At 43.6% G+C, this 41,484-nt stretch carries 37 protein-coding genes, 2 pseudogenes and 1 riboswitch; of the genes and pseudogenes, 28 read left to right on the forward strand and 11 right to left on the reverse strand.

The window, feature by feature from the left end:
- The first annotated feature begins 226 nt into the window (after positions 1-226).
- A complete protein-coding gene (locus BQ4305_RS21260) occupies positions 227-397 on the forward strand; it encodes a hypothetical protein (RefSeq protein ID WP_199880500.1) in 171 nt (56 codons plus the stop codon).
- Positions 398-555: 158 nt separating this feature from the next.
- Positions 556-1,815 carry a group II intron reverse transcriptase/maturase gene (gene ltrA / locus BQ4305_RS03775; RefSeq protein WP_110926134.1) on the forward strand — a complete coding sequence of 420 codons (1,260 nt, stop codon included), beginning with the start codon at positions 556-558 and terminating at the stop codon, positions 1,813-1,815.
- 73 nt (positions 1,816-1,888) lie between these two features.
- Here the strand turns inward: ltrA (BQ4305_RS03775) and BQ4305_RS03780 are convergent, their stop codons facing one another.
- Positions 1,889-2,656 carry a TSUP family transporter gene (locus BQ4305_RS03780; RefSeq protein ID WP_110926537.1) on the reverse strand — a complete coding sequence of 256 codons (768 nt, stop codon included), beginning with the start codon at positions 2,654-2,656 and terminating at the stop codon, positions 1,889-1,891.
- A gap of 109 nt (positions 2,657-2,765) precedes the next feature.
- On the opposite strand from BQ4305_RS03780, the gene BQ4305_RS03785 reads away from it, so the two are divergent.
- Positions 2,766-3,548 (forward strand): TrmB family transcriptional regulator, encoded by a 783-nt coding sequence (locus tag BQ4305_RS03785; protein WP_110926597.1) that lies wholly within the window; start codon positions 2,766-2,768, stop codon positions 3,546-3,548.
- A 57-nt stretch (positions 3,549-3,605) separates the two neighbouring features.
- Here the strand turns inward: BQ4305_RS03785 and BQ4305_RS03790 are convergent, their stop codons facing one another.
- The gene (locus BQ4305_RS03790) at positions 3,606-4,754 is read right to left on the reverse strand and encodes an SH3 domain-containing protein (protein WP_110926538.1); all 1,149 of its coding nucleotides are present in this window, start codon (positions 4,752-4,754) and stop codon (positions 3,606-3,608) included.
- 147 nt (positions 4,755-4,901) lie between these two features.
- Here BQ4305_RS03790 and BQ4305_RS03795 point away from each other — a divergent pair, with 147 nt between their 5' ends.
- A complete protein-coding gene (locus BQ4305_RS03795; protein WP_110926539.1) occupies positions 4,902-5,510 on the forward strand; it encodes a transglutaminase-like domain-containing protein in 609 nt (202 codons plus the stop codon).
- 475 nt (positions 5,511-5,985) lie between these two features.
- Here the strand turns inward: BQ4305_RS03795 and BQ4305_RS03805 are convergent, their stop codons facing one another.
- Together BQ4305_RS03805 and BQ4305_RS03810 are read right to left on the reverse strand one after the other, a co-directional pair.
- On the reverse strand, positions 5,986-7,008 hold the full coding sequence (locus BQ4305_RS03805) for a FecCD family ABC transporter permease (RefSeq protein ID WP_110926540.1): 1,023 nt from the start codon (positions 7,006-7,008) through the stop codon (positions 5,986-5,988).
- Positions 7,008-8,039: a FecCD family ABC transporter permease gene (locus BQ4305_RS03810; protein WP_110926541.1), complete on the reverse strand. Its 1,032-nt coding sequence runs from the start codon at positions 8,037-8,039 to the stop codon at positions 7,008-7,010. Before BQ4305_RS03810 ends, BQ4305_RS03805 begins: the two co-directional genes overlap by 1 nt.
- A gap of 187 nt (positions 8,040-8,226) precedes the next feature.
- Between BQ4305_RS03810 and BQ4305_RS03815 the strand changes: the two genes are divergently transcribed.
- The gene (locus BQ4305_RS03815; RefSeq protein ID WP_110926542.1) at positions 8,227-9,165 is read left to right on the forward strand and encodes an ABC transporter substrate-binding protein; all 939 of its coding nucleotides are present in this window, start codon (positions 8,227-8,229) and stop codon (positions 9,163-9,165) included.
- A 189-nt stretch (positions 9,166-9,354) separates the two neighbouring features.
- Here the strand turns inward: BQ4305_RS03815 and BQ4305_RS03820 are convergent, their stop codons facing one another.
- Genes BQ4305_RS03820 through BQ4305_RS03830 form a run of 3 tightly spaced genes read right to left on the reverse strand, consistent with a single transcriptional unit; the run spans position 9,355 to position 11,021 of the window.
- On the reverse strand, positions 9,355-10,152 hold the full coding sequence (locus BQ4305_RS03820; RefSeq protein WP_110926543.1) for a DUF4097 family beta strand repeat-containing protein: 798 nt from the start codon (positions 10,150-10,152) through the stop codon (positions 9,355-9,357).
- A complete protein-coding gene (locus BQ4305_RS03825; protein WP_110926544.1) occupies positions 10,142-10,705 on the reverse strand; it encodes a DUF1700 domain-containing protein in 564 nt (187 codons plus the stop codon). The genes BQ4305_RS03820 and BQ4305_RS03825 overlap by 11 nt, the downstream gene beginning before the upstream one ends.
- The gene (locus BQ4305_RS03830; RefSeq protein WP_110926545.1) at positions 10,692-11,021 is read right to left on the reverse strand and encodes a PadR family transcriptional regulator; all 330 of its coding nucleotides are present in this window, start codon (positions 11,019-11,021) and stop codon (positions 10,692-10,694) included. The genes BQ4305_RS03825 and BQ4305_RS03830 overlap by 14 nt, the downstream gene beginning before the upstream one ends.
- A 260-nt stretch (positions 11,022-11,281) precedes the next feature.
- Here BQ4305_RS03830 and BQ4305_RS03835 point away from each other — a divergent pair, with 260 nt between their 5' ends.
- Positions 11,282-12,091 (forward strand): alpha/beta fold hydrolase, encoded by an 810-nt coding sequence (locus BQ4305_RS03835; RefSeq protein WP_199880543.1) that lies wholly within the window; start codon positions 11,282-11,284, stop codon positions 12,089-12,091.
- A gap of 110 nt (positions 12,092-12,201) precedes the next feature.
- On the forward strand, positions 12,202-12,447 hold the full coding sequence (locus BQ4305_RS03840; protein WP_110926547.1) for a hypothetical protein: 246 nt from the start codon (positions 12,202-12,204) through the stop codon (positions 12,445-12,447).
- A gap of 134 nt (positions 12,448-12,581) precedes the next feature.
- On the opposite strand, the gene BQ4305_RS03845 is transcribed toward BQ4305_RS03840, so the two are convergent.
- Both BQ4305_RS03845 and BQ4305_RS03850 read right to left on the reverse strand, forming a co-directional pair.
- Positions 12,582-13,508: a helix-turn-helix transcriptional regulator gene (locus BQ4305_RS03845; RefSeq protein ID WP_110926548.1), complete on the reverse strand. Its 927-nt coding sequence runs from the start codon at positions 13,506-13,508 to the stop codon at positions 12,582-12,584.
- A gap of 155 nt (positions 13,509-13,663) precedes the next feature.
- The gene (locus BQ4305_RS03850) at positions 13,664-14,857 is read right to left on the reverse strand and encodes a nucleoside transporter C-terminal domain-containing protein (RefSeq protein ID WP_110926549.1); all 1,194 of its coding nucleotides are present in this window, start codon (positions 14,855-14,857) and stop codon (positions 13,664-13,666) included.
- A 181-nt stretch (positions 14,858-15,038) separates the two neighbouring features.
- A riboswitch (purine riboswitch) is annotated at positions 15,039-15,143 on the reverse strand.
- Between the two features lie 182 nt (positions 15,144-15,325).
- Between BQ4305_RS03850 and BQ4305_RS03855 the strand changes: the two genes are divergently transcribed.
- From BQ4305_RS03855 to BQ4305_RS03870, 4 genes and pseudogenes are all read left to right on the forward strand, one after another.
- Entirely contained in the window at positions 15,326-15,937 is a 612-nt protein-coding gene (locus BQ4305_RS03855; protein WP_199880544.1) for a molybdenum cofactor guanylyltransferase, read from the forward strand.
- Positions 15,938-15,951: 14 nt separating this feature from the next.
- Positions 15,952-16,962, forward strand: coding sequence for a GTP 3',8-cyclase MoaA (gene moaA, locus BQ4305_RS03860; protein ID WP_110926551.1), 1,011 nt, complete (start codon positions 15,952-15,954; stop codon positions 16,960-16,962).
- 219 nt (positions 16,963-17,181) lie between these two features.
- Positions 17,182-20,139, forward strand: coding sequence for a formate dehydrogenase subunit alpha (gene fdhF, locus BQ4305_RS03865; RefSeq protein WP_110926552.1), 2,958 nt, complete (start codon positions 17,182-17,184; stop codon positions 20,137-20,139).
- Positions 20,132-20,656 (forward strand): annotated as a pseudogene (locus BQ4305_RS03870) (DUF1641 domain-containing protein); the annotation flags it as partial. The gene fdhF and the pseudogene BQ4305_RS03870, both read left to right, overlap by 8 nt.
- Before the next feature lie 300 nt (positions 20,657-20,956).
- On the opposite strand, the gene BQ4305_RS03875 reads toward BQ4305_RS03870, so the two are convergent.
- Complete coding sequence (locus BQ4305_RS03875) at positions 20,957-21,343, reverse strand: SET domain-containing protein (protein ID WP_199880545.1); 387 nt, start codon at positions 21,341-21,343, stop codon at positions 20,957-20,959.
- Positions 21,344-21,638: 295 nt separating this feature from the next.
- Between BQ4305_RS03875 and BQ4305_RS03880 the strand changes: the two genes are divergently transcribed.
- The 11 genes from BQ4305_RS03880 (at position 21,639) to BQ4305_RS03930 (ending at position 33,904) form a co-directional block, all read left to right on the forward strand.
- A complete protein-coding gene (locus tag BQ4305_RS03880) occupies positions 21,639-22,160 on the forward strand; it encodes a cupin domain-containing protein (protein WP_407640133.1) in 522 nt (173 codons plus the stop codon).
- 692 nt (positions 22,161-22,852) lie between these two features.
- Complete coding sequence (gene urtA / locus BQ4305_RS03885) at positions 22,853-24,052, forward strand: urea ABC transporter substrate-binding protein (RefSeq protein WP_110926598.1); 1,200 nt, start codon at positions 22,853-22,855, stop codon at positions 24,050-24,052.
- A gap of 64 nt (positions 24,053-24,116) precedes the next feature.
- On the forward strand, positions 24,117-25,019 hold the full coding sequence (gene urtB, locus BQ4305_RS03890) for an urea ABC transporter permease subunit UrtB (RefSeq protein WP_110926556.1): 903 nt from the start codon (positions 24,117-24,119) through the stop codon (positions 25,017-25,019).
- Positions 25,020-25,034: 15 nt separating this feature from the next.
- Entirely contained in the window at positions 25,035-26,102 is a 1,068-nt protein-coding gene (gene urtC, locus BQ4305_RS03895) for an urea ABC transporter permease subunit UrtC (protein ID WP_110926557.1), read from the forward strand.
- Complete coding sequence (gene urtD / locus BQ4305_RS03900; protein WP_110926558.1) at positions 26,077-26,820, forward strand: urea ABC transporter ATP-binding protein UrtD; 744 nt, start codon at positions 26,077-26,079, stop codon at positions 26,818-26,820. The genes urtC and urtD overlap by 26 nt, the downstream gene beginning before the upstream one ends.
- Position 26,821: 1 nt before the next feature.
- Positions 26,822-27,523 (forward strand): urea ABC transporter ATP-binding subunit UrtE, encoded by a 702-nt coding sequence (gene urtE, locus BQ4305_RS03905; RefSeq protein WP_110926559.1) that lies wholly within the window; start codon positions 26,822-26,824, stop codon positions 27,521-27,523.
- Between the two features lie 121 nt (positions 27,524-27,644).
- The gene (locus BQ4305_RS03910) at positions 27,645-27,914 is read left to right on the forward strand and encodes a YrhK family protein (RefSeq protein ID WP_110926560.1); all 270 of its coding nucleotides are present in this window, start codon (positions 27,645-27,647) and stop codon (positions 27,912-27,914) included.
- A gap of 556 nt (positions 27,915-28,470) precedes the next feature.
- A complete protein-coding gene (locus BQ4305_RS03915; RefSeq protein ID WP_456061849.1) occupies positions 28,471-29,160 on the forward strand; it encodes an SH3 domain-containing protein in 690 nt (229 codons plus the stop codon).
- Entirely contained in the window at positions 29,090-31,882 is a 2,793-nt protein-coding gene (locus BQ4305_RS03920) for an SH3 domain-containing protein (RefSeq protein WP_110926562.1), read from the forward strand. Before BQ4305_RS03915 ends, BQ4305_RS03920 begins: the two co-directional genes overlap by 71 nt.
- A 235-nt stretch (positions 31,883-32,117) precedes the next feature.
- A complete protein-coding gene (locus BQ4305_RS03925; protein WP_110926563.1) occupies positions 32,118-33,317 on the forward strand; it encodes an ATP-binding protein in 1,200 nt (399 codons plus the stop codon).
- Positions 33,314-33,904, forward strand: coding sequence for an NUDIX hydrolase (locus BQ4305_RS03930; RefSeq protein WP_110926564.1), 591 nt, complete (start codon positions 33,314-33,316; stop codon positions 33,902-33,904). Before BQ4305_RS03925 ends, BQ4305_RS03930 begins: the two co-directional genes overlap by 4 nt.
- A 19-nt stretch (positions 33,905-33,923) precedes the next feature.
- Here BQ4305_RS03930 and BQ4305_RS22200 read toward each other — a convergent pair.
- Positions 33,924-34,627: pseudogene (locus BQ4305_RS22200) on the reverse strand (DUF421 domain-containing protein).
- 272 nt (positions 34,628-34,899) lie between these two features.
- Between BQ4305_RS22200 and BQ4305_RS03940 the strand changes: the two are divergent.
- From BQ4305_RS03940 to ltrA (BQ4305_RS03965), 6 genes are all read left to right on the forward strand, one after another.
- Entirely contained in the window at positions 34,900-35,100 is a 201-nt protein-coding gene (locus BQ4305_RS03940) for a cold-shock protein (protein WP_110926565.1), read from the forward strand.
- 295 nt (positions 35,101-35,395) lie between these two features.
- Complete coding sequence (locus tag BQ4305_RS03945) at positions 35,396-35,767, forward strand: ArsR/SmtB family transcription factor (protein WP_110926566.1); 372 nt, start codon at positions 35,396-35,398, stop codon at positions 35,765-35,767.
- Positions 35,760-37,880 carry a heavy metal translocating P-type ATPase gene (locus tag BQ4305_RS03950; protein WP_110926567.1) on the forward strand — a complete coding sequence of 707 codons (2,121 nt, stop codon included), beginning with the start codon at positions 35,760-35,762 and terminating at the stop codon, positions 37,878-37,880. The genes BQ4305_RS03945 and BQ4305_RS03950 overlap by 8 nt, the downstream gene beginning before the upstream one ends.
- 318 nt (positions 37,881-38,198) lie before the next feature.
- Complete coding sequence (gene hflX / locus BQ4305_RS03955) at positions 38,199-39,467, forward strand: GTPase HflX (RefSeq protein WP_110926568.1); 1,269 nt, start codon at positions 38,199-38,201, stop codon at positions 39,465-39,467.
- A 381-nt stretch (positions 39,468-39,848) separates the two neighbouring features.
- Positions 39,849-40,019 carry a hypothetical protein gene (locus BQ4305_RS21265; protein ID WP_199880500.1) on the forward strand — a complete coding sequence of 57 codons (171 nt, stop codon included), beginning with the start codon at positions 39,849-39,851 and terminating at the stop codon, positions 40,017-40,019.
- Positions 40,020-40,177: 158 nt separating this feature from the next.
- The gene (gene ltrA / locus BQ4305_RS03965) at positions 40,178-41,437 is read left to right on the forward strand and encodes a group II intron reverse transcriptase/maturase (RefSeq protein WP_110926134.1); all 1,260 of its coding nucleotides are present in this window, start codon (positions 40,178-40,180) and stop codon (positions 41,435-41,437) included.
- Positions 41,438-41,484: the final 47 nt, after the last annotated feature.

Genomic DNA, 41,484 nt, shown 5'->3' on the forward strand with positions numbered 1-41,484 from the left:
TGTGTGCGCCCGGCATGGGTGCAGTCTATAGGGTGAGAGTCCCGAACCATGAAGGCAGTAGTAATGGTTAGCTTAACGCAAGGGTGTCTGTGGTGACGCAGAATCTGAAGGAAGCGAGCGGCAAACCTCCGGTCTGAGGAACACGAACTTCATATAAGGCTAGGTACCATTGGATGAGTTTGCACAACAAAACGAAGTCCTTACTGCCGAAGGTGGTACAGAGTAAATGAAGCAGATAGATGGAGGGAAAGACTGTACTCTTACCCGGGGAGGTCTGATTGGAACGCCAAGTTCCCTTGGTAACCTATCCAGCGATGGACAGCTGAACAATCAGAAGTCAGCCGAGGTCATAGTACCATTCCAACTCGAGATGGAATGGGAAGGACTGAACTATTAGGAAGAACGAGAACTAGGCATATAATTCCTGTATAGAAGCAGACAATCCGAAAGGACTTACTTGAAGGAGGAAGTGGTGAATTCCACAGGGGACTTCATGAGGGTGGAGCAGGAATAACATAATTAGATTTCTACGTTCACGTCGAAAGGAAATATCACATGTTAATGGATCTGATTCTGTCACGGGAAAACTTAATAGAAGCACTTAAACGTGTGGAGAAGAACAAAGGGAGTCACGGCATAGATGGAATGTCCGTAAAATCCCTACGAAGACATCTCTATGAGAACTGGGAAACTCTTTGTGATTCATTAAGGGAAGGTACCTATCAACCTAACCCAGTCCGTCGAGTCGAAATCCCGAAACCGAACGGTGGAGTAAGATTACTAGGAATACCTACCGTGACAGACCGGTTCATTCAACAGGCTATCGCCCAAGTTCTAACCCCACTTCTTGACCCAACCTTCTCAGAACATAGTTATGGGTTTAGACCAAATAGAAGAGGTCATGATGCGGTTCGTAAAGCAAGGGAATATATAAGTGAAGGTTATAGATGGGTGATTGACATGGACTTGGAGAAATTCTTTGATAGAGTCAATCATGATAAGTTAATGGGGATATTAGCAAGTAGAATCCAAGACCGGCTGGTCTTGAAACTTATACGGAAATATCTCCAAGCAGGAATTATGATGAATGGTGTAGTCTATGATGCAGAAGAAGGAACACCACAAGGAGGTCCACTGAGCCCCCTTCTTTCGAATATCCTTTTGGATAAACTTGATAAAGAGTTAGAAAGGAGAGGTCACAAGTTTGTCCGCTACGCCGATGATTGTAATATTTACATGAAATCGAAGAAAGCTGGAGAACGAGTGATGAACTCAATTACATGCTTTATTGAGCAGAAATTAAAGCTCAAAGTAAATAGAGAAAAGTCAGCAGTTGATCGCCCGTGGAAACGAAAGTTTCTTGGCTTTAGCTTTACGGTCAATAAGAAACCGAAGGTTCGAATAGCCAATGAAAGTATTAAAAGGTTTAAGGCTAAAATACGGGAGTTAACCTCCCGTTCTAAACAAATTCCTATGGAAGTTAGAATCGAGAAACTAAATCAATATCTAACGGGATGGTGTGGATATTTTGCATTGGCTGATACACCAAGTAAATTTAAAGAATTTGATGAGTGGATTAGACGGAGACTCCGTATGCTTGAATGGAAACAATGGAAGAAACCGAGGACAAGAGTAAGAAAACTCAAAGGTCTAGGTGTCCCTGACCAAAAGGCATATGAATGGGGAAACTCCAGAAAGAAATATTGGAGAATAGCCTGTAGTCCAATCTTACACAAAACCCTCAATAACTTGTATTGGAGTCACCGAGGGTTGAAAAGTTTATATAATCGATATGAATTTCTGCGTCAAACTTAATGGAACCGCCGTATACCGAACGGTACGTACGGTGGTGTGAGAGGTCGGGGGTTAATCACCCCCTCCTACTCGATTATGTGAGGTAGTCATACACATTTTTAGCTAACAATAGAATCGTTACTGCAATAAACATGGCCCGAACGTAGCCGGTGCCTCTTCTTATTGCAAATTGTGAGCCGCAAACCGCACCGGCCAGCTGGGCAGCTCCCATGATTAAACCATACGCATAATGCACTTGACCTAGGGCCATGAACATCAATAATGCGGCAATGTTACTGCCGAAGTTTAATAGTTTCGCGTTGCCGGCCGCCTTTAAGAAGTCAAATCCGACCAATAGAAAAGCGAAAATGAGAAAGGAACCAGTTCCGGGTCCAAGAAATCCATCATAGAAACCAATCGCGAAGATGGCCATGATAAACAGAAGGAAGTGGCGGACGGACAGTTTTTTTGGTGTAGAAATACTTCCCCAATCTTTCTTGCAAATCGTATAAATGGCAACCGCTGCGAGCATGAGAAGCATAATCGGCTTCAACAGTTCGGGATTCATTAAATGAACGGTCCACGCCCCAAGGATCGCCCCGATAAAAGTGAGCGGAAAAAACTTTAGCACGGATTTTATATCTAGCTTGCCAGACCGGTAAAACATATATGTACTGGTCAGTGAACCGACTGTTCCTGCCAGTTTGTTGGTGGCTACTGCACCGGCAGGACTGAGACCGGCAAATAATAATACCGGCAGCGCGATAAGCCCGCCGCCGCCCACGACGGAATCCACAAATGCCGCTAGAAATCCAAAGATAATTAAAATTGCGATTAACGAGGGATCTAATTGAAAATCCATACAATCAACCTTCCTGATAGTGACTACTGAAATAGTAACTAATGAATTGCGAAATGTAAATAGGTATTGTACGTTATTGATAAGAGAAACATTCATGGGAGGCGAAAACATGGAGGAGACGGTGCAGCAGCTCAAAAAATTGGGGTTCAGCGAATATGAAGCCAAAGCCTATTTAGCACTTGTCAAACAAGGGACGGCTACCGCTTATCAAGTCAGTAAGGAATCCGGAGTTCCGAGGGCGCGCGTATATGACGTGTTAAGCAGTCTGACTGAAAAGGGGGTGGCCCTGAAAGAAGAAATGAATAATCTGACCCGCTATTCCCCGCTGCCTGTTGAAATCTTTTTACAGAAGGCGCAGACTGAGTGGAAATCGACATATTCGACGATCAGTGATTCGTTAAGAGAGTTAGAGACAGCCGGAGAAAAAGCCGACAATCGGGTCATCACGTTAAAGGACCGCCAAACGATTATCAGCTATTGTCAAACGTTATTGAAAAAAGCAGAGAAGCGGATTGTGCTTTCGATGTGGGATGAGATGTATGAGGAGCTGAAGGAAGAACTGGTTCAGGCAGCGGAATATGCAGCCGTACAGGGCATCACCCTGCATGTTGAACAGCCGATAGGGAATCTGGAGACCCACCGGATTACGCCTTTTACGGAAAGTCTGTCTACAGGACAATGGTTTATATTATCGATTGATTCCAAAGAGATGATTTACGGACCGTCGATTGCGGAGCGAAGTATGGCTTTTTATACAGATGATCCAGTCCATATTTATCTGCTGGAAGACTATGTATGGCATGATGTGCTGGTGAACCGGTTAGTCCGCCGCAGCCAGGATCAGTTGGAAAAGTGGATTACAGAAGAGAGAAATGCCTTCTTCCAGGCATAGTGATACAAAAAGGATCAAGCACAAGCTATCTTAGCCTGTGCTTGATTTGTACGTGAATTAGTATTTAGTGATTTCAGCTTCCGGTGTCATAATGATTACAGGATTCTTGGCAGGGTTTACCCAGGCTAAGATATTTTGTACGTTCGTTTTGGAAGTGGCAACACATCCCGCTGTATAACCGGAGCTGCCGGCTACGTGGAAAAAGATCGCCGACCCTTTATACGGTGTTCTGGCTGTGTTGTAATTAATCACAAATCCCCGGTCATATTGCGGAATATTCAAGTTTTCGGCAGAAGACCATTTGCCCTTTGTTTTGGATTTGGATTGCCATGTATTGTACAAAGCACTTTTGCTGTCATCCACCCAAACAGAATCAGAGGTGATTTTCTTTACAGGCAATTTGGTTTTGGGCATGGTCCCCCGGTAAAAGGCTGTACCGATTGTGTACTTGCCTGTCGGTGTTTTCCCGTCTCCCTCTTTTTTGGAGCCGGTCATGCCGTACTTGCCAACCACGCCTGACATCGAGTAGGTGCGTTTCCATTTCCCGTTTGTTTTTTCAAAAGCCTGAATGGTTGCCGCCCGGGAACCGGCTTTCGTGTTTTTCACTAGAATGACCTGCTGGGCTTTTCCCAGTTTGCTCATTTTTTCAACGTCCAATTTGGCCGCAGTCTTTGTTGAAGCCTTGACATAAGATCCGCTGACATAGCCGGTTTTGCTGCCATATTTAATTTTGTACCAGCCGTTGCTCAGCTTGGACTGCACACTTAGGGCCGATCCTTTTTTCACAGTGCCGAGAATTTTATATTTGGTGCTGGATCCGCTGCGGACATTAAGATTTGCCGTAGCCGTATAGACGGCTGATGATGAAGTGGAAGCTGGTTTAGCCTTGGCCGCAGTCTTTGTTGAGGCCTTGACATAAGATCCGCTGACATAGCCGGTTTTGCTGCGGTATTTAATTTTGTACCAGCCATTGCTCAGCTTGGACTGCACATTGAGAGATGATCCTTTTTTGACAGTGCCGAGAATTTTATATTTGGTGCTGGATCCACTGCGGACATTTAGATTCGCTGTTGTTGTATAAGTCACAGAAGCAGCCTCCGCTTTAGTCATTCCGCTGCGGTCTGAAAGCAAGGGGGCTGCCGGGCTGAAACTAGAAAATAAGAAACCTGATAAAATGGCACAAACTGCAATTTTTTTGAACATCATCTACGCTCCTTTCCCCATCTCCGATGAAGAATTTTCAAATCTACTACAAGTATAGACGATAATGAATGAAATGGGATGCCTTTATAGTATAGGATGAACAAAAATGGGAGAAAACTCATATTTGGGATATTGATAGGAGGGAAGATGATGCAATTGATTTGTGAAACCGAAAAGTTAGATCTTTACCTGCTGGAATTGAAGGAAGTAAATTATTCTCATCCCTTATGTCAATCAATCATTCGTCAGCTATTTAAGCCTTCGCAAACGGAAGTGGAAAAAGTAAAAACTGCTTTTGAATTTGTGCGGGATGAAATAGCTCATTCTTGGGATATTCAGGGAAGCCGTGTTACTTGCCGGGCATCTGAAGTTTTGGCTTGGGGCGAGGGGATTTGCTATGCAAAAACAAATCTATTAGCCGCATTGCTCCGTTCGCAGGGAATCCCGACTGGCTTTTGTTATCAGCGTTTAATGCTCTTTGATGCCCCGGAAAAAGGATACTGTATTCATGCTTTGAACGCTGTATTTTTACAAACGGCTGGCAAATGGGTAAGACTGGATGCAAGAGGGAACAAGCAAGGAATTAATGCTCAATTTTCTATGGAGATGGAGAAACTGGCCTTTGCAGTTCAACCGGAACACGATGAAAAGGATTATCCGCTCATATATGCAGATCCTCACCCAAAAACAATAGCCGTGTTATTGAAACATACAGATGCAATAGACATGTATAAACGTTATCTGCCGGAAGCTCTATAAATAGTTAAAAGGGCGATCGATTTTCGCTTCAATCAGTCTGTTGTTTATTAACGTCTTTTCGAGCATAATGAACAACCTCTTCCAACTGCGGAAGAGGTTGTTTAGCGTTAATTAAAATACACACGCACTGACAAAGCTGCGCTTGAAAAGTATTCATAATCGCTTAACACTCTTTTGACATCATCATATCGAAAGACATTCCAAGAATTGGTTTCCTTATTGTTGCTGATCGGAGTTTGGTAATTTTCGCTATAGCTATAATTTCTTCTGACATACTATTCCCTCCCGGTTCGTTAATAGAGTTATATAGTACAGTCACCATATATGGCGGCAACTGGTGAAACCGGCCGCTGAGAACTTCCATCTTATTTCCAATATAAAAAACGTAACACAAAAAGAGTAATATACAATTTACAATAAATCGCAAACTGTATATTACTCTTCATTTTTTCCTGATTCTGTTCAGTAACGTGCATTATTTTTTCATTAATAAATATATAAAGTACGGAGCGCCGAGTATGGATACTAAAATCCCTACAGGCATTTCCATCGGCGCCATAATCACGCGTCCGGCAGTATCGGCTCCAAGCAGGATTAACGCACCGATAAGGGCTGACAGCGGCAAGACTTTTTTATGATTATAGCCAATCAGCGCCCGGGCGATATGAGGGGCAATGAGGCCTAGGAAGGTAATGCCGCCTCCGACTGATACACAGACACCGGCTAATGCCACGCCGATTAATAATAACTTCAAGCGCTCCTTTTCAATCGATACGCCTAGGCCGACGGAAACCTCGTCCCCAAAGCCTAATACATCAAGGAACCGGGATTTATAGACGGCAAGCGGGATTAAAATAATCAGCCAGATCAAGGTCGACAGGACAAATTGCCAATTGGTTCCCCAAATACTGCCGGATATCCACGTTAAGGTTTTCAGGAAATCCTGCGGCTCCATTTTCATTTGCAGGGCAAGTGTCCCTGAAGCAAATGCGGCATTGATTCCAATCCCCACCAAAATCAGCCGAATCGGCGTGACCTTTCCATTCTTGCGGGAAATCGAATAAATCAGAACAGCCGCTATGAATGCACCCAATAAAGCTGTGAAAGGCATGACGAAGATCGACAGCATCCCTGTTAAAAAGGTAGATCCATGGAAAACAAACATATAAAATACAATCGAAAAACTGGCTCCGGCATTAATTCCTAAGATTCCCGGATCAGCCAGTTCGTTTCGGGAAATGCTTTGCATAATAGCGCCGGAGACAGCGATTCCCGCTCCAATTAACATAGCGAGAATAATACGGGGAAGCCGGAAATCGAAGATAATGATTCTTTGATCGCCTATGTCACTGCCAAAAAAGGCCGACCATACTTCCGCAAGGGGAATTTTGATAAATCCTGCATTAATACTGACGATAAAGAGAACGAACAGCAGGACAGCCAATATCAAACATAATAATGGAAACCCATATTTCCTTTTGCGTATGAATTGAGACATTACAAACCTCTCCCTTCTTTGCGGGCTAAATATAGGAAGAAGGGAACACCAATGAGTGCAGTAACGGCACCAACCGGTGTTTCAAACGGCGCGTTGATCATCCTTCCGATCACATCTGCAAAAAGCAGGAACACAGCCCCAATGACAGCGGAACAAGGGATAATATATCTATAGTCAATCCCTACTATAAAACGGGTGATATGGGGAATGACCAACCCTATGAATCCAATCGTTCCCGCAATGGAAACCGCTGCACCGGTTAATAGTAATACCGAGATCATCCCGACGGTTCTCACAACCCGGACATTTTGTCCAAGGCCTGTAGAGACTTCATCCCCAAGGCTGAGGATGGTAATGGAACGGGAAAGAAAAAGGGAAAGAATGATCCCGGCTATAATGATGGGAATCACATATTTGAGCTGATCCATTTGAATGCCGGATACACCGCCGGCATACCAGAAGCTCATTTCCTTTGCGACATTAAATTTAAGGCCGACAGCTGTTGATAAAGAGGTGAATAACGAGCTGATAGCTGCACCGGCCAGTGCTAATTTGACCGGATTATTCGGTCCTTTTGCGACCGCGGTAATCGCGAATACGATTGCAGTGGTGAAGCCTGCTCCTAAAAAAGAAAATAGGATGAGCTTCACCTGCGTAAGACCTGTAACAAAAGCGAAGGCAAGGGCCATAAAAAAGGAGGCGCCCGCTGTTACTCCCAATATTTCAGGAGAGGCCAGAGGGTTCCTTGTCATCCCTTGCATGAGAGATCCCGCAACAGCCAAAGCAGCACCTACAAAAACAGCTGCTAATGCCCGGGGCAAACGTAAGTTATGAATGATGACATGTGTCGGATCATTGCTATTGTAAAAAAATAAACCTTCCCAAACGGTGCGATAGGTAACATGGGCTGCACCGAAATGAATGGAAAAAATAACGGATAGCAAGATAGCAATCCAGCCGAAGAGAATAATTGCCGTCCCGATCTTATTCTTTCTGTCAGGAGCCGGTTTCTCTTTGTTTACTTTATTCATATAATTCTTTCCTCCTGCATGCGAAACCAGACGTATTCAAGAATCTTGATTCATCCATCTATAAAAGTATGCGAGCGATTCATAATAAACGTTGACATTCTGTGAGTAATCCGCTTTAATTAATACTGATAATCATTATCAAACGATAAGACAGATATCATTTTAGCATAGTTATAGGGGGATTAACATGAGCAATGGTTTGAAAATAAAAAGATTTTTACAGATTTTCAGTGTCGGCTTATTATCCGTTGGACTGGCTGCCTGCCAAAGTGACGATACTTCTGAAAAACAGCCTGAAAAGCGTCAGCTGACTGATGCAATTGGCAATAAAGTAGAAGTTCCCGAAAATCCCAAACGAGTGCTAGGTTCGTATCTTGAAGACCCGCTTGTAGCTTTAGGGGTGACTCCTGTCGCACAATGGTCTGTTGCCAATGGCGTGCAAGACTATTTAAAAGATGACTTAAAAGACGTACCGACCATCTCATATGATTTGCCATTTGAAGCGGTCCAGAAGACACAGCCGGATTTAATTCTTATGGATTCAGCTGATATGGTTGAAGGCGGCAAATATAATCAGTATAACAAAATTGCTCCTACTTATGTAGTCGGCAAGGATAAAAATAATGACTGGCGCGAGGAATTGAAAGAAGTAGGGAAAGTGTTGAACAAGGAAAATGATGCACAGAAACTGCTTGATGAGTATGATCAAAAAGTGAAAGATGCCCAAGCTGAATTAACGGATCAGAAAGATGTTCCTTCAGCAGCGGCTATTTGGCTTGTGAATAACGAACTATTCATTTCATCTAAGAATCTTTCAAGCGGCGATGTTCTATACAATGACTTGAAATTAGAGACTCCAAAAGTGGTGGAAGAAATCTCTGCGAAATCAGAGAATAACTGGAATCCCATCTCTTTGGAGAAATTGGCTGATCTGGATGCGGATTATATTTTCCTTGTGAACAGTGACAAATCGGGTGCAAGCACATTGGACGAAGATGTTTGGAAGAACATCCCTGCAGTGAAAAACAACCATGTTGCTGAATTCCCGGCTTCATCAAGCTGGCTGTACACTGGTGTGATTGCCAATGAGCAAATTATCGATGATGTGTTAGAAACGATTGAATAAACATAAAACAAGCGGAGAAAGGGATTCCTTTTCTCCGCTTGTTTTATTTTAGACTGTTCTTAAAAAGAAGTATGAGAATCTTCGCAAACATAGATTGGTTGGAGCGAGCATTCAGAAGCGGAAATCCAGCCCCTTTTTTTATAGGGGAAGGAAGATGAATGGTTAATCAGGCTAGATTTGTGTTGAATGTTACTTTATTTCAATTCTTCCATTATTCGTTTTGAGCCTGATCAGATTTTCGCCTTTTCCGATGACTGTGCTTCCTTGATATTTATGAAGAATGTCAATGCTGCCGTTGTCGGTTGAAACATCGAACCTCACATTTGTGGGCTCTTTTTCGGTTTCAATTTGGATTTTTCCATTATCGGATTCAAGCTGAATGTTGCGATCCAGTTTTTCAGTGATAAGGGAAAGTCTTCCGTTATTCGTTCTGCCTTTAATTTTACCCTCTACATGATCAAGGGAGATTCTCCCATTATCCGATTGTACAGCTACCTCTTTAGCCATCACCTGTTTTAACTCAATCCGGCCATTGTCCGCCTCTGCCTGAATTTTGTCTGTGTTTAGCTGTTCTGCGGAAATATAGCCGTTATCGCTGGTAACCGCAATAGAATGATACTGTTTTTCCGGAAGATAGATGGTTATGTCGAAAAATAAATCGACAAAATGAAAATTGAACCAGGAGAGCTGCTGTTCTTTAAATGTAATCAAAAGGGTTGAGTCCTTTACGTCAGTCGTCAGTTCCCGTTTTATATTAGAAGAAGATTTCCCATCCAGTGTCACTCTGATTTGGTCATCTGCCGCTGGCTTTATATGGACACGGGCATTGTCCGTCGCGGCTTGAATATTGGAAACGTACTTACTGGCCACCGTCTTTTCCTCAGAAATGGGGGAAGTGCCATGGGACCGGACAGTAAGCAGGCTGCCTATTACACCGACAATGATGAAAATTCCGGCAAGAATTGAAAGTTTTTTCTTATTGCTCATGCTTTAAACCTCCTTTCACAAGGTTTACATTGAACTGGAGATAACGTACAAAGCCTTTTACTATAAGTTTTGTTAAAAAGATCATGCCAAGGATGATGAAATAGCCAATGCCGCATATCGCTAATGAGACAAAGAGATTAAAGAACTCAAAGGCCTGCGGGTGAGTGATGGCATCCAGAAGGACAAGGAGCGGCGATACGACAAAGGAGATTCCGGCAACCCAACCTGAAAAAATGAGGGAGGCTAAAGCGATGGCCGGTCCAAGGACAATAACCAAATTGAAAAAGCCTAATCCGATGACGGCCCAAATGGCCCGAAAAACATTTCCTGCTGTTGTACGGGATGTTACCTTTTCAAGATGGTAATCGGCCAATAGCTCTTTGGCGATTTGAACCGGAGAACCTAAGGCTGCTGCTATTTCGTCTTCAGACTTTCCTTCTTCCCTGCCTAAAGTAAAATGTTCTTCATAGTCTTGCAGAATATCTGCGCGTTCCGACGCAGGCAAAATTCTCAAGGATTGGTCAAGCTGCTGTAAAAAATTATCTTTCTTCATGGTCCGCACCTTCCTTAATTAATTGATTCACACCTTGGGAGAATTCATTCCATTCCTCCATGAGCTCGTATAAATACATCCGGCCTTTGTCTGTAAGTCTGTAGTATTTACGGGAAGGGCCTTCTGTGGACTCCTGCAGGTATGTTGTAAAGTATTCTTCTTTTGTCAGACGGCGGAGGAGCGGATAAACCGAACCCTCTGATATTTCAATCTGGCTGGAAATTTTCTGGACTAATTCATATCCATAGCGGTCTTTTTTATCAAGCAGGACAAGGACACACAGTTCCAGGACTCCTTTTTTAAATTGGACATTCACTATTTGCTCACCTCATTTTATGCTTGCTAGCTACTATATATTAAACAGTACATTACAATATATAAGATATCATTTACTATTGTTTATTGCAAGGTACTGATAATCAAAAACTGACAGCTTCCAAAAAAGAGCTGGTACGAGCATTTTGGAACGGAAATTATTATACTTGTTGCAGGTTACGTTAATCCTTTAAAGGAATGTGGGGAAGGAATGCCGAATTGGAACAAAGGAGTTTTAAAAGCATAGGAGGTTCATGGCGCATGCATTATGAAATATACGGAAATCAAGAAAGCAGCCAGATTATCGTGGCATTGCCAGCACTCGGCGAGCGCAAGGACATATACAAGGAGCTCGGAAATCTGTTGAAGGATATTAAAATCATTGCCTTTGATTTGCCAGGCCATAATCAGTTTTTCATGGATGATAATTCTATATCAAGTTATATAGCAACGGTACGGGAAACATTGAGATCCTTGCAGGTTCCGGCCGCACACTTTATGGGAAATTCCTTAGGTGCGTGGATTATTCAAGCCCTCTATTCGAACGATCCGGAGACTGTTTTGTCATTGACCCTTTTAGACGGCGGATATTATTTTCTCGGTGATTGGCTAGAAATGGACGAAGAGGTAACATTGGCTGCTGTTGAACAGATTGAGGATATAAAAGAGGCCATTCACGAGCTTGCTTGCTCCATGGAGGAATTAGAGGAGGAGGCGTTTTCGAGATTCAAAAACTATCTTCTTGAAAATTACATCTATTCGAATGGCTATTATAAGCACCACAGTAATCAGGAAGCGTATAATCAGCTAAGCAGAGAGGTAGCGACGGTCAATTACTGTTTACAAGATCCTGTTCCTGTCCCTTTGCATTTGCTGATTGCAGACAGCAGTTTAGATGCATTCAGCAATGAAAAACTGGCTGATTTCAAGCTGACGCATCCGGCTGCCAAAGTAGAAATCGTAGAAAACGGCTATCATTATTTGCCTCTTACGAATACAAAACAAGTCGCTGAGTACATCGAGAAACATATCGCTGTGGTTGGCCAAGAACGTGCCTTAATAGATTTTTAAAAAGGAAGGCGCAGCGGGACTGAGGTTCCGTTACGTCTTTTTTCTTTAACAGAAAATGGATTTTCCCTGTAAGGTAAATAACAAAAGATGTTTGGGGGGGAGGGGTGAAAATGGAAAAACAGCAGCATACGATGATGATTATCGATTTTATACAGGTCAGCAGCAGGAGCTGTCATGTGATCATTGCTGGAGTGGATGCAGATACAGGACGGGAGTTTAACGGGGAGGTCCGGTTTACGAACGGCATGCTGAACGGAGATGTGATCCATCCTGAAAGGACAGTCCTGTCACCGGGATGCCGGGAGTTTGTAGAGAATAAATTATACGGGAAATATAAAGCGGGAGACTTCAGCTGAGAGGATGTGCGTTCCCGGAAGCAGGATTTGGCTGCGGACCGGTCTGTGTCCCAGGGAACCCTGAAACATAAAAATATCAAATTTCTCACAGAGAAATTTGATATTTGGTTCCGGCCGCTTTTTAAGTTTGTCTCTTAAAATGTTTCATGAAGAACCTTGCCGGTCTGGGTAAGATCATAGCCGCCGAGAGATTGAATTTCCGCCTGAAAAGAAGGAGAGGTCAGGATTCGCTTAACGGTTTCAATCAACTCTTCATTTTCAGGTGACTTCAATATGACTAAATCGTATTGTTCAGTGATCAGCGGGATAAAATCAACTCCGACAATTCTGGCTGCTTTTTCAATTCCGACGCCAAGGTTGGCGTGCCCGTTAGAAATGGCAGAGGCTACGCTTAGGTGGCTGGATTCCTCTTGGTCATATCCTTGGATGGCGGATGAGGAGATGCCGTGTATTCGCAGCTGTTCGTCCAATAAGACGCGTGCCCCTGAACCTTTTTCCCGGTTCATGATAGTAATGTCCTTCCGCTTTAAATCTTCCCAGGAAGAGATGTTCATGGGGTTTCCTTCAGGAACAAACAGTCCGGCAAGCCTTGATATAAGCCGAATCAGCAGGTAAGGACGGCTGACCAAAATCTTTTTTACATATGGAAGATTATATTCACCTGTCTCTCCGTCGAATAAATGGAGACTGACGATATCGCATTCCCCGCTGTACATGGAAATTAAGCTGTTTAGGCTCCCGGTGTAAGAACGTAATACTTTATAGGAAGACTGTTTCTCGATTTGTTTTCCAAGAATGTCGAGGGCCATGTCCTGTCCGCTGATTACTTTATGAAGGGGCCGCGCCTGCTCAAGTTTGGGCGATGGGCGATCCTGAGAAGCAGAGGGATGGGATTTGTTTTGCAAAATATAGCGTTCCAGATCTTTTGCGTCCATGCGCATTTGCCTGCCGACACGGAATATAGGAAGCTGACCTTTTTTTACTAGATCATAAACGGTCAGTTTCGAAACTTTTAGAAGCTTGGCTACTTCTTCGATCGTATAGGACAGTTCCTCTGTCATATGTATCCCTCCTCTCTTTATTTTATCTCAGTCCTTTTTAATTGAAAATGAAAACCCTTATAAACCTTTGTAAAAGGTATAGTCTCTTAAGTGTTTAACCATAAAAAAACAGGCGGAGAAAAGAATTCTCTGCCTGTTATTATGTCTTTAGTCTACTACCATACAAACAATCCGACGATCATGGCACTTAATAAGGAAACGCCCATTCCGCTGACGAGCAGCTTCCAAACGTTCTTTCCGATAATTTGTGCCTTATCTGGACTGACAAGGGAATTGAACGCCCCGTAAATCATGCCGACCGTACTGAAGTTAGCAAATGAAGTAAGGAATGTTGCTGCAACAGCGACTGTATGCGGAGCAAGCGTACCAATTGTATCCTTCAAATCAAGCATAGCTACAAATTCATTCGTAGCGAGTTTGATTCCCATTAATTGAGCGACGTACATGGCGTCTGCAGCCGGCAAACCTAATAGGAAGGCAAAAGGGCTGAAGATATAAGAGAAAATCTTCTGAATGGTCAGTCCGTCCACAAAGAATCCTAAGAATCCGTTAAGACAGGCCGTAAGAGCCACATACCCGATAACCATGGCTGCAATGACGATAACCATCTTGATTCCGATCAACATACTGTTTGAGATGGTTGTGAAGAAGTCCTTGCGTTCCGACTTATCCGGAACATAGACAATATCCTCTTCTTTGCTTACGTCAATTGGGTTTAACATGCTGGCAATAAGCAAGGCATTTAAACAGTTCAGCGGAATTGCTGCAAATACATAGGTAGCCGGGACCATAGAAAGATAGGCACCAATGATGGATCCGCTTATACTGCTCATACTCATGATTCCGAATGTAAGCAGTCTTTGCTGGCTCAGTACGGCAAACTGCTGGCGAAGAACCGCAAGTGCTTCTGTGTTCCCGAGAAACATCATTTGGATGGAGAAGAAACTCTCCAGTTTAGGCAATCCGGACACTTTAGAAATCAGCCAGCCGACTTTGTCGATGATCCATGTCAAAATTCCAAAGTAAGACAGTATATCAAAGAAGGTGATAATGAAAATGATCGGCATTAATGAGCTGAAAAAGAAATCAACGGTTGGATTGGCCATAGCCGAAGGAAAGACAAAAGAAATCCCTTCGTTTGCACAGGCAATCAGCCATGTGAAGAAGGCGGCAATTTGATTAATGATCCAAGTTCCCACTTTGGTCGACAGCATGAACCAAGTCATAAGGAATTCGACAATCAATAAGATTAGAACGAATTTCCACTTTACATTTTTTTTATTTGGCGAGCATACATAAATAAGACCGATGACCACCAAAACACCAATGGCATTCAATAAAAAATACAAACGGATGACCTCCTCAGAATTATTATTCCCGATAATATTTTTAATATAGAAAAAGCCCTTATTTTTCCACTTTCAGCCAAAGGACAGAAAGCATGGAAAAATAAGAGCCTGTATTAGGAAATAATCTGGGAGCCTCCGGGAAAACCATTGGTTTGTACAGGACTGCAGATTGATCATCTTCTTTTGCTGCATGCTTCCTTGTAGTCCTGCACTTGATTCGGCTGCGGGGTAGAAACTATCAGACCATTTACACTGATATTATACAAGGATATTAAATGTTACATAGGAATAGATATCAGTATAACGTGATTTTGAGGAATATCCAAGATGTTTTGTTATTGTTGGAATTATGATATAAATGAAAACATTTCGATTAATTTGATCGTCATGAATCCGGAATTTTTGAAAATCGAATCGTTTAACCGTATACTAGGAAACAAATTTGAAGCACAGTCAGGAGAATGCGTGATGGAACGAAAGAAAGGAAAAAGAATCGGAGTAATCCTAGCCGGAGGGGAATCAAGAAGGTTTCGCTCACCTAAAGCCTTTGCCGAATATGGAAAACGTCCTTTCTATGAGCTGGCACTGGAGGCCCTGTCCCCCCACGCCGATCAGACCATGGTCATCAGCCATCCTTCGCTGACCGACCGTTTTAAAAAAGAAACGCAGGGAATGATCCTGGAAGATGCCCCGGAATTCCAGGGGAAGGGGCCCTTGGCCGGCCTGTACTCCGCGATGAAGGAGGAACCGGGACAGTCCTATTTTCTGCTTGCCTGCGACATGCCCCGGTTTAGTGCAGAGACAGCCGGGAAAATCCTCGCAGCAAGGGAAGAAGGCGCAGATGCGGTGGTTCCCCTTATTGGGGGCCGAATTCAGCCGCTTGCCGCTGTTTACGAATTCAGTGCATTCCTTCCATTAAAAGAACAGCTTGAATCAGGAAATTACCGAATGATTCATTTTCTGGACCGTATCAAAACGAAATATATTACAGAGCAAGAACTTGGTGAAGACGATACCTCTTTTCAAAATATTAATGACCGGGACGAATATCGGAAACTGCCGCAAAATCACGAAAAGTGAAAGGAGGGTCAGGCATGAAGCCAGTTACTGACCAATATGCCCGTCCATTGCGGGATATACGGATTTCCGTCATCGATCAATGCAATTTCCGCTGTGCGTATTGCATGCCGAAGGAAATATTTGGACCGGATTATCCCTTCCTGCCAAAAGAGGAGTATTTAAGCTTTGAGGAAATCGGCGCCCTGGCCCGCGCAGCAGCTGAAATCGGTGTGGAGAAAGTTCGTCTCACAGGCGGAGAACCTTTATTACGAAAAGACCTTCCCCAGCTGGTCCAAATACTGGCCGGAATTGAAAAGATAAAAGACATTGCCCTGACAACGAATGCGGTGTACCTTCCGAAGTATGCGGCTGAATTAAAGGCTGCGGGTCTTCAAAGGGTGAATATCAGCATGGACGCAATCGATGATGCGGTATTTAAAAAAATGAACGGCCGGAATGTCGGTGTAAAACCGGTTCTGAAGGGCATTGCTGCGGCTCGGGAAGCAGGGCTTAAGGTAAAGATCAATATGGTCGTGCAAAAGGCTGTCAATGATGACCAGATTATCCCGATGGCGGAGCATTTTAAGAAGGAGGGTATCAGCCTTAGATTTATCGAATTCATGGATGTCGGAAGTTCCAATGGCTGGAAAATGTCTTCGGTTGTCACCAAAAAAGAAATGATTGAGATGCTGAGCAAGCGTTTTTCAATAGAGGTGGCGGAAGGGGCCTATTACGGGGAAGTTGCCAGCCGATACCGCTATACAGACGGTTCCGGTGAAATAGGAATCATCTCTTCCGTTTCGGACTCCTTTTGCTCCACTTGCACCAGGGCAAGAATATCGGCGGATGGGAAGCTGTATACCTGTCTTTTTGCCACCAAGGGCCATAATCTTAAACCTATTTTAAAAAATGGAAAATCGGCGGAAGAAATCCGGGAAGCTCTCGCAGGCATTTGGGGAGCTAGAGTAGACCGTTATTCAGATGAAAGAACAGAGGAAACGGCGAGAAACCGTTCCAAAATTGAAATGTCCTATATTGGCGGCTGAAGAGGCCGCTGAGGCTGTTGACCGGGTCAGCAGTCTTTTTTTGTGTTCAGGCTTCAGGATGGGGACTTTTTTCCTTTTTTTAAAAATTTTTTTCCAAATAAATGATTGTATAGGCCTAAATGTGGAACATGTGAAAAAAATTAGTTTGTTCTTTTTTCAGGAGGGGTAGAAAACAGTACATATTAGGGGAAAAATCATGAAAAAAGAGGAGTGTTCCGATTGCAGGAAGTAAAACACGTTACAATTAATGGCCAGGAGGTAACACTTACAGAAGATAAGACAGTACTGCAGGCCTTGATGGACAGCCAAATAGAGGTCCCTCATGTCTGTTATCACGAAAGTCTCGGACCGATAGAAACATGTGATACGTGTATCGTTGAAGTGAATGGAGAGCTTGTCCGTTCTTGTTCCACTGACATTCAGGAGGGGGATGTCATAAAAACGGAAACGGATGATGCGAAGCAGGCCCGTGTCATTGGAATGGACCGAATTTTAACGAATCATGAGCTGTATTGTACCGTTTGTGACTATAACAATGGGGGATGTGAGATACATAATACGGTAAAGGAGATGAAGATCAATCATCAAAGTGTTCCTTTTGCTGAAAAACCGTATGAAATAGATGACTCGCATCCTTATTATCGATATGACCCGGATCAGTGCATCCTGTGCGGCCGCTGTGTAGAGGCCTGTCAGGACGTGCAGGTTACAGAAACGCTGACAATTGACTGGACATTGAAAAAACCGCGTGTTATTTGGGATGACAACCGTCCGATCAATGAATCTTCTTGCGTATCATGCGGACATTGTTCAACCGTCTGCCCTTGTAATGCGATGCTGGAAAAAGGAATGGAAGGAGAAGCAGGCTTCCTGACAGGGATTGCCAAGCAAACCCTTCGGCCAATGATTGAAATCACGAAAAATGTAGAGACAGGGTATGGTTCAATCCTGGCGATTTCTGATATGGAATCTGCAATGCGGGATGAACGGATCAAGAAAACGAAGACCGTCTGCACATACTGCGGTGTCGGCTGCAGTTTTGATGTTTGGACAAAAGACCGTAAAATTCTCAAAATCGAACCGCAAAAAGAAGCGCCGGCTAATGGCATTTCAACTTGTGTCAAAGGGAAATTCGGCTGGGATTTCGTTAATAGCGAAGAAAGACTGACAAAGCCGCTGATCCGTGAAGGCGATGGATTCAGGGAGGCGGAATGGGAGGAAGCGCTTGATCTGATTCAGCATAAATTCACTGAAATTAAAGATCAGCATGGCCCAGATGCGCTTTCCTTCATTACGTCATCTAAGTGTACAAATGAAGAATCGTACTTAATGCAAAAATTGGCCCGCGGCATTATCGGCACGAACAATGTAGACAACTGTTCAAGATACTGTCAGAGCCCGGCGACAGTGGGACTGTTCAGGACGGTTGGATATGGAGGAGACTCCGGCGGCATTAAAGATATCGAGAAAGCGGGACTTGTCCTGATTGTCGGCTCCAACACATCTGAATCTCATCCGGTTCTTTCTACCCGCGTGAAACGTTCTCATAAATTGAACGGCCAAAAGCTGATTGTTGCTGACTTGCGTAAAAACGAAGTGGCACAGCGGGCAGATATTTTCATCCATCCGAAACAGGGAACCGATTTAATCTGGCTTTCAGCCATCACGAAATATATTGTGGACAAAGGCTGGGCTGATAAGGAATTCCTTCGTAACAAAGTGAATGGAGTGGAGGAATATATTAAATCGCTTGCGCCTTTTACACTGGAGTATGCGGAAGAAGTAACAGGCATCTCTAAAAGTGTACTGAAAAAGATTGCGAAGGAAATCGTGAAGGCTGACGGGGTCTGTGTCTTGTATGCGATGGGTGTCACTCAGCATATGGGCGGAAGTGATACAAGCACTGCCATTTCTAATTTGCTGCTGATAACTGGAAACTTTGCAAGACCGGGTGCAGGAAGCTATCCATTGCGCGGTCATAACAATGTACAGGGCGCAAGTGACTTTGGCAGCATGCCGGACCGTCTGCCTGGATATGAAATGGTGGCAGATGAAGCAGTCCGAAGAAAATACGAAAAAACATGGGGCGTGAAAGTTCCTTCTAAAAAAGGTCTTAACAACCATGAAATGGTAGAAGCCATCCATGCTGGAGAGCTAAAAGCGATGTATTTAAAAGGCGAAGATATGGGACTGGTAGATTCAAATATTAACCATGTTCACCAGGCATTCGAAAAGCTGGACTTCTTCGTTGTACAAGATGTCTTCCTTTCAAAAACAGCGGAATTTGCAGATGTTGTTCTTCCTGCAAGCCCAAGTTTTGAAAAAGAAGGAACCTTTACGAATACAGAGCGCAGAATTCAGCGTCTGTATCAGGTATTTGAACCGCTGGGCGAATCCAAGCCGGACTGGCAGATCATTATGGAAGTCGCTAATAGACTGGGGGCTGGCTGGAACTACAGCCATCCAAGTGAAATCATGGATGAAGCGGCATCTCTGTCCCCAATTTATGCGGGAGTATCCTATGACCGCCTTGAAGGCTATAACAGCCTGCAATGGCCTGTTGCGAAAGATGGCACAGACACTCCGCTCTTGTTCACGGATGGATTCCCATTCCCTGACAAAAAGGCCCGTCTGTTCCCTGTCAAATGGACCAAGCCTGTTCAATATGAGGAAGAGTATGATATTCATGTCAATAACGGCCGTTTGCTCGAACACTTCCATGAAGGAAACCTGACATATAAGGCGAAAGGCATCAGTTCCAAGACGCCGAATGTCTTCCTGGAGGTCTCACCTGAACTGGCAGAGGAAAGAGGTCTTGAAGACGGTACGGTAGTAAGACTGACGTCCCCATACGGCAGTGTGAAGGTTCCTTGCCTGATTACAGACCGAGTCAAAGGAAAAGTAGTCTATCTGCCAATGAATGATTCAGGCGAAGGATCCATCAATTATCTGACAAGCAGCTATGCAGATAAAGATACGGATACGCCAGCCTATAAGGAAACCAGTGCGAAAATGGAAATCCTGAAAGCGAAAGGCGAAAACCCGCTTCCTAAGATCAATCACCGAAATGGGAACCCTCAGCCGCAGCTCGGCGTGCAGGTCCAGAAGAAATGGGCCAGAAAGGATTACATTTTCCCAGGGGATCTTGTGAAAAAGGAGGCAAAGCGTAATGGCTAAAGCGACCAGAAAGATTCATCGTCTTGAATTGAGTGAGGAAGAAAAGCGAAAGCTGGAACTGGAAAACATCGAAACCCTGCTGCTCGATAATAAAGAGGCAGTAGAAAAGGTTTTTAAAATCCTTCATTATATGAAGGAAAGGGGAGCGCTTGATTTTGCGGGAAGTTTATTGGGCCAAGGAGACAAGGTGCTTGATATTCTTGTTAAAACAGCGGACACTCCGGAAACTGCCAACACTTTGAAGAATATGCTGCTTATGCTCGGCGCGCTGGGAACGTTAAATGTCCAGCAGCTGGAACCTCTTATTCTGAAAGTGAACACGGGTATTGCCAGAATGGCAGAACTGGATAAAGCGGGAGAAGATGCGAAGACCGGTTACTTCTCCTTGCTTCGCTCCCTGAGAGATCCGAATATCAAAACAGCTATGAGCCTGATGGTGGCCTTCCTTAAAGGGCTGGGTGAGGATCAGTCAGAGCTTGAACGGACAACCCAAATGCCTGAAGAACAAGAGGTTCACTATAATGATGATGCTCAGGCACATAATAAGTCAACGGGAGAAAGAGTGTATACGTCAAGCATTCCCTCTCACCGCAATAATCAAAAAAAGCGAGGCGGAAATTGGATATGGGCCGCAGCAAGCCTGTCTCTGCTCGCCGTGCCTCTCGCCCTTTCACGAAAGGGAAAATAAAAATAACGATCGGCGGATTAAGCTGCTGCACGAAAAGCTCAGAGTTTTATAGCTCTGAGCTTTTTCTTTTGCATGATAGGGTTTTTCTATGGTTTAAGCCTGCTGTTTCTTTTTTAATCAAACGATTGATTAATCCTCTTTTTCTTCGTTAAACCATAAAGGATCTTGATTATCTACTTCTCCATTATAGTTAATCAGAATCTCTTCGCCGGCTTTAATATCGCTATAGGCATAGAAGTCAAAGGTATGATTATCGAAATTGATATCATAGGTGGCATTTGGTGTATACGAATGATTAAAAAGCATCCCATATCCTAAAAGGATTGCAGAGTGGTTGATTCCGTATTCAAAAGCGTAATCGCCAAGAATGGTCTTTTCTAAATATTGATGCTCTTCATTTGGGTAGGGAATGACTGGCGCTTCATGGAGAAGCTCCCCTTTTTTAATATCGCGTGTGGCGAAAACCCCTCTATTATATTCTCCATCACTTAAAGCGGACGTCTTAACTTCAATCATATTGTTCACCTATATTTCTATGAATTTTGACCAGTTCTTTCGTTTCCTTTTCCATATTACCATAAAGAAACAATAAAAGTGATAAATGGAAAAATAAGGAGGAGGAAATAGATGCATGAGTGCTGAGTTTCTCTTTGAGGGGCGGCAGTTTCGATGCTTCAGCCAGGCCATTGATGACCTTACCGAGTTTTATGTTAAAGAATTGTATAGGCACCAACACTTTTCTATTGCATAAGATGTTACGGAAAAGAAAGGGGAGAAATAGTTGAACCACTCATTTTATGATAACTTTGGGCTGCATTTTAATAGATACAGCCATCATAGAACACAATCGGATTATAGGAATTATCAAATGCAGGCTCCGCTTCAGCAGGAGTACAGCTATCCTCATTATTCACGGGAACAAAAGTATTTTCGAGATTACGGCGGACAGCCGCTTGTAGTCAATATTAACGAAGCATCTAAGCGCAACAACAATTATAGAAGTGCTATATGGACAGGAAAACATCTGCAAGTGACTCTCATGAGTATCAATCCAGGAGAAGATATAGGATTAGAAGCTCATCCGAATGTAGACCAATTTCTACGTATTGAACAGGGGCAAGGATTTGTTCAAATGGGGAAAAGCAAGCATAATCTTACCTTCCAAAGAATTGCTAAAGACGATGATGCAATTATAATTCCGGCCGGTATATGGCACAATGTTACTAACACTGGGAGAATACCTTTGAAACTTTATTCTATTTATGCTCCTCCAAACCACCCATTTGGTACAGTGCACCATACAAAAGCAGAAGCGATGCAGATGGAAGGATGATTCCATAATTTCAGCCAGTTATCAAAGGGCGGGACAGAAGAAAATTCCTAGTATAAATAAGAATCTACCGTAACAAATAGATCCGATATGAATCGATGGGGGGGAGACCCCCAGGGAACAAACAGAATGAGGAAAACACTGCAGGCTCAAGCCGTGCTCCCGAAAAGAGTCTCTGAAACAGAAATCAATGCAACATAAATTGAAGTAATATCAAATTACCCATGAGGAATTTGATATTTTTTATTTTTGTTATATTTTAGATTTGCTGGCTCTGATGTTTCGTGTTTTTATTTTCAAAAAACTTCTCCTATAAGGAGGAAGTGAAGTACATACTTATTTAATCACGCTCTCATCATATGCTTAGAAAAATGTTCAGTGCATTGTTTAACATTTTGTGATACAGCTCAATGCAGTGGGATTTACAAACTTCTTGTCTCAGATTCGGCAGGAAGTTTTTTTATGGGGCTTTTCAGGAGGCGGGGCGAACAATCTTCTTTGCAACAGAAAGAATGTTCCTAAATGGCAAACTTAATTATTTAAATTTTCTAAAAATATATTGAAACTTAATGAATAATCAGTATAATCAGAGATATGTTATATCTTCTTACATTATAAGTAAAAGAATATAACAATTACATAGTTTGTAAATAAAAGGGGTGTATTCATTGAAAAAAAGTTTGCTGTTATTAGTTATGGCTGTTCTAATGCTGAGCGCTTGCAGCCAAAAGCAGAGTGAAACCACTTCAGAAGTGTCCTCGAAAGAAAAGGCAGATGGAGATACGGTCCAAGTCGGTATTTTACATTCATTAAGCGGGACAATGGCTATCAGTGAGGTATCTCTAAGGGATGCGGAATTAATGGCCATTGAAGAAATCAATGAAGCCGGGGGAGTGCTCGGAAAGAAAATTGAACCGGTAGTGGAAGACGGGGCTTCTGACTGGCCTACCTTCGCTGAGAAGGCTAAAAAACTTCTTCAGCAGGATCAGGTGGCCGCTATTTTTGGAGGGTGGACGTCAGCCAGCCGTAAGGCGATGCTTCCGGTAGTGGAACAAAATAAAGGATTGCTTTGGTACCCTGTGCAGTATGAAGGCATGGAACAGTCACCGAATATTTTCTATACAGGGGCAACGACCAATCAGCAAATTGTGCCCGCTGTGGAGTGGATGATGGAAAACCAAGGGAAGAACATTTTCTTGCTTGGTTCGGATTATGTGTTCCCGCGCACAGCCAATAAAATCGTCAAGGCACAGCTGAAGGCGAACGGCGGCAAGGCAGTTGCCGAGGAATATACACCGCTTGGCCATACGGACTATAACACAGTCATAAATAAAATTAAGTCTAAAAAGCCGGATGTCATCTTTAATACGTTAAATGGGGACAGCAATGTAGCCTTCTTCAAGCAGCTTCAGGATGCAGGCATTTCAGCTGAAGATATTCCGGTTGTTTCTGTCAGTGTAGCAGAGGAAGAAATCAGGGGAATCGGCGCGGATGTGCTGAAGGGCCATTATGCAGCCTGGAACTATTTCCAAACAACAGACACACCTGAAAATAAGACGTTCGTTGAAAAATACAAAGCTAAATACGGGGAAGACCGTGTAACGGGCGATCCGATTGAAGCGGCTTATACAGCTGTACACCTTTGGGCGGCCGCTGCTGAAAAGGCAGGATCCTTTGATGTAGATAAGGTAAAAGCCGCTGCTGACGGAGTAGAGTATAAGGCACCGGAAGGAACGGTAAAAATTGATGGGGAAACACAGCATATTTATAAAACCGTCCGCATCGGTGAAGTGCAGGAGGACGGACAATTTAAAGAGGTCTGGAATTCAGGAGAGCAGGTCAAGCCAGATCCGTATTTAAAAACATATAAGTGGGCATCTGGCTTAAGTCAATAAGGCTGATCGGGACTATCCTGGTAAAAGGACAGTCCCGGCTGGATTTAAAAGGAGGGTCATCTGTATGTCGCTTATCATTACACAGCTTTTTAATGGAATCAGCCTGGGCTCCGTCTTATTATTGATTGCTTTAGGTCTGGCGATCACGTTTGGACAGATGAATATCATTAATATGGCACATGGAGAATTCATTATGATGGGAGCATATACCACCTATATGCTTCAAAATATCTTTATGGACTATCTGCCGGAGTCATCCTTTGGCATCTATTTTCTTGCTGCGATTCCGGTCTCGTTTCTTGTAGCGGCACTCATTGGATTCATTATGGAGAAAAGCGTGATCCGGTTCCTGTATGAAAGGCCTTTGGACAGTCTTTTGGCGACATGGGGAATCAGTTTGATCCTGCAGCAGGCAGCGCGTTCGGTTTTCGGTGCTCCGAATGTAGCCGTAACAGCCCCTGGATGGCTGAATGGAGGGCTGACAATTGCGGGGGCAACGTTTCCTTATAAACGTCTGTTTATTATTGCATTAGTCCTCGTCAGCATTGCTTTTCTCTTTATCTATTTATATAAAACCCCATCAGGCAGACGGATGAAAGCCGTGACACTTAACCGTGATATGGCTTCTTGTCTCGGAGTATCAACAAGAAGGGTGGACAGCTTGGCTTTCGCTCTCGGAAGCGGATTTGCAGGAGTGGCCGGATGCTCGCTCACTTTGCTTGGGTCAATCGGGCCCAGTCTTGGAACGGCGTATATTGTAGATGCATTTATGATTGTTATCCTGGGCGGCATAGGCAAGCTCAAAGGCACCATTCTGGCAGCATTATTGCTTGGAGTCCTCAGTACTTTTGTTGAGCTTTCTACAAGTGCCACCATTGCAAAGGTTATTGTTTTTGCATTCATCATTTTATTCCTGCAGTGGAAGCCTACCGGCATTGCAGGCACGAAAGTGAGAGCTTTAGACTAACAGGAGGTGCTCTTTATGTTCAAGAAACAAGGGTATTATTATGGCTTCTTTTTCCTGCTGCTCCTTATAGCACCTTTTGTATTATCGGATTTCAGAATCGGGCTGCTGGCAAAATTCCTTTGCTTTGCCATTATCGCTGCAGGCATCAGTCTCATATGGGGATACACAGGAATACTGAGTTTGGGACACGCAGTCTTTTTCGGGCTTGGCGCTTATTGTATGGCAATGTATTTAAAACTTGAAGGCTCCCCCAGCGGCATTCCTGATTTTATGGAATGGAACGGAATCACGGAGCTACCTTTCATTTGGAGGATTTTCGAAAACCCCCTGATTGCTTTGGGAGCTGCCGTGGTTTTGCCGGCGGTCCTCGCCTGGATCATCGGGTATTTCACCTTTAAAAACCGGATCAAAGGCGTTTTCTTTTCCCTTATTTCTCAAGCGGTTGTAGTGGTATGTGTGACGCTGTTTATCGGCGGGCAGAAAATAACGGGCGGAACGAGCGGCCTGACGAATTTTTATACGATCTTCCAGATTCCTCTCTCTGATCCGGGGACAAAAACGTTCTTATATTTCTTAACAGTTGGATTGCTTGCAGCGATTATGCTGATTTCTTTGCTGCTGACGAAAACCCGATTCGGCAAATTGATGGTTGCGATACGGGATGGGGAAAACAGGCTCCGTTTTTTAGGATACAATCCGGCTGTTTTTAAATCGTTTATTTACTCTTTATCAGCGGCATTTGCAGGTGTGGCAGGAGCGTTGTTTGTTCTGCAGGTGGGTATCATCTCACCGGAAATGATGGGGATTGTCCCATCCATCGAAATGGTGCTGTGGGCTGCCATTGGCGGCAGGCATTCGATATTGGGGGCAGCAATCGGAGCCATTTTAACGAACAGTGCGAAAAGCTTTTTGAGCGAATCTTATCCGGAAATGTGGACTTTTTTCCTCGGCGGGCTATTTCTCCTTGTTGTGCTGTATTTGCCGAATGGCCTGACCGGCTTGCTGGCAGATCTGAAGGGTCGCTTTAAGAAAAGAAGAAAAAAGGAGGAAAAGGAGAATGCAGCCGATACTCTCGTGTCATGATGTGATGGTCGATTTTTCTGGGTTTAAAGCGCTGCAAGGGGTTGATCTGGATGTAGGGCAAGGTGAGATTCTGTTTCTCATCGGCCCGAATGGTGCGGGCAAAACAACATTGCTTGATGTGATCTGCGGAAAAACTCGCTCCGCAAATGGCGAAGTTTTGTTTGATGGCCGTGTTTCACTGACTAAATTGGCTGAACAGAAGATTGTCCATGAAGGCGTTGCACGCAAGTTCCAGGCGCCGAGTGTTTTCCTTGAATTAACTCCTTTTGATAATTTGGAAATCGCCATGAAGCAAAAGAAAGGGCTGTTTTCCATTCTCTTGGCCAGAATGTCGGATATTCAAAAAGGAAAAATCGAATCCACGCTCAGACGCATCGGGCTTTTCGAGGTAAAGGACCGTCCTGCCCATTCCCTGTCCCATGGCCAAAAACAATGGCTGGAAATTGGGATGCAGCTGATTCAGGAGCCTAAACTTCTGCTGCTGGATGAGCCAATCGCCGGCATGTCGGGGGATGAACGGGATAAAACAGGAGAGCTTATCAGGGAAATTGCAGAAAGCTGTTCGGTTTTGATTGTAGAGCACGATATGGACTTTGTCAGGAAATTTTCAACCAAAGTAGTCGTTATGCATGAAGGGAAAGTTCTGTGCGAAGGAACCATGGGAGAAATTCAGGAAAATGAAGAAGTGAAAAATGTCTATCTTGGGAGGCGCGGATAATATGCTGAATGTATCCAATTTAAAAGCAGGCTACGGAGAAACGATGATTTTAAGGGACATTCACCTTGACATTCAGGAGGGGCAAATTGTCGGGCTTCTGGGCAGGAATGGTGTGGGGAAGACTACGCTTGTTAAGGCGCTGATGGGTCTGATTCCGGTGATGGGAGGGAAGATCCGCTTTAATGGTGAGGAATGGAAGAAGGAGCGTCCGGAGTATCGGGCAAGATCTGGGATGGCATATGTGCCGCAAGGGAGGGAAATCTTTTCAGATATAACCGTCCGGGAAAACCTCCTGCTGGGAATGGAGGCCTTGCCGAAATCAAAACGCTTCTCGGAGATTCCGGAGGACATTTACCGGTGGTTCCCGGTTTTGAAGGAGATGAGGAATCGAAAAGGGGGAGACTTGAGCGGAGGCCAGCAGCAGCAGCTTGCCATCGCCCGTGCGATTATTTCAAATCCAAAGCTCCTGCTTCTTGATGAACCTATGGAGGGGATTCAGCCTTCGATTGTCCAATTGATCGAAGAGGTGCTTGTCCAAATTTCGAAAGAGAGAGGGATTGCCGTCCTGCTTGTTGAGCATAATTTGGATGCCGTTCTTTCCTGTGCAGATGTGGTATATATACTCGATAAAGGCAAAATGATGGTAAGCGGCAAAGGGAGTGAAATCAGCGAAGAAACGCTCCAAAGGTACTTGGCTGTATAACCTTTTGTACATGTAATTCTTTCCATAGGGAAAAAGCGGTTTTATCTAGTGTGACCGGGGAATCAGCATCATAGACGGTTAAAAAAACGTCTTCCTATACTTATGCAAAAGGAGGATGGAAATGGCTTCAAAGCACAAAAACCGTAAATATATTTACTGGCATATCGGGAAGTATGAAATATGCATGAAGCGAAGCTATGATATGTTTTACACCCTCAACAATGTTCTGGCCGGTATTTGGTTCTTGCTGGGAAGCCTATTCTTTTTTGTCGACTCGATGCAGGTGGAACGTGTTTGCCTGTACATCCTTGGGAGTGTCCAACTGCTGATTTTTCCAATGATTAATTTATGCAAAGGCATATGGGTAAAAAAGCGCGATAAACGTAAATGAGCTCCAATCCTTTTAGAAAAGGAAGGGGCTCTTTTTTATTGGCGCGCTCATTCCCTTTTCTTTTCACTTATTTCTCCGATTGTAAGTTACGGAGAATAACAGACTGCGGCTTTTGAAAATAGGAGTATCCCGTCCCAGACTCCTATCTGTGTATTAAGTTCTAAATTAAGGAAAACGCTATTTAAAAAACAGAATTTGGAATAGGGCCAAAACGTTCGGGTATGGAAATAAGAAGGTTGGCACTTTAAGAAGCGGAAATTCGTCCGATAGAAACAGTATCGGCTTCGAAAGCGTATTCTGTTCCGCTATATTATTTCTGAATAGGGCAGGTGATGCGTGAAAAAGTATTCTAGAAGTAAGACAGCGAGGAAAAAACAGTCAAAAAGGTAGATTTTTTTCTATAAACAATACCATTTACCTATTAAATCTGGTACCCTTTTAATATATTATTAGAATCGTAATAGGTAAGCCCTATTGGATTTGAAGTTGATACCATTTATGTAAGAAACATAAATTAATATAATACAATAGTAGGGAGATCGAAATGAAGAAAAAAATGATTATTCCAAGTTTCTGTTTTGCAGTACTATCCACAATTGCTTTTGAAGAAAGCATTTCAGCGGCAACTCCAGCATCTACTCAACAGCAAGCGACAAGCGTAAAGTATGTACATGTAAGCAAGGGGTCCAGCCTGAATGTTCGCAGCAATGCCTCAACAACTGGAACAATCATTGGGAAACTTTCTAACGATGAAAAGGTAATCGTCTACAGTGAGTCTAATGGGTGGTCTCAAATCCAAATTAATGGAAAAAAAGGCTATGTAAGTTCTAACTATTTAACTTCTAAAACTACTTCTGCAACTACAAAGACCAAGTACGTGAATGTAAGCACGGGGTCCCTCAATATGCGCAAAAGCGGGTCCACAAGCGCAGCAATCGTAGCCAATCTTAAAAAAGGCACGGCGGTAACGGTTTATTCCGAATCAAACGGCTGGGCAAAAGTAAAAGCGAACGGAAAAGACGGATATGTCAGCACGAAGTATTTGTCAGCATCCAAATCAGGATCAAAGGCAACTCAGGCGTCTGTGGCAAAACCAGCTGCAACAGCGAAAACAACCACGAAATATGTGAATGTGAGCAGCGGTTCTTTGAACATGAGAAAGAGCGGATCGACAAGTGCAGCAATCGTNCCTGAATGTTCGCAGCAATGCCTCAACAACTGGAACAATCATTGGGAAACTTTCTAACGATGAAAAGGTAATCGTCTACAGTGAGTCTAATGGGTGGTCTCAAATCCAAATTAATGGAAAAAAAGGCTATGTAAGTTCTAACTATTTAACTTCTAAAACTACTTCTGCAACTACAAAGACCAAGTACGTGAATGTAAGCACGGGGTCCCTCAATATGCGCAAAAGCGGGTCCACAAGCGCAGCAATCGTAGCCAATCTTAAAAAAGGCACGGCGGTAACGGTTTATTCCGAATCAAACGGCTGGGCAAAAGTAAAAGCGAACGGAAAAGACGGATATGTCAGCACGAAGTATTTGTCAGCATCCAAATCAGGATCAAAGGCAACTCAGGCGTCTGTGGCAAAACCAGCTGCAACAGCGAAAACAACCACGAAATATGTGAATGTGAGCAGCGGTTCTTTGAACATGAGAAAGAGCGGATCGACAAGTGCAGCAATCGTTTTATCGCTTAAAAAAGGCACGGCGGTAACGGTTTATTCCGAATCAAACGGCTGGGCAAAAGTGAAAGCAAACGGAAAAGACGGATATGTCAGCACGAAGTATTTGACTGCGGCCAAACCGGGAACAACAACAAAACCGGCAGCGACGAAGCCGGCTGAAGTGAAAACAACCACAAAATATGTGAACGTAAGCAGCGGCTCACTGAACATGAGAAAGAGCGGATCCGCACGTGCAGCAATCGTAGCGTCACTTAAAAAAGGCACAGCGGTAACGGTGTATTCTGAATCAAATGGCTGGGCAAAAGTGAAAGCAAACGGAAAAGACGGATATGTAAGTACAAAGTATTTGTCAGCGAGCAAGCCGGGAACAACTACAAAACCAGCAGCGACGAAGCCGGCTGAAGTGAAAACTACAACGAAATACGTGAATGTAAGCAGCGGTTCGCTGAACATGAGAAAGAGCGGATCCGCACGTGCAGCAATCGTAGCGTCACTTAAAAAAGGCACAGCGGTGACGGTTTATTCTGAATCAAACGGCTGGGCAAAAGTGAAAGCAGACGGAAAAGACGGATATGTCAGCACGAAGTATTTGTCAGCGAGCAAGCCGGGAACGACAACAGCTCCGGCAGCAACGAAGCCGGCTGAAGTGAAGACGACAACGAAATACGTAAACGTAAACAGCGGTTCTCTTAATGTGAGAAAGAGTGCAGCGGGGAGCGCAGCAATTGTCACAACCTTATCAAAAGGCACAGCGGTAACGGTGTATTCTGAATCAAATGGCTGGGCAAAAATCACAGCCAACGGGAAAGAGGGCTATGTAAGCACTGCTTACCTGTCAACAACAAAACCGGGCACAACAACAAAACCTGCGGCACCTAAGCCTGCTGAAGAAAAAACTGTAACAAAGTATGTAAATGTATCATCCGGCAAGCTTAATTTGCGAAATAAGCCTTCAAACAGTGGTTCTATAATCACAGGCTTGGCCAAAGGTGTGGAAGTTCAGGTTCTTTCTGAGTCAGACGGCTGGTCACATGTGAAGGTGTACAATGGAGAAGGGTATGTATCTTCCGCTTACCTGTCTGATACAAATCCTGCTGTCTCCATACCGGAAACTTCAGGATCTGATTCTGCACCGGCAGCAGAACAAGAGTCAGCGACTGTGATGAAATTCGTCAAAGTCAGCGACGGTTCCAGTCTGAATATGCGTTCTGAGCCTTCAGCTTCTTCTTCAATTGTAACAAAGCTTGCGAATCAGACGGCTGTCACGGTCTATTCGGAAGAAAACGGCTGGGCGAGAGTTACGGCAAATGGAAAATCAGGTTATGTAAGTACCAGTTATTTAACTTCAGCTGAACCGGCTGGAATAAAAGTAACGAAAGACTATACAAACTATAATCTGACGCTCGATCAAATGGTTAATTACCAGGTAGCAGCAAACGCTCAGACAGATACGTATAAGGCCTATATCCGTGAAGATGCACTGAACTTGATCAGTTCGACTAAAGGAACAGTGGACGGTTCCGGCTGGAGATTAAGAAGTGACGCGGGAACGAATTATTCACTGATCGGAACAGTAAGCAACAATCAAACCCTTACGATCAAATCCAAGAAACTTGGGTCTGACGGCTATTATTGGTATGAAGTGGCTTATAATAAACAATGGGTGAATGCAAGTCCGGAAGATGTGAAATATTACGTTGATGCTAATAATTTTGTCAACGATCCGGTAAAGTCCTTCCAATTCTTGAACTTGTCAAAATCCACAACATTGAATGTGGCTGACGTCAATTCTAGAATCCTTGCAGGTAAGGGTATCCTTGCAGGCAAAGCTTCCTCCTTTAAAGCGGCAGGAGATCAATTTGGAATTAATGAAATCTATCTGATTTCCCACGCGCTTCTTGAGACAGGCAATGGTAAATCCGAGCTTGCCAATGGAGTCCAAATCAATGGGAAAACCGTCTACAATATGTATGGAATCGGTGCATATGATTCATCAGCTGTAAGCAGCGGAGCGCAATATGCTTATAATGCCGGCTGGTTCACACCGGAAGCGGCCATCATTGGCGGAGCTGAATTTATTGCTAAAGGCTATATCTCTAAAGGGCAGGATACTTTATATAAAATGAGATGGAACCCTGAAGGAGCAGCTAATAACAAACAGGCAACCCATCAATATGCAACAGACATCGGCTGGGCATCCAAGCAGGTTAACCAAGTTTATAACTTATACAGCTTGCTAGATTCATATGAGCTTATGCTGGATATTCCAGTTTATAAATAATTAGAGTTTCAAAATCCTCCATGCCGGAATGGCCATGGGGGATTTTTTTTGCAAAAAAGTCAAAAATGAACCTTCTGTTTGAACAACGCTTGTCCTCATTTACAGATTTTGATACTATTATTCTAAAATATGTAACTTTTATAAGAGAATGGACTGATAAATAAGTCCTTATTTATATATAAAGAGAATTTGTATGTAATGATCGGAAAAGTTTTTTGGATTTGAGGGATTTGCCATGGAAGAATTGAAGAGGGAATTGGATGCAGTCAAAGCAGAAAATGAAAAGTATAAAGCACTCCTGTCTAAGCTTTCATTTTCCTTTATACATAAGGAGATTCCGGACGAAGAAGCAGGGGGGGAAACCCGGACGAATGGTGCATTTCAAGAGGAAGAGTTCACGATATTTCCAGAATTTGAACCTTTTGAACAGTTCTTCTCAGAGATTGCGGACTGCATTCCCCATCACATTACAGTGATTGATCCAAAAGGAGTGGTCCGGGTCTGTAATAAGCAGACAGCGAAGGACTTTCAAATGGAACAAGACGAAATTATCGGAAGGCCTATCCAGGAGCTCCTGAATCTTCCGGAAGAAGAGATCTTAGTTCTTCAAACCTTGAAAACGAAAAAAGAGTACCAAAATTACGAGGTATGGGATTCAAATTATGGAATCATTAATACAAAGATCATTTATAATTTGGACGGTTCCATTAGCCGGGTCATAGGGATTTTTGACTTTTTGAACCGATCCCGCGACGCGGAGAAATTTGCCCTGTCAAGCAGGATTGCAGCAGGCATGGCCCATGAAGTCCGCAATCCGCTGACAACCGTACGGGGGTATCTTCAATTTTTTGAAGACAGCGTAGATCCCCACATTTCGGATTTGTTTCACAGCCTGCTGATCCCGGAAATCGATCGTGCCAGTAAAGTCATCAATGATTTTCTCACCATATCCAAACCGAATGTTCAAAAGACTGAATGCTTCCAGGTGGGGGAATTTTTCCGGAACTATCTGGGCAATTTTTTGGCAGGAGAAATGCTGCTGTCCAAAGCAGAAATGAACTATGAAATCAGTAATGAAGCAGCCGGGTGTTGGATAGAAGGAGACCGGGAAGCTCTTCTTCAGGTGTTTATGAATTTGTACCGCAATGCTTTAGAAGCCAATCAATCCTGTGCCTTGAAGATCAAAATTCAGATAGATATCAGTGATGTCAAATTGAAAATTCAGTTTTGCGACAACGGCGGAGGAATTGAAGCAAAGAACATGGACGGCATCTTCGACCCATACTTTACGACGAAAGAAGAGGGAACCGGGCTCGGGCTGTCGGTGTCCAGAAAAATCATCGAATACCATAAAGGCACGATTGAAGTTTGCAATGGAAGGAAGGGAGCCGTGTTCACCATTCTTCTTCCCTTCCAGAAAGGAACGATACGATGAAGGAAATCCTGGATGTTTTTGATGAGAATTATCATAAAATTGGTACAGAGGATCGTGAGGAAGTACATCGGAAAGGGCTTTGGCATCAAACAGTCCATTGCTGGATAATCGTACAGTCAGCAGCAGGGACATGGATCTGTCTGCAGCAGAGAGCGGCAGACAAAAAAGAATTCCCGAGCCTGTTTGATATCAGCGCTGCCGGTCATGTTGAAGCAGGGGAAGACATCGAAACGGCGGCACTAAGAGAAATCAGGGAGGAAATAGGCCTGCTCCTTGAGCCGGAAGATTTACATGCTGCCGGATATATTAAGGATTCTATACACATTGGTTCGCTGAAAGATAATGAGTTTTGCCGTCTCTTTTTTTACAAGACAGCTGCTCCCCTTGATTTGAAACCTGGTGAAGAAGTTCAGGATGCTGCAAGGGTTCTGCTCAGCGAATTGGAAAAGCTGATAACAGGCGAGAAAAAGGAAATTAAAGCGGAATCTGTGCTTTCCGGGAAATCCTTTCTTTTGTCAAAGCGGGATTTGTGTCCGCATGAGGAGAACTACTACCGGCATATCTTAAAGGCCGCCCAGGGTTTCTGAGCACAGTAAAGACTTAAGTTTACGCCTTTTGTTGTTCGTGCCTGCCTTCCTGTTTGTATTCCTTGATGAAAAATCCTTGGTGTTTGGACCACTCTGCATAGAATATATCCTCCACTCTTGGATAGCCAAGCTCTTCGAGTTCCGCATACAGCCAGTGGATATCCTTGCCGATTCTTTTTAACTCTTCATGCTGGGCCTGTCCTTCATCGATGACAATATAAGAAAGGCTGGTATCCTCGGGTTTTAGATGAAGCATCTCTGCAGTTGCAGGAGATTGGTCAGGAAACTTCATCACACTGAGATCCCCGCTTGGTTCAAGTATGGCATATTTCACTCTTTTATAGAAAAGATGCCATTCAACCTTAACATGGTAACAAGCTGTTCCATTTCTAAATGATTTTTTTTCAGGGATTTGATATCCAGTTCTCCATTATTAATCAGGATCGATGGCCGTCCTTTCAAGGCCGTTCTTAAGAAATCGGACTTTTGAACAACTATTTCAATGAACCAAATCATGGCTGACCAAAGAAACAGAGAATACAGAAGATGGCCGATATTCACTTTTGTATCATAAAGTGATTCTTCTAAAATCCCGCCGAGTACTAGAGCATAGATAAAGTCAAAAGGTGTAATCTGTGATAGTTCTTTTTTGCCGAGAAGCCTGGTGACAGCAAGCAGGGCAATCAGTCCCAGCACTAGCTTGATGGTAATGGTTACGTACATAACAATCCTCCTTTTGAAAAACCTATTTCCGAAGTTATTCCCTTCTTTTTAACGGTTCAATCCATCTGGCAGCAGGGAAGAGGGAGGAAATGCGGAAGCCTGACAGATGAAAAGAAAAATCATTCATTTGCAATGTTTGTAAAATCCTGTTATTATAAAGAAGAATTATTTTTGTTCGGTATTTGGGATTCTAAAAGTGTAACTTTTCGTTTCGATGAAAACCTGGAGCAAGGATAGTAATATTTGTGCAAATGCACTAGGAGGCAACAACAATGGAACAAGGTAAAGTAAAATGGTTTAATGCAGAAAAAGGTTTCGGTTTCATCGAACGTGAAAATGGAGACGACGTATTCGTTCACTTTTCAGCTATCCAAAGCGAAGGCTTCAAAACTCTTGACGAAGGTCAAGAAGTAACTTTTGAAGTTGAAGAAGGTCAACGCGGACCTCAAGCATCTAACGTTCAAAAAGCTTAATATAAGCTTTCGATAAAAAAAGGCAGTTCCTTTAACGGGTCTGCCTTTTTGTGTTGCAGAAAAAATGGATATAAAAAAAACCCCATTCCGAAGAATTGGGGAATAAATGGTTCAAGTAAAGTAATAACGCTTAAGGCTAGTAGTAAGTATAGCATAGTATGACTAAATGCGACAATTGTCGTCCGCAAAATAAAGAGAACTGGACAGAGATTTCAAGAACATTCAAATAATTGTTTGAATATAATTCCTTACATGTTAGACTATAATCAAATAGATATTTGAATGAGGTGGATTCATGGAAAAATATAAAGATACTTGTGAGATTTATAGTTTTGATGAAAGCAAAGTAAACCGAATTCAAGAGGATTTGCGCGGCGTTGATTTTACGAGTGTTTCCAAATTTTTTAAAGTAATCGGGGATGAAAACCGGGCGAAAATCGCTTATGCGCTCTGTAAGGATGAAGAGCTCTGTGTCTGTGATTTGGCTAACATTATTGAAGCCAGTACAGCCACTGCCTCTCATCATCTGAGAACCCTTTATAAAAATAAGATTGTAAAGTTTCGTAAGGAAGGAAAGCTTGCTTTCTATTCACTGGATGACCAACATATTAAGGAACTGATGCTGATTGCGCTTGAGCATCAGCAGGAGGTAAAGGAGCATGGGTGAGCCTCAGCTGAAGATCTATCGAATTGAAGGGCTGTCCTGCGCAAACTGTGCTGCGAAATTCGAAAAAAATGTAAAAGAGCTGCAAGGCGTGGAAGATGCAAAATTAAATTTTGGCGCCTCTAAAATTTCGGTACAGGGAGCGGCGACCATTGCAGATTTAGAAAAGGCAGGGGCCTTTGAAAACCTGAAAATCCGAGATGAGGACGCCAGAGTCTCCAAGCCGGAACCCTTCTGGAAACAAAAAGCAAATATCAAGGTGTTGATTTCCGCCATTCTGCTTGTCTTTAGCTGGTTTTTGAGCAAGGGAGAGGCGGATGGATGGCTGTCTGCTGCCGGTTATGCGGCCGCCATTTTGGCCGGCGGCTATTCCCTTTTTATCACGGGCATTCAAAATCTTGTTCGATTTCGCTTTGATATGCATACGCTGATGACAGTGGCGATTATCGGGGCGGCTTTTTTAGGAGAATGGGCAGAAGGAGCTGCGGTTGTGATCCTGTTTGCCATCAGTGAAGCATTAGAGAAATACTCAATGGATAAGGCTCGGCGTTCCATCGGCTCATTGATGGACATTGCACCAAAAGAGGCGCTTATCCGCAGGGACGGCGTGGAATCGGTCATGGCTGTTGCTGATATTCGGACAGAAGACATTATGATTGTGAAGCCAGGGAAAAAACTGGCGATGGACGGTGTGGTAGTTCGGGGAACATCCACCGTGAATCAAGCGGCGATTACCGGGGAATCCATGCCTGTCCCTAAAACGGAAGCGGATGAAGTATTTGCCGGAACCCTAAATGGCGAAGGGCTGTTAGAGGTTCTGGTAACCAAACTGGTCAAGGATACAACCCTTTCGAAGATTATACATCTTGTCGAGGAGGCGCAGGCCGAGAGAGCCCCATCCCAGGCATTTGTGGATAAGTTTGCAAAATACTATACACCGGCCATTATATTAATCGCGCTGGGGATTGGGCTGATTCCGCCTGTGTTTCTGAACGGGGACTGGAGTGAGTGGATTTACCGGGGCTTGGCTGTACTTGTTGTCGGCTGTCCGTGTGCGCTTGTTATATCAACTCCGGTTGCGATTGTAACGGCGATTGGAAATGCTGCGAAAAACGGCGTCCTCATTAAGGGAGGCGTTTATTTAGAAGAGCTTGGTTCCATCAGCGCCATTGCTTTCGACAAAACCGGAACACTGACCAAAGGGGTTCCGCAAGTAACGGATTTTCTGATGATAGCCGAACAGGAAAATCAGGAAAAGTGGCTGGCGGCTGCAGCCGCATTAGAGAAAAATTCAGATCATCCTTTGGCCTCAGCTATACTGCGGGAGGCCGACAGGCGGGGGACGGACTATCGGTCTATTAAAGCCGATTACTTCCAATCCCTGACCGGAAAAGGGATACGGGGCGAAATAGATGGAATGGTTTACTTTGTCGGAAGTCCTAAACTATTCCATGTAACGGATGAAGCAGATGAGCATATTAGCAGGCTTCAGAAAGAAGGAAAGACAGTCATTGCGATTGGGACCGAAGAGAGCCTGAAAGCGGTCATCGCAGTAGCAGATGAAATAAGGGAAAGCAGTAAAGAAGCTATCCGGAAATTGCATGATCTCGGAATACAAAAAACGATTATGCTGACTGGCGATAATGAAGGAACGGCCCAGACGATTGGCCGAAAAGCCGGTGTCCATGCCATTGAGTCAGAGCTGCTTCCGGAGGATAAGCTGACATTCATCAAGCAGGAAAAAATTTCGCATCAAAAAGTGGCGATGGTCGGGGACGGTGTGAATGATGCACCTGCTCTTGCTGCATCCACAGTTGGGATAGCGATGGGGGGAGCGGGCACGGACACAGCTCTGGAAACGGCGGATATCGCATTAATGGCTGATGATTTGCAAAAACTTCCCTTCACTGTGAAGCTGAGCAGGAAGACGATAAGAATCATCAAACAAAATATTTCATTTTCCTTGGCCATTAAGCTTTTGGCATTGATTATGATAGCGCCCGGCTGGCTGACCCTATGGCTGGCAATCTTTGCGGACATGGGGGCTACACTGATCGTGACTTTAAACAGCCTGAGACTTCTCAAGGCAGAAGAACAGCGAGATTTGTCCAAGTAAACGTTCCATGTGAAACATTTTAGCGGATGGAAGGTTTAGGCGGTACATCAAAATGGTGGGATGTTTTGAATAAGATCCTAAATATGCTACAATGTTGCTGACATTCATGGACGTGTTAACTCTGCATGATTCCGAGGATTGGCTGCATTGCTTAAAGCACAGGTGACGGCCTGTGCTTTTTGTTTTCTAAAAATGGGTATGGTGGGAGAAAGCAGTCAGTGCGTGATTTGCTTACCAGATGGCCGTCAAAGAAATTACAGGCTGAATGCAATATGAAAAGAGATTGGCGGACAGACTGAAGAATAAGGAGGAATGACCATGGAGGAATTGGAACAGAAGGCGGTATTGGCCGGCGTGAACATTAACAATCAATTCGATTTTGACTATTCGATGGAGGAGCTTGCGAATCTTACGGCAGCCTGTGAGGTTGAAGTGGCCGGCGTGATTACCCAGAACTTGAAGCGGGTGAATCCTTCCCATTATATAGGAACAGGAAAAATTGAGGAAGTGAAGGCACTGTTAGATTATCACGATGCCAATTTAGTCATTTTCAATGATGAGCTTTCTCCGTCTCAAATTCGAAATCTGGAGCAAGATTTGGATTGCAAGGTAATCGACAGAACCATTTTGATTTTAGATATATTCAATAAAAGGGCGAAAACAAAGGAAGCTCAATTACAGGTGGAAGTCGCCCAGCTGCAATATATGCTGCCCCGATTAGTAGGGCTGCGGGCTTCTCTTGGAAGACAAAGCGGGGGAGTCGGAACAAGCAATAAAGGTTCCGGTGAAAAGCAGCTGGAGCTGGACCGCCGACGAATTGAAGAAAGAATCAGCGTATTAAATAAAGAACTGGAAGAATTGGTTTCCCATCGGCAGACACAGAGAAAACAGCGGAAGAAGAAGGGCCTTCCTACAGCAGCATTAGTAGGCTATACGAATGCCGGGAAATCAACGATAATGAACGCTTTGCTCCATCGATTCCAAGGGGGAGCTGAAAAGCAGGTATTTGAGAAGGATATGCTTTTTGCCACATTGGAAACATCCGTCCGGAATATAGAATTGCCGGACAAAAAGCAATTTTTGCTGACGGACACGGTAGGATTTGTCTCCAAATTGCCCCATCATCTTATAAAGGCATTTCGATCTACCCTGGAAGAAGTCACGGAAGCCGACTTGCTGATTCATGTAGTGGATTTTTCCAATCCTAATTATCAGCACTTGATGGAGATTACCGAACAAACGCTGAGTGAGATTGGAATCAAAGAGATTCCTATGCTTTTTGCCTACAATAAAGCGGATTTAACCGAGATGGAAATTCCAAAGGTGCAAAATGAAGCCGTATATATGTCTGCCCGGCAGGAAATAGGCGTAGATGAGCTGATTGCCTTAATTAAAAAAGAAATCTTCAAAGAATATACAAAATGTGAAATGCTTATTCCTTATGATAAGGGGGACATTCTTTCCTATTTTAATGAACAGGCTAATATTTTATCCACGGAATATATAGAAGAAGGCACAAAAATCAAAGTGGAATGCAGACAATCTGATTGTGAACGGTATAAAGAGCTGTTGATCAATGAAGACTAGTTACATGTTCTGTGGAAAAACTGTTGATAAAAATCGATAATGTGAATAACTTGTTGGTAACTTAATAACATGTGCATAACTTGTGTATAAGTCCTTTTTCAAGGCAGGACAATAGGAAAGATATCCAATTTCTCGCGGAGAAGTTGGATATTTTTTGTGTGCGCCCGGCATGGGTGCAGTCTATAGGGTGAGAGTCCCGAACCATGAAGGCAGTAGTAATGGTTAGCTTAACGCAAGGGTGTCTGTGGTGACGCAGAATCTGAAGGAAGCGAGCGGCAAACCTCCGGTCTGAGGAACACGAACTTCATATAAGGCTAGGTACCATTGGATGAGTTTGCACAACAAAACGAAGTCCTTACTGCCGAAGGTGGTACAGAGTAAATGAAGCAGATAGATGGAGGGAAAGACTGTACTCTTACCCGGGGAGGTCTGATTGGAACGCCAAGTTCCCTTGGTAACCTATCCAGCGATGGACAGCTGAACAATCAGAAGTCAGCCGAGGTCATAGTACCATTCCAACTCGAGATGGAATGGGAAGGACTGAACTATTAGGAAGAACGAGAACTAGGCATATAATTCCTGTATAGAAGCAGACAATCCGAAAGGACTTACTTGAAGGAGGAAGTGGTGAATTCCACAGGGGACTTCATGAGGGTGGAGCAGGAATAACATAATTAGATTTCTACGTTCACGTCGAAAGGAAATATCACATGTTAATGGATCTGATTCTGTCACGGGAAAACTTAATAGAAGCACTTAAACGTGTGGAGAAGAACAAAGGGAGTCACGGCATAGATGGAATGTCCGTAAAATCCCTACGAAGACATCTCTATGAGAACTGGGAAACTCTTTGTGATTCATTAAGGGAAGGTACCTATCAACCTAACCCAGTCCGTCGAGTCGAAATCCCGAAACCGAACGGTGGAGTAAGATTACTAGGAATACCTACCGTGACAGACCGGTTCATTCAACAGGCTATCGCCCAAGTTCTAACCCCACTTCTTGACCCAACCTTCTCAGAACATAGTTATGGGTTTAGACCAAATAGAAGAGGTCATGATGCGGTTCGTAAAGCAAGGGAATATATAAGTGAAGGTTATAGATGGGTGATTGACATGGACTTGGAGAAATTCTTTGATAGAGTCAATCATGATAAGTTAATGGGGATATTAGCAAGTAGAATCCAAGACCGGCTGGTCTTGAAACTTATACGGAAATATCTCCAAGCAGGAATTATGATGAATGGTGTAGTCTATGATGCAGAAGAAGGAACACCACAAGGAGGTCCACTGAGCCCCCTTCTTTCGAATATCCTTTTGGATAAACTTGATAAAGAGTTAGAAAGGAGAGGTCACAAGTTTGTCCGCTACGCCGATGATTGTAATATTTACATGAAATCGAAGAAAGCTGGAGAACGAGTGATGAACTCAATTACATGCTTTATTGAGCAGAAATTAAAGCTCAAAGTAAATAGAGAAAAGTCAGCAGTTGATCGCCCGTGGAAACGAAAGTTTCTTGGCTTTAGCTTTACGGTCAATAAGAAACCGAAGGTTCGAATAGCCAATGAAAGTATTAAAAGGTTTAAGGCTAAAATACGGGAGTTAACCTCCCGTTCTAAACAAATTCCTATGGAAGTTAGAATCGAGAAACTAAATCAATATCTAACGGGATGGTGTGGATATTTTGCATTGGCTGATACACCAAGTAAATTTAAAGAATTTGATGAGTGGATTAGACGGAGACTCCGTATGCTTGAATGGAAACAATGGAAGAAACCGAGGACAAGAGTAAGAAAACTCAAAGGTCTAGGTGTCCCTGACCAAAAGGCATATGAATGGGGAAACTCCAGAAAGAAATATTGGAGAATAGCCTGTAGTCCAATCTTACACAAAACCCTCAATAACTTGTATTGGAGTCACCGAGGGTTGAAAAGTTTATATAATCGATATGAATTTCTGCGTCAAACTTAATGGAACCGCCGTATACCGAACGGTACGTACGGTGGTGTGAGAGGTCG

It is taken from the genome of Bacillus massiliglaciei (assembly GCF_900098925.1).
GTDB lineage: Bacteria > Bacillota > Bacilli > Bacillales > DSM-1321 > Peribacillus > Peribacillus massiliglaciei.

Excerpts from the sequence above, each read along its gene's own strand:
- BQ4305_RS21260 (WP_199880500.1), top strand. The coding sequence starts at position 227 with ATGAAGCAGATAGATGGAGGGAAAGACTGTACTCTTACCCGGGGAGGT.
- ltrA (WP_110926134.1), top strand. The coding sequence starts at position 556 with ATGTTAATGGATCTGATTCTGTCACGGGAAAACTTAATAGAAGCACTT.
- BQ4305_RS03780 (WP_110926537.1), bottom strand. The coding sequence starts at position 2,656 with ATGGATTTTCAATTAGATCCCTCGTTAATCGCAATTTTAATTATCTTT.
- BQ4305_RS03785 (WP_110926597.1), top strand. The coding sequence starts at position 2,766 with ATGGAGGAGACGGTGCAGCAGCTCAAAAAATTGGGGTTCAGCGAATAT.
- BQ4305_RS03790 (WP_110926538.1), bottom strand. The coding sequence starts at position 4,754 with ATGATGTTCAAAAAAATTGCAGTTTGTGCCATTTTATCAGGTTTCTTA.
- BQ4305_RS03795 (WP_110926539.1), top strand. The coding sequence starts at position 4,902 with ATGCAATTGATTTGTGAAACCGAAAAGTTAGATCTTTACCTGCTGGAA.
- BQ4305_RS03805 (WP_110926540.1), bottom strand. The coding sequence starts at position 7,008 with ATGTCTCAATTCATACGCAAAAGGAAATATGGGTTTCCATTATTATGT.
- BQ4305_RS03810 (WP_110926541.1), bottom strand. The coding sequence starts at position 8,039 with ATGAATAAAGTAAACAAAGAGAAACCGGCTCCTGACAGAAAGAATAAG.
- BQ4305_RS03815 (WP_110926542.1), top strand. The coding sequence starts at position 8,227 with ATGAGCAATGGTTTGAAAATAAAAAGATTTTTACAGATTTTCAGTGTC.
- BQ4305_RS03820 (WP_110926543.1), bottom strand. The coding sequence starts at position 10,152 with ATGAGCAATAAGAAAAAACTTTCAATTCTTGCCGGAATTTTCATCATT.
- BQ4305_RS03825 (WP_110926544.1), bottom strand. The coding sequence starts at position 10,705 with ATGAAGAAAGATAATTTTTTACAGCAGCTTGACCAATCCTTGAGAATT.
- BQ4305_RS03835 (WP_199880543.1), top strand. The coding sequence starts at position 11,282 with ATGCATTATGAAATATACGGAAATCAAGAAAGCAGCCAGATTATCGTG.
- BQ4305_RS03840 (WP_110926547.1), top strand. The coding sequence starts at position 12,202 with ATGGAAAAACAGCAGCATACGATGATGATTATCGATTTTATACAGGTC.
- BQ4305_RS03845 (WP_110926548.1), bottom strand. The coding sequence starts at position 13,508 with ATGACAGAGGAACTGTCCTATACGATCGAAGAAGTAGCCAAGCTTCTA.
- BQ4305_RS03855 (WP_199880544.1), top strand. The coding sequence starts at position 15,326 with ATGGAACGAAAGAAAGGAAAAAGAATCGGAGTAATCCTAGCCGGAGGG.
- moaA (WP_110926551.1), top strand. The coding sequence starts at position 15,952 with ATGAAGCCAGTTACTGACCAATATGCCCGTCCATTGCGGGATATACGG.
- BQ4305_RS03875 (WP_199880545.1), bottom strand. The coding sequence starts at position 21,343 with ATGATTGAAGTTAAGACGTCCGCTTTAAGTGATGGAGAATATAATAGA.
- urtA (WP_110926598.1), top strand. The coding sequence starts at position 22,853 with ATGGCTGTTCTAATGCTGAGCGCTTGCAGCCAAAAGCAGAGTGAAACC.
- urtB (WP_110926556.1), top strand. The coding sequence starts at position 24,117 with ATGTCGCTTATCATTACACAGCTTTTTAATGGAATCAGCCTGGGCTCC.
- urtC (WP_110926557.1), top strand. The coding sequence starts at position 25,035 with ATGTTCAAGAAACAAGGGTATTATTATGGCTTCTTTTTCCTGCTGCTC.
- urtD (WP_110926558.1), top strand. The coding sequence starts at position 26,077 with ATGCAGCCGATACTCTCGTGTCATGATGTGATGGTCGATTTTTCTGGG.
- urtE (WP_110926559.1), top strand. The coding sequence starts at position 26,822 with ATGCTGAATGTATCCAATTTAAAAGCAGGCTACGGAGAAACGATGATT.
- BQ4305_RS03910 (WP_110926560.1), top strand. The coding sequence starts at position 27,645 with ATGGCTTCAAAGCACAAAAACCGTAAATATATTTACTGGCATATCGGG.
- BQ4305_RS03925 (WP_110926563.1), top strand. The coding sequence starts at position 32,118 with ATGGAAGAATTGAAGAGGGAATTGGATGCAGTCAAAGCAGAAAATGAA.
- BQ4305_RS03930 (WP_110926564.1), top strand. The coding sequence starts at position 33,314 with ATGAAGGAAATCCTGGATGTTTTTGATGAGAATTATCATAAAATTGGT.
- BQ4305_RS03940 (WP_110926565.1), top strand. The coding sequence starts at position 34,900 with ATGGAACAAGGTAAAGTAAAATGGTTTAATGCAGAAAAAGGTTTCGGT.
- BQ4305_RS03945 (WP_110926566.1), top strand. The coding sequence starts at position 35,396 with ATGGAAAAATATAAAGATACTTGTGAGATTTATAGTTTTGATGAAAGC.
- BQ4305_RS03950 (WP_110926567.1), top strand. The coding sequence starts at position 35,760 with ATGGGTGAGCCTCAGCTGAAGATCTATCGAATTGAAGGGCTGTCCTGC.
- hflX (WP_110926568.1), top strand. The coding sequence starts at position 38,199 with ATGGAGGAATTGGAACAGAAGGCGGTATTGGCCGGCGTGAACATTAAC.
- BQ4305_RS21265 (WP_199880500.1), top strand. The coding sequence starts at position 39,849 with ATGAAGCAGATAGATGGAGGGAAAGACTGTACTCTTACCCGGGGAGGT.
- ltrA (WP_110926134.1), top strand. The coding sequence starts at position 40,178 with ATGTTAATGGATCTGATTCTGTCACGGGAAAACTTAATAGAAGCACTT.